This window comes from Streptomyces calvus, assembly GCF_006782915.1.
Taxonomy (GTDB): Bacteria; Actinomycetota; Actinomycetes; order Streptomycetales; family Streptomycetaceae; genus Streptomyces; species Streptomyces calvus.
In genome coordinates, this window is sequence record NZ_VCNP01000022.1 from 1 (window position 1) to 57,671 (window position 57,671).

A 57,671-nucleotide genomic window follows, 5' to 3' on the forward strand; every position below is an offset into this window, starting at 1 on the left:
GCCGCTGGGCGCCGCCCGGTGGCGTCCAGGTCTCGTCGGCGACCGACGGGCCGTGGCGCGGGTCGAAGAAGCACGGCGGGCGCCGCTCCGGCAGCGGGCGGCCCTCGCGGCGCGCGGCGAGGCTCGCCAGCGCGAAGCGCCCGTCCTCGACCGCCTGGGTGACGGCCCGGACGTCCTCCGGCCTGCCGGCCTCGGCCATCAGCCGCTTGGACTGCTCGTAGGCGTCCAGGGCACGCTCGTAGTCCGCGCGCATCGCGTCGTCGGCGCCGGGTTCGGCGGGATGGAAGTCGAGGCGGTCGAGTTCCTCGCCGAACGCGGTGATGTCCTCGTCCACCTCCACCCGCAGCTTCTCCAGCGCGGCCCGCTGCTCCTCCTCGTGGCGCCGCCGGTTGCGGCGGGACAGGGCGTAGACGCCCGCGCCGCCGGCCGCCAGCAGGGCGCCGACGGTGACCAGCCCGCCGACGGGAACGTCCCCGCCGCCTCCGTCGCTCCAGGAACCCGGCGCCGAGCCGCCGGTGTTGCGCAGCGCGTCGTCGACGAAGTCGTTCAGCTGGGCCTTGGCGTCACCGGCGCCCTGCACGGCAGTGACCAGGTTCCGTACGCCGTCGCGGCTCAGCACGCTGCTGTCGGCGCGCGCGTCGAACACGTCGCCGAGCCGGATGCCGTACAGACCGGTGACGCCGGTCTCGGTGCGCAGGTTCCGGAAGAGGTCCTGCGTCGGGTAGTCCGCCGGGAGGACCGCCACGAAGACCGGTTTGTCCGCGTCCTCGATCTTGTCGGCGAGCGCCTCGGCGTCGGACGGGGCGAGGATGTCCTCGGCCTCCGGGTCGACGTAGACGGGACTCTCGCGCAGTTCCTCGGCGACGACGGAGAGGTCGGTGGCCGCCTGCGCACCGGGCGCACCGGCCATCAGGACCGCCAGCACGGCGGTCATCGGCACGATCAGCAGGCGTACGAGGGTACGCGGCAGCGCGTCCTTCATACGTTCGAAGCTACCCGAAATATGACGCAAGCGGACATTCTGGGCGGCAGGGGTTTCCGTGGAGGACCCTGCCGCCCGACCGCCGCAGGTGTCCGGCCGGGTGGCCGGAGCGTGCCGGCCTAGGCCGCCGGTTCGACTCCGGCGCGCAGCAGCCCGTACGTGTAGGCGTCCTCCAGGGCCTGCCAGGACGCGGCGATGACGTTGTCCGCGACGCCGACCGTGGACCACTCCCCCGCTCCGTCGGAGGTGGCGATCAGGACCCGGGTCGTGGACTGGGTGCCGTGCTTGCCCTCCAGGATGCGGACCTTGTAGTCGACCAGCTCCAGCTTGGCGAGCTGCGGGTAGATCTTCTCCAGGGCGACGCGCAGGGCGCGGTCCAGGGCGTTGACCGGTCCGTTGCCCTCGGCGGTGGCGACGATGCGCTCGCTCTTGGCCCAGAGCTTGACCGTGGCCTCGTTGGCGTGGCTGCCGTCGGGGCGGTCCTCGACGATCGCGCGCCAGGACTCGACGTCGAAGTACTTCAGCGGCCTGCCCTCGGCCTCCGTGCGCAGCAGCAGCTCGAAGGAGGCGTCGGCGGCCTCGTAGGTGTAGCCCTTGAGCTCGCGCTCCTTGACCCGCTCGACGACCCGGCCGACCAGCTCGCGGTCGCCGCCGAGGTCGATGCCGAGTTCCTTGCCCTTGAGTTCGATGGAGGCCCGGCCGGCCATGTCGGAGACCAGCATCCGCATGGTGTTGCCGACCCGCTCGGGGTCGATGTGCTGGTAGAGGTCCGGTTCGACCTTGATCGCGGAGGCGTGCAGTCCGGCCTTGTGGGCGAAGGCGGAGACGCCCACGTAGGGCTGGTGCGTGGAGGGGGTGAGGTTGACGACCTCGGCGATGGCGTGCGAGATGCGGGTCATCTCGCGGAGCCGGCCCTCGGGCAGGACCTTCTTGCCGTACTTGAGTTCCAGGGCGGCGACGACCGGGAACAGGTTGGCGTTGCCGACGCGCTCGCCGTAGCCGTTGGCGGTGCACTGCACGTGGGTGGCTCCGGCGTCGACGGCGGCGAGGGTGTTGGCGACCGCGCAGCCGGTGTCGTCCTGGGCGTGGATGCCGAGCCGGGCGCCGGTGTCGGCGAGCACGGTGGCGACCACGGCCTGGATCTGCGCCGGGAGCATGCCGCCGTTGGTGTCGCACAGGACGACGACGTCGGCGCCGGCCTCGGAGGCGGCGCGCACGACGGCCTTGGCGTACTCGGGATTGGCGCGGTAGCCGTCGAAGAAGTGCTCGCAGTCGACGAAGACCCGGCGGCCCTGTCCCTTGAGGTAGGACACGGTGTCGCGGACCATCGCCAGGTTCTCGTCCAGGGTGGTGCGCAGGGCGAGTTCGACGTGGCGGTCGTGGGACTTGGCGACCAGCGTGATCACCTGCGCGCCCGAGTCGAGGAGCGCCCTGACCTGCGGGTCCTGCTCGGCGGTGGCGCCGGCGCGGCGGGTGGAGCCGAAGGCGACCAGCTGGGCGTGCCGGAACTCGATCTCCTGCCGGGCGCGGGCGAAGAACTCGGTGTCCCGCGGGTTGGCGCCGGGCCAGCCGCCCTCGATGAAGCCCACGCCGAACTCGTCCAGGTGCCGTGCGATGGCGAGCTTGTCGGCCACCGTGAGGTTGATCCCCTCACGCTGGGCGCCGTCGCGCAGGGTGGTGTCGAAGACGTGGAACGAGTCGTCGAGCTCGCTGGTTGCGGTCATGGTCTGAAGGCTCCTGTGTTGGATCTCGGTCTACCGGAATGACCGGCTCCACCGTCCCCCCATGGTCCCTCGCGCCCGGTCCCCGGCTGCGGGTGGGCCAGGAAACGAAAAAACCCCTCGCGGGTGCGAGAGGTCTGCGCGCGGGTCGAGGACGACGGTGTCCGCCCGTACGGTGTCGTACGGGCGGTCACTGCGGACCGGCGCGCCTGCTGCCAATAATCATGGCGAACGAGAGCACGGGAGAAGTGTGTCACAAGCGGCCCGGCTGCCGCCCTCCGTCTCAGGATGCGGGCGGCACGCCGGGACGCGGGCGCCGGTTCAGGCGTCCGCGAGGAGGGTTTCGGCGAGGAACTCCCGTACGTGCCCGAGGACCTGCGGCCGGTCGGCGCCGCGCAGGCCGATCGCCACGTGGATGGAGAGGCCGTCGAGCAGGGCGCGCAGCCGGGCGGCGTAGCGGTCGGGGTCGACGCGGCGGAACTCGCCGTGGGAGACGCCTTCGGCGAGCAGCGCCACCAGGTCGCGGTGCCAGGCGCCCTCGATGGCGGCCTGCCGGTCGCGCGCGTCGGCGTCGGCGTTCTGCGAGCGGTTCCAGACCTCCAGCCACAGCGTCCAGTGCGGGTCACGGTGGCCGTCGGGCACGTACAGGCCGACGTAGGCGTCGAGGCGCTCGCGGGCGGTGGCGGGGCGGGCGAGCAGCCGGGAGCGTTCGGCGCCGAGGCGCTCCTCGCTCCATTCCAGGGTCCGCAGCAGCAGTTCGTCCTTGGAGCGGAAGTAGTAGACGAGGTGTCCGCTGCTCATGCCGACCTCGTGGCCGAGCGCGGCCATGGTCAGCCGCTCCAGGCCGCGTTCGGCGATCATCGCCATGGCGGCGGCGAGCACGTCCTCGCGCGGCGGTGCCTGTCTGCGTCCTCCCGCCATCCCGCTGCCCGCTCCCGCTAGATCCTCGGCTGCTGCTGGGTGATGCAGTGGATGCCGCCGCCACCCGCGAAGATCGTACGCGCGTCGACGGTCGTCACCGTGCGCCCGGGGTACAGGCGGCGGAGGATGCCGGCGGCGATCTCGTCGCGCGGGTCGTCGAAGGCGCACAGCACGACGCCGCCGTTGCAGACGTAGTGGTTGATGTAGGAGTAGTCGGCCCAGTGGCCGTCGGCCTCCAGGACGGTCGGCGCGGGCACCTCGACCACCTCCAGGCGGCGGCTGCGCGCGTCCGTCTGCGACCGCAGCAGTCCGATGACCTCCTCGCTCACCTCGTGGTCGGGGTGGGCCGGGTCCGGCTGCCGGTGGGCGACGACCACGCCGGGCCCGGCGAACGCGGCGACGATGTCGACATGCCCGAGGGTGCCGAAGCCGTACGGGGGATGGTCGGCGGTGAGGCCGCGCGGCAGCCAGATCGCCTTGCGGGTGCCGAGCTGGGCGTGGATCTCCGCCTCGACCTGCTCCTTCGTCCAGCCGGGGTTGCGTTCGGGGCCGAGCTGCACGGTCTCGGTGAGCAGCACGGTGCCCTCGCCGTCGACGTGGATCCCGCCGCCCTCGTTGACGAGCCGCGAGCTGTACGTCCGTGCCCCGGCGAGGTCCGCGACCTGCGCGGCGATCTTCGCGTCGTGCTCCCAGCGGGCCCACTCCTGCGCGCCCCAGCCGTTGAACGTCCAGTCGACGGCGGCGAGTCGTCCGCGGCCGTCGGTCAGGAACGTCGGCCCGGTGTCGCGCATCCAGGCGTCGTCGAGGTCCCGCTCGACGGTGTCCACGTCCGCGCCGAGCAGGGCGCGTGCCCCGGCCGACCGGCCGGGCCCGCACACCACGGTGACCGGTTCGAAGCGGCGCACGGCGCGGGCCACGGCCGCCCAGGCGGCGCGGGCGGCGGCGAGTTCGGCGGCGTCGGCGAAGGTGTCGTTGGGTTCGGGCCAGGCCATCCAGGTGCGTTCGTGCGGCGCCCATTCGGCGGGCATGCGGAAGCCGTCGGCGGCTGCGGACATGGTGGTTCCTCAGAGGAAGTAGAGACGGTTCAGGGAGACGGAGTCGGCCGGTTCGGAGCGGAGCGGTTCGCCGTCGAGGGTGACCAGGCCGGTGCGCCGGTCGACGTCGACCTGTCCGGTACGGGAGTTGAGCCGCAGGTCGGCCGGGCCGATGCCGCGCGTGCCGCGCACGGCGACCCGGCGGCGGCGGGTCGGCATCCGGTCGCCGCCCCGGTCGAGGGCGGCCCGCGCGACGAACGCGACGGAGAGGTCGGCGGGCGTGGCGCCGTGCGCGCCGAACTGCGGCCCGAGGACGAGGGGTTCGCAGGTGTCGGTGGCGGCGTTGGGATCACCGGTCACGCCGTAGGCGGGGAAGCCGGACTTGAGGACGAGCTGGGGTTTGGCGCCGAAGTACTCGGGGCGCCACAGCACGATGTCGGCGAGTTTGCCGACCTCGACGGAGCCGACCTCGTGCGCGAGGCCGTGGGCGATGGCGGGGTTGATGGTCAGCTTGGCGATGTAGCGCAGGACCCGCTCGTTGTCGTGGTCCGCGTCCGGCGCGCCGAACTCGGCCTTCATCTTCCCGGCCATGGCGAAGGTGCGGCGGACGGTCTCGCCGGCGCGGCCCATGCCCTGCGCGTCGGAGGAGGTGATGCCGATGGCGCCCAGGTCGTGCAGGACGTCCTCGGCGCCCATGGTCCCGGCGCGGATGCGGTCGCGGGCCATCGCGGCGTCGCCGGGCAGGTCGGTCTTCAGGTCGTGGACGGAGACGATCATGCCGTAGTGCTCGGCGACGGCGTCCCGGCCGAAGGGCAGGGTGGGGTTGGTGGAGGAGCCGATGACGTTCGGGACGCCGGCCATCTTCAGCACGTTGGGGACGTGTCCGCCGCCGCAGCCCTCGATGTGGAAGGCGTGGATGGTGCGGCCCTCCAACACGCGCAGGGTGTCCTCGACGGACAGGCACTCGTTCAGTCCGTCGCTGTGCAGGGCGACCTGCACGTCGTGCTCCTCGGCGACGCGCAGCGCCGTGTCCAGCGCCCGGGTGTGGGCGCCCATGTCCTCGTGCACCTTGAAGCCGGACGCGCCGCCCTCGGCGAGCGCCTCGACCAGCGGCGCCGGGTGGGAGGACGAACCGCGGCCGAGGAAGCCGATGTTGACGGGCCAGGCGTCGAAGGCGTTGAACGCGTGCCGCAGCGCCCAGGGCGAGTTGACGCCGACGCCCCACACCGGCCCGAACTCCTGCCCGATGATCGTGGTCACGCCGGAGGCGAGCGACGCCTCCATGATGCGCGGCGACAGCAGGTGGACGTGGGTGTCGACCGCGCCGGCGGTGGCGATCAGGCCCTCGCCGGACACGATCGAGGTGCCCGTGCCGACGACGACGTCGACCCCGTCGAGGGTGTCCGGGTTGCCCGCGCGTCCGATTCCGCTGATCCGGCCCTCGCGGATGCCGATGGACACCTTGCGGACGCCCTGCACGGCGTCGATGACGACGACGTTGCTGATGACGACGTCGCAGGTCTCGCGGACGGCGGCGGCCTTGAGGTGCAGTCCGTCGCGGGCGGTCTTGCCGAAGCCGGCGAGGAACTCGTCGCCGGGACGCTGGGCGTCGGACTCGACGCGGATCACCAGTCCCGAGTCGCCGAGGCGGACACGGTCGCCGGCCCGGGGGCCGTGGGTGGCGGCGTACTCGTACGGGTTCACCGGGCGGCTCCCAGGTATCCGCAGGCGGCGGCCCGGCGCAGGGCCTCTTCCTTCGCGCCCGGCGCGTCGAGCGGGCCGTCGACGAGTCCGGCGAACCCGATGGCGATCCGCTCGCCGCCGAACGGCAGCAGCCCGACCTCCACGGTCTCGCCCGGTCCGAAGCGCACCGAGGACCCGGCGGGCACGGCGAGGCGCATCCCGTAGGCCGTGGAGCGGTCGAAGTCGAGCCGCGGGTTGGCCTCGAAGAAGTGGAAGTGCGAGGTCACGGACACCGGCACGGTCGCGGTGTTGGTGACGGCCATCCGCACGGCCGCCTCGGGCCCGGTGCGGCCGGGCCCCGGCAGCAGTGCGCCCGGGCCCCGCTCGCCGAGTCCGCCGCCGATGGGGTCGGTGACCACCGCGAGCCGTGAGCCGTCGTCGAAGACGGCCTCGACCTGGACCTCGGTGACCACGTCCGCGACGCCCGGCAGGACGTCGTCCGGACCCAGCACCGAGCGGGCGCGCTCGATCGCCTCGGCCAGCCGGGCGCCGTCGCGCGCGGCCTCGCACACCGTGTCGGCGACGAGCGCGGTCGCCTCCGGCACGTTGAGCCGCAGGCCGCGCGCCCGTCGGGCCCGGGCCAGTTCGGCGGCCGAGAACAGCAGCAGCCGGTCGCGCTCGGTGGGCGTCAGCCGCACGGGAGCACCTCCTCGCCTTCGAATGACGTTTGAGCGTCACTCTAAACCGAGGATGTCGAGGTGCCAATAGACCGGCGGCAGGTTATTGAGCGTCACTCAAAAAGACGAGGTACCCATCGAGGTCCGCTCGAGCATGCCGGGTCGGCGGAACGCGTCAGGGCCGCCCCCGACGCGAGTCGGGAACGGCCCTGACGGACGGCCGGTGGGACGAGGATCAGCCGAGCCGGTGCATCCAGCCGTGCTTGTCCTCGGCGGTGCCGCGCTGGATGTCGAGGAGGGCACGACGCAGCCGGAGGGTGACCTCGCCGGGCTCGCCGCCGCTCTGCCGCCACTCGGCGCCGGCCCGCTTGACCGTGCCGACCGGGGTGATGACGGCCGCCGTGCCGCAGGCGAAGACCTCGGTGAGGGTGCCGTTCTCCGAGTCGCGCTGCCACTGGTCGACGGAGACGCGCTCCTCGACGGCCTCGTAGCCGAGGTCGCGGGCCACGCCCAGCAGGGAGTCGCGGGTGACACCCTCCAGGATGGAGCCGCTGAGGGAAGGCGTGACGATCTTGTCGCCGTACACGAAGTACAGGTTCATGCCGCCGAGTTCCTCGACCCAGGTGTGCTCCACGGCGTCGAGGTAGCAGACCTGGTCGCAGCCCTTGGCGGCGGCCTCGGCCTGGGCGAGCAGGGAGGCGGCGTAGTTGCCGCCGGTCTTGGCGTCGCCCATGCCGCCGGGGACGGCACGGACCCGGTCCTCGGAGACCCAGATGGAGACCGGCTTCACACCGCCCGGGAAGTAGGCGCCGGCCGGGGAGGCGATCACCAGGAACAGGTACTCGTTGGCCGGCTTCACACCCAGGCCGACCTCGGTGGCGATCATGAACGGGCGCAGGTAGAGGGACTCCTCGCCGCCGTGCGCCGGCACCCACGCCTTGTCCTGGGAGACCAGGGCGTCGCACGCCTCGATGAAGGTCTCGACCGGCAGTTCGGGCATCGCGAGGCGGCGGGCGGAACGCTGGAAGCGCTCGGCGTTCTTCTCGGGGCGGAAGGTGGCGACGGAACCGTCGGGCTGGCGGTACGCCTTCAGGCCCTCGAAGATCTCCTGCGCGTAGTGCAGGACGGTGGTGGCGGGGTCGAGGGAGATCGGCGCGTACGGGACGAGCTGGCCGTCGTGCCAGCCGCGGCCCTCGGTCCACTTGATGGTCACCATGTGATCGGTGAAGTGGCGGCCGAATCCGGGGCTGGCCAGGATCGCCTCGCGCTCCGCGTCCGAAAGCGGGTTGGCCGAGGGCTTGAGCTCGATCGTGGGCGTCGTCATGAGTGGTTGTCCTTCACCGGTTGTAGTGACGGGCCGCGCACACGCCCTCACGGCCGGTGGCCAGTACTAGGACGTCCGAGCATTCCCTCATTCCGCGGCTCCGTGTCCGATTATCGCCTGGGGGCGAGGGCGGAAGAAACAGGGTGAATGCGGCCCGTTGGTCGATGGTGGCACCCGGCGGGGACATGCGGAAGCCGCCGGGTGCGGATGCGGCCCGGCGGCTTCGAGAGTGTCGAGGTGCGCGCCGGGTCAGCCGGCTACTCGCGCGGCGAGCGCGTCGCCGATGTCCGAGGTGCTGCGGGCGGGCAGGGCGCCGCGTTCCGCCAGGTCGGCGGAGACGGCGTCCTCGATCCGGGCCGCCTCGGCTTCGTGGCCGAGGTGGCGCAGCAGGAGGGCGACGGACAGGACCGTGGCGGTGGGGTCGGCCTTGCCCTGGCCGGCGATGTCCGGCGCCGAGCCGTGCACGGGCTCGAACATGGACGGGTAGTCGCCGGAGGGGTTGATGTTCCCGCTCGCGGCGACGCCGATGCCGCCGGAGACGGCCGCGGCGAGGTCGGTGATGATGTCGCCGAAGAGGTTGTCGGTGACGATGACGTCGAAGCGGGCCGGGTCGGTGACGAGGTAGATCGTCGCGGCGTCGACGTGGATGTAGTCGGTGGTGACCTCGGGGTACTCCTCGGCCACCTTGTTGAAGGTGTTCGTCCACAGGTGGCCGGCGAAGGTCAGCACGTTGTTCTTGTGGACCAGCGTGAGCTTCTTGCGCGGGCGGGCCTGGGCGCGGGCGAAGGCGTCGCGGACCACGCGCTCGACACCGAAGGCCGTGTTCACGGACACCTCGGTGGCGACCTCGTGCGGCGTGCCCTTGCGGATGGTGCCGCCGTTGCCGGTGTACGGGCCCTCGGTGCCCTCGCGGACCACGACGAAGTCGATCTCGGGCTGGCCGGCGAGCGGGGTGGCGACGCCCGGGAGGAGCTTCGACGGACGCAGGTTGACGTGGTGGTCGAAGGCGAAGCGGAGCTTGAGCAGGAAGCCGCGCTCGAGGACGCCGGAGGGGACCGAGGGGTCCCCGATGGCGCCGAGCAGGATGGCGTCGTGCCGCTTGAGCGCGTCGAGGTCGGCGTCGGTGAGGGTCTCACCGGTGGCGTGGTAGCGCCTGGCCCCGAAGTCGTACTCCTCGGTCTCCAGCTTCACATCCTGCGGAAGGACGGCGGAGAGGACCTTCAGGCCTTCGGCCACGACCTCCTGGCCGATGCCGTCACCGGGGATCACTGCGAGATTGATGCTGCGAGACATGCGGGCACCCTACTCCTCGTCCCACGGGATGACACACACCGTCCGGCATACGGACGCGGGATGGGTCAGTGGCCGGTGGAGCCGCCGTTGTCCCTGCGGTCGAGGGCGCGCTGGAGTGCGGCGGCGGCGTTCTGGCGGTCGGACTCGCTCGTGCGGGCGGTGTGGCGGACGCGGCGGCGGACGGTCGTCTCGGCCATGGGTCATCGACTCCTTCGGCATGCCTGGAGCACGGAAGAGGGGGTGTGTACGAGACGCCGGGTGGGGCGGGGAGCCACGGGCCGCAGGGGTTGCCTGCACGGGCCCGGCTCACGACCGCCATTCGCTTGGTCGAGCGAGACGTTCGGCTCCTACAAAACTAAGGGAGCCCGGAGCATCTGTCTCCACAATTACTCGGACTTCCTACTATCTGAGACGGCGGGCTCTGCCGCACCCCTCCCGCCTGCGGAAACGCCGGACGGGCCAGGTCCGTTGAGACCTGGCCCGTCCGGGACGACAGGGCGTCAGCCCATGTGCGGGTAGGTGTAGTCGGTCGGCGGGACCAGCGTCTCCTTGATGGCGCGGGTCAGGGTCCAGCGCATCAGGTTCTGCGGGGCGCCGGCCTTGTCGTTGGTGCCGGAGGCACGGCCGCCGCCGAAGGGCTGCTGGCCGACGACGGCACCGGTCGACTTGTCGTTGATGTAGAAGTTGCCGGCCGCGTAGCGCAGCTTCTCCATCGTGTACGCCGCCGCCGCGCGGTCGCCCGCGATGACCGAGCCGGTCAGGGCGTAGTCGGACACCGACTCCATCTGCGTCAGCATCTCGTCGTACTTCTCGTCGTCGTAGACGTGCACGGCGAGGATCGGGCCGAAGTACTCGGTGCGGAACACCTCGTTCTCCGGGTCGTCGCACTCGATGACGGTCGGGCGGACGAACCAGCCCTCGGAGTCGTCGTAGCTGCCGCCCGCGACGATGCGGCAGGAGGCGTCCTCCTTGGCGCGGTCGATGGCGGCCTTGTTCTTGGCGAAGGCACGCTCGTCGATGACGGCGCCGATGAAGTTGGACAGGTCGGTGACGTCACCCATCCTGATGCCGTCGACCTCGGCCGCGAACTCCTCCTTGAAACCGGAGTTCCAGATCGACGCCGGGATGTACGCCCGGGAGGTCGCCGAGCACTTCTGGCCCTGGTACTCGAAGGCACCGCGGGTCAGCGCGGTCTTGAGGATCGCCGGGTCGGCCGACGGGTGGGCGACGACGAAGTCCTTGCCGCCGGTCTCGCCGACCAGACGCGGGTAGGTGCGGTACTTCTCGATGTTGGCGCCGACCGTCTTCCACAGGTGCTGGAAGGTCCTGGTCGAGCCGGTGAAGTGGATACCGGCGAGGTCGCGGTGCTCCAGGGCGACCTCGGAGACGGCGATGCCGTCGCCGGTGACGAGGTTGATGACGCCCTTGGGCAGACCGGCCTCCTCCAGCAGCTGCATCAGCAGCACGGCGGCGTGGGTCTGCGTCGGGGACGGCTTCCAGACGACCACGTTGCCCATGAGCGCGGGCGCGGTCGGCAGGTTGCCGGCGATCGCCGTGAAGTTGAACGGCGTGATCGCGTAGACGAAGCCCTCCAGCGGGCGGTGGTCGAGGCGGTTCCACACGCCCGGCGAGTTGGCCGGCGGCTGCTCAGCCAGGATCTGGCGGGCGTAGTGGACGTTGAAGCGCCAGAAGTCGACGAGCTCGCAAGGAGTGTCGATCTCGGCCTGCTGGGCGGTCTTGCCCTGCCCGAGCATGGTGGAGGCGGCCATCGTCTCGCGCCACGGGCCGGCCAGCAGCTCGGCGGCGCGCAGGATGATCGCCGCGCGGTCGTCGAAGGACATCGCACGCCAGGCGGGCGCGGCGGCCAGCGCCGCGTCGATGGCGTCCTGGGCGTCCTGCTGGGTGGCGTTGCGGTAGGTGCCGAGCACCGCGCGGTGGTTGTGCGGCTGGACGACCCGGAAGGCCTCGCCGCCGCCCATCCGGCGCTCACCGCCGATGGTGCACGGCAGGTCGATCGGGTTGTCGGCCAGCTCCTTCAGCTTGGCCTCCAGCCGGGCGCGCTCGGGCGTCCCGGGGGCGTAGCCGTGCACCGGCTCGTTGACGGGGGTGGGGACCTGGGTCACAGCGTCCATGGGTTCCGTAACTCCTTACGTGAGCGGTGTGGTGTCAGCCCTTGGTGACCATCGAGCGGAGGAAGAACCGGAGGTTCGCCGGCTTCTCCGCCAGACGGCGCATGAAGTAGCCGTACCAGTCGGTGCCGTAGGCCGTGTAGACGCGCATGCGGTGGCCCTCGGCGGCCAGCCGCAGGTGCTCGTCGCTGCGGATGCCGTACAGCATCTGGAACTCGTACTCGTCGAGCTTGCGTCCGGCGCGGTGGGCGAGCTCCTGGGCGATGGAGATCAGACGCGGGTCGTGGGACCCGATCATCGGGTAGCCCTCGCCTTCCATCAGCGTCCGCAGGATGCGCACGTACGCCTTGTCGATCTCGTGCTTCTGCTGGTAGGCGACCTCGGCGGGTTCCTTGTAGGCCCCCTTCACCAACCGTACGCGACTGCCGTTCGCGGCGAGGCGGCGCGCGTCCTCCTCGGTGCGGAAGAGGTAGGCCTGGATCACGCAGCCGGTCCGGGGGACGTCCTTGCGCAGTTCCTCGTGGATGGCGAACATCGAGTCGAGCGTGGTGTGGTCCTCGGCGTCCAGGGTGACCGTGGTGCCGATCTCGGCGGCGGCCTCGACGACCGGGCGGACGTTGGCGAGCGCCAGCTCGTGGCCGCCGGGCAGCGCCTGGCCGAACATCGACAGCTTCACCGACATCTCGGCGCGGGCGCCGAGCTCCAGCGGCTTCAGCCGGTCGATCAGCTCCAGGTAGGCGTCGCGGGCGGCGGCCGCCTGCTCCGGGGTCGTGATGTCCTCGCCGACGACGTCCATGGTCAGTTCCAGGCCGTTGCCGGTGAGCTCCTCGATGATCGGCAGGATCTCGTCGACGGTCTCACCGGGGATGAAGCGGTCGACGACCTGCTTGGTCACCGGGGCCGCCGAGACCAGGCGTCGCATCCGGTCGCTGCGCGACGCGGCGAGAATCACGGGACCCAGCACGGGGCACCTCCACAAGCTGCATGAGGCCGCGACCCGACCATTCGGGTACGGCACGGAGAACCACCGTGAAACCTAAGGATCCCCCCGATCGTCGGCCATCGACAGCTGTCACGCATCCGCTCCGAAGATCTCAGACAGATGTATGAAGGGGCCGGGACTTTGCGGCAGAATGCCCGGGTGACGTCGGAATACAGGGATGACTACCAGGAGCTGGTGGACGAGATGTCGGAGCTGCTCGGCGCTCCGGCGACCCTGGAGAACCGCGACTTCGAGCTGATCGCCTTCGGTGCCTACGACAGCGAGGGCGACCTCGATCCGTCCGTGCTGGACCCGGTGCGCACCCGCTCGATCCTGACCCGCCGTTCGACCGCCGCCGTCCGCGCCTGGTTCGAGGGCTTCGGCATCACCCGCGCGACCGGCCCGGTCCGCATCCCGCGCACCCCGGAGGCCGGCGTGCACCGGGGACGGATCTGCCTGCCGGTGCGCCACCGGGGAGTGGTCCTCGGCTACGTCTGGCTGCTGGACTACGAGCCCGGCCCCTCCGAGCAGCAGCTCGCCGCGGCCATGCGGGTGACGGCGCGGATCGGGGCGCTGCTCGCGGACGAGGCGCAGCACGGCGCCGACCTCACCCGGGAACTGCGGGCGGTGCTGACGGCCGAGCGGGACTGGCACCGGGAGATGGCGGTCGCCGAGCTGCGGGCCGCGCTCGGCAGCCGCGCCGAGGGCCCGCACACGGTGGTCTGTGTCGCCCCGTGGCCCTCCGCCGACCCCGACGACGCGCCCTCGGTGCGTACCGTGCCGGGGGCGACGGCGCTGTGCACCCTGCCGTGGGGCGCCACCGCCTCGTCGCTGGCGCTGCTGCTGCGGCTGCGCTCGACGGACGTCCTGGCCCCGGCGACGACGGCGGCCTCGCGGCTGCTGGAGCGGGTGCGCGGGAGCGGTCCGGGCGTCGGGACCGGGCCGGCGGTGGCCGCCGGGGTCGCGGCGGCCCGCACGGGGCTCGCCGACCTGGGCGCGGCCTGGCGGGAGGCGTCCGCCTCGGCGCGGGCGGCGCTGGCCGAGCCCCGGCTCGGGCCGGTCGCCGAGTGGGCGTCGATCGGCCCGTACCGGCTGCTGACCGCGCTGCCTCCGGGGGCCGCCCGCGATCCCGTCGCCGGCCCGCTGTTCTCCCCCGCGTACGCCGAACTCGCCCGCACCGCCGAGGTCTACCTGGACTGCGCGGGCCAGGCCGGCCGCACCGCCGCCGAGCTGGGCGTCCACCGGCAGACGCTGTACTACCGGCTGGCCCGGATCGAGCGGCTCACCGGCCTGGACCTGGACGACGGGGAGGACCGGCTGCTGCTGCACATGGCGCTCAAGGCGCACCGCCTGTAGCGCCGGCGGCCGCGATCAGGCGGCGCAGCCCCTCGGCGAGCTGCCCGGCCTCCGGGGCGGACTTCGGGTCGAACGTCCACTGGGCGATGAGGCCCGTCATCAGGGTCACGTAGAACGCGCCGAGGGTGTCCGCCGTCTCGTCGGACACGTCCTCCTCCCGGCCGCCCATCAGCAGCGGGACCAGGCCGCGTCCGGCCTCGCGCTGCGCCGCCGCCAGACGGTCGCGCACCTCGGGAAGCCGGTCGCCGAGGGCGAGCACCTCCATGCTGAGCCGCCACACCGAGCCGGGCTCCTTCATGGTGCCGATGATGTTGGCCCACACCCGCTCGAAGCGCTCCGTGGAGCCCGGCGCCGTGTCGTCGACCGTCCCGTCGCCATCGAAGGCGTCACCCATGCCCTCGACCAGGGACACGTACGCCTGCGCCAGGAGCGCGTCCTTCGAGCCGTAGTGGTAGCCGATGGACGCCAGGTTGGTGCCCGACTCCTTGACGATGTCGCGGGCCGTCGTGCGGACGAACCCCTTGGCGAGCAGGCAGCGCTTGGCGCCTTCGAGCAGATCCTCGCGGTGTCCCATGGCGCCACACCCTACCCCGGTCCATACAAGCGTCCTAGACGACTGAATTACACACCCGTCCTAGACAAGCGTTTAAGACGTGCGTACATTCACCGCCATGACGAACCCGACCGCCTCACGGCCGGCTCCCACGCGGGCCGGCCGCCGTGAATGGACCGCCCTCGGGGTGCTGATGCTCCCGCTGCTGCTGGTCTCCATGGACGTCTCCGTCCTCTACTTCGCCATCCCCGAGATCAGCGCGGACCTGGCACCCAGCGGCACCCAGCAGCTGTGGATCTTCGACATCTACGGCTTCGTCCTGGCCGGCCTGCTGATGACGATGGGCTCGCTGGGCGACCGCGTCGGCCGCCGCCGGCTGCTCCTCGCCGGCGCGGTGGCCTTCGGCGCCGCCTCCCTGCTCGCCGCCTACGCGGACAGCGCCGAGACCCTCATCGCCGCCCGGGCGGTGCTCGGCATCGGCGGCGCCACCCTGATGCCGTCGACCATGGCGCTGGTCCGCACGATGTTCACCGACCCCGCCCAGCGGGCGAAGGCGATCGGACTGTGGTCCGGAGTGATGGCCGCCGGCGTCGCGCTCGGCTCGGTGATGAGCGGCGTGCTCGTCGAGCACTTCTGGTGGGGCTCGGTCTTCCTGGTCAACCTGCCCGCGATGGTCCTGCTGCTGCTCCTCGGCCCGGTCCTGCTCCCCGAGGCGAAGAACCCCTCCCCCGGCCGGTTCGACCTGCTGAGCGTGCCGCTGTCGATGGCGGCGGTCCTGCCCGTCGTCTACGGGCTGAAGGAACTGCCCTCCGAGGGCTGGAACGTCCGGTACGTCGTGTCCGTCACCGTCGGGCTGCTGTTCGCGGCGCTGTTCGTGCACCGGCAGCGCACGGCCGCGTCGCCGATGATCTCACCGGCCCTCTTCCGCGGGCGCGGCTTCACCCCGGCGGTCGTCCTCAACACCATGGCGGCCTTCGGCATGATGGGCTCGGCCTACTTCACCACCCAGTACCTGCAGTCGGTGCTCGACCGGAGCGCCCTGGAGGCCGCGCTGTGGAGCCTGCTGCCCTCGCTGCCCATCGGTGCCGCCGCGCCGGCCGCCGCGCTGCTGGTGCGGCGGGGCGTCGGCCGGGCGCACATGGTGACGGGCGGCTTCCTCGTCGCGGCGGGCGGCTACGGACTGCTGGCACTCGCCGGCACGGACTCGCTGTGGCTGGTGCTAACCGCGTGCGGAGTGATGGCGTCCGGCATCGTCGCCGTGATGTCCCTGCTCACCGACCTGGCGCTCGGTACGGCTCCGGTCGAGAAGGCGGGAGCGGCGTCCTCGCTGCTGGAGACCGGCACCGAGTTCGGCGGCGCCCTCAGCATGGCCGTCCTCGGCTCCATCGGCACGGCCGTCTACCGTCACGGCGTCCCCGCGGACGCCGCCGCGCCCGCCCGGGAGACGCTGGGCGGCGCACTCGCCGTCGCCGCCGAACTGCCGGGGCGCGCGGGGGACGCCCTGGCGGCGGCGGCACGGGAGGCGTTCACCGACGGAATGCGGTCCGCCGCGATCGCGGCGGCGGTGCTGCTGGCCGGGGCGGCGGCCCTGGCGTCGGCCGGGCTGCGGCGGATCGGGGCACGGGAGGACGCGCCCATGGAAAACGCCGGGCGGGCTGATCGAGTCAGCCCGTCCGGCGTGTGAGGAACGAGCCCGTTCAGGGCGAACGGGGGGATCCGGGGGCGGGGCCCCCGGTCACCTCAGACGAGGTTGACGGAGCGGGCCGACGTCGCGCCGATCTCGTCGGCCAGCTCGGTCAGCACTCCAGCGGTGACCGTGTCGTCGACGGTCAGCACGGCGAGCGCCTCGCCGCCGACCGTGGCACGGGCGACCTGCATGCCGGCGATGTTGACGCCCGACTCGCCGAGGATGCGGCCCACGGTGCCGACGACACCCGGGCGGTCCTCGTAGCGCAGGACGACCATGTGGTCGGCGAGCGCGAGGTCCACGTCGTAGTCGCCGACGGCGACGATCTTCTGGACGTGCTTGGGGCCGGCCAGCGTGCCGGAGACGGAGATCTCCTCGCCGTCGGCGAGGGTGCCGCGCACGGTGACCACGTTGCGGTGGTCGGCCGACTCCGAGCTGGTGGTCAGCCGCACCTCGACGCCGCGCTCCTGGGCGAACAGCGGGGCGTTGACGTAGGACACGGTCTCGTCGACGACGTCCTCGAAGACACCCTTGAGCGCGGACAGCTCCAGCACCTTCACGTCGTGCTGGGTGATCTCGCCGTACACCTCGACGTCCAGGCGGACGGCGACCTCGCCGGCGAGCGCGGTGAAGATGCGGCCGAGGCGCTCGGCGAGCGGCAGGCCCGGCTTGACGTCCTCGGCGATGACACCGCCCTGCACGTTCACCGCGTCCGGGACCAGCTCACCGGCGAGCGCCAGGCGCACCGAGCGGGCGACGGCGATACCGGCCTTCTCCTGCGCCTCGTCGGTGGAGGCGCCGAGGTGCGGGGTGCAGACGACCTGGTCGAACTCGAACAGCGGCGAGTCGGTGCAGGGCTCCTTGGCGTACACGTCCAGGCCCGCGCCGGCGACGCGGCCCTCCTTGAGCGCCGAGTACAGCGCCTCCTCGTCGACGATGCCGCCGCGCGCGGCGTTGATGATGCGCACGCTCGGCTTGACCTTGCGCAGCGCCTCGTCGCCGATCAGGCCGAGGGTCTCGGGGGTCTTGGGCAGGTGGACGGTGATGAAGTCGGAGACCTCGAGCAGCTCGTCCAGCGACAGCACCTTCACGCCCATCTGCGCGGCGCGCGCGGGCTGCACGTACGGGTCGTAGGCGACGACCTTCATGCCGAAGGCGGACATGCGCTGCGCGACGAGGGCGCCGATCCGCCCCAGACCCACGACACCGAGGGTCTTCTCGGCGAGCTCGACGCCCGTGTACTTGCTCCGCTTCCACTCGCCGTTCTTCAGCGCGGCGTTGGCCTGCGGGATGTTGCGCGCGGTGGCGACGATCAGACCACAGGCGAGCTCGGCGGCGGTGACGATGTTCGAGGTGGGGGCGTTGACGACCATCACGCCGGCCTTGGTGGCGGCGGAGACGTCGACGTTGTCGAGGCCGACGCCGGCCCGGGCGACGACCTTGAGCCTGTTCGCGGCGGCGATCGCCTCGGCGTCGACCTTGGTGGCCGAACGGATCAGGATCGCGTCCACATCGGCGATGGCCGGGAGCAGCTCCGCCCGGTCCGCGCCGTTGCAGTGACGGATCTCGAAGTCCGGACCGAGGGCGTCGACGGTGGCGGGCGACAGCTCTTCAGCGATGAGTACCGTAGCTTTTCGGCTGGGGTTCGAGCTCACGTGAGTCCTCACAAGTCCAATGCGGACGGCCGTCCCGACGGCCGCAGGCGGTGAAGAAGTGCTAGCCGCGTGGAAGACGCACGACGCTGTGGGCCTGACGCGTATGTAGTGCAGCAGTGTAGTGGCGCCGAGGGCGTCGTCTTACGCCGCTTTGGAAGGATCACCCGTCCGTGGCAGGACGGGATGGACAACGCCGTACCACCGACGTTACCCCGGGTTCGGCCGAGGGGCCGGAGCAGTCCGCTCCGGCCCCTCGGCCCGAGGCTCACGCCTCTTCGTCGACCCAGCTCATGAGCTTGCGCAGCTCCTTGCCGGTGGTCTCCAGCAGGTGCTCGGAGTCCTGCTTCTTGTACTCGTCGTACTTCTTCAGACCGCCGTGGTACTCGTCCATCCAGTTCCTGGCGAAGGAGCCGTCCTGGATCTCGGCGAGGACCTTCTTCATCTCGGCCTTGGTGGAGTCGTTGATGATCCGCGGGCCGGTGACGTAGTCGCCCCACTCGGCGGTCTCGGAGATCGACCAGCGCATCTTCTCCAGGCCGCCCTCGTACATGAGGTCCACGATCAGCTTCAGCTCGTGCAGGCACTCGAAGTAGGCGATCTCCGGCTGGTAACCGGCCTCGGTCAGCGTCTCGAAGCCCGCCTTGACCAGCGCCGCGGTGCCACCGCACAGCACGGCCTGCTCGCCGAACAGGTCGGTCTCGGTCTCCTCGGTGAAGGTCGTCTTGATGACGCCCGCGCGGGTGCCGCCGATGCCCTTGGCGTACGACAGGGCCAGCGCGAAGCCGTTGCCCGTGGCGTCCTGCTCGACGGCCGCGATGCAGGGAACGCCGCGGCCCTCCTCGTACTGGCGGCGCACCAGGTGGCCCGGGCCCTTCGGCGCGACCATGCAGACGTCCACGCCGGCCGGGGGCTTGATGAAGCCGAAGCGGATGTTGAAGCCGTGGCCGAAGAACAGGGCGTCGCCGTCGTTGAGGTTGTCCTTGATGTGCTCCTCGTAGACCTGCGCCTGGATCGGGTCCGGCACCAGGATCATGATGACGTCGGCCTCGGCGGCGGCCTCGGACGGCGTCACCACGCGCAGGCCCTGCTCCTCGGCCTTGGTCTTGGACTTGGAGCCCTCGTGCAGACCGACGCGCACGTCGACGCCGGAGTCGCGCAGCGACAGGGCGTGGGCGTGGCCCTGGCTGCCGTACCCGATGACCGCGACCTTGCGGCCCTGGATGATGGACAGGTCGGCGTCGGCGTCGTAGAACAGCTCGGCCACTTTGGGTTCTCTCCTTGGGTGCAGGTGTTGCGTCCCACCGTATGACGGTGGGGGGAGGGGAAGGTTTCGGGTCTCGGCATACGGGCGGCCGGTCGGGTCCGGCCGCCCGTTTCAGGTCGTGTGCCGACCGGATCCGGTCGCGCACCGACCGGATCGGCGTCTTACGCCGACCGGTCCAGGGCGCGCAGCGAGCGATCCGTGATCGAGCGGGCACCGCGTCCGATCGCGATCGTGCCGGACTGGACGAGTTCCTTGATGCCGAACGGCTCCAGCATCTTGAGCATCGCGGACAGCTTGTCGCTGCTGCCGGTGGCCTCGATGGTCACGGCCTCCGGCGAGACGTCCACGGTCTTGGCGCGGAACAGCTGGACGATCTCGACGATCTGGGAGCGCGTCTCGTTGTCGGCGCGCACTTTCACCAGAACGAGTTCGCGCTGGACCGCCTGCCCGGGTTCGAGTTCGACGATCTTCAGCACGTTGACGAGCTTGTTGAGCTGCTTGGTGACCTGCTCCAGCGGGAACTCCTCGACGCTCACCACGATGGTGATGCGGGAGATGTCGGGGTGCTCGGTGACGCCGACGGCGAGCGAGTCGATGTTGAAGCCGCGACGGGAGAACAGGGCGGCGATCCTGGCGAGGATGCCGGGGGTGTTCTCCACCAGGACGGAGAGCGTGTGCTTGGACATGATCTCTTCGGTCTCTCTCGCTCAGTCGTCTTCGTTGTCGCCGAAGTCGGGGCGGACGTCCCGGGCGGCCATGATCTCGTCGTTGGACGTGCCGGCGGCGACCATCGGCCACACCATCGCGTCCTCGTGGACGACGAAGTCCACGACGACCGGACGGTCGTTGATCGAGTTCGCCTCCTCGATGACCTTGTCGAGGTCGGCGGGGTCCTCGCAGCGGATCGCGTAACAGCCCATCGCCTCGGACAGCTTCACGAAGTCGGGGACGCGGGTGCCCCGGGCGTCCGGGTTGACGTCGTCGGGCCCGGAGTGCAGCACCGTGTTGGAGTACCGCTGGTTGTAGAAGAGGGTCTGCCACTGGCGGACCATCCCGAGGGCACCGTTGTTGATGACCGCGACCTTGATCGGGATGTTGTTCAGGGCGCAGGTGGTGAGTTCCTGGTTGGTCATCTGGAAGCAGCCGTCGCCGTCGATCGCCCAGACGGTGCGGTCGGGCGCGCCGGCCTTGGCGCCCATGGCGGCCGGGACGGCGTAGCCCATGGTTCCGGCGCCGCCGGAGTTCAGCCAGGTGGCGGGCTTGTCGTACTCGATGAAGTGCGCGGCCCACATCTGGTGCTGGCCGACGCCGGCCGTGAAGACCGTTCCCTCGGGCGCCAGTTGTCCGATGCGCTGGATGACCTGCTGCGGGGAGAGCGAGCCGTCCTCGGGCAGGTCGTAGCCGAGGGGGTAGGTCTCGCGCCAGCGGTTGAGGTCGTTCCACCAGGCGGTGTAGTCGCCGCGGTGGCCGTCGGCGTGCTCCTTTTGGACGGCCTGGATCAGGTCGGCGATGACCTCGCGGGCGTCACCGACGATCGGCACGTCGGCGGCGCGGTTCTTGCCGATCTCGGCCGGGTCGATGTCGGCGTGGACGATCTTGGCGTACGGGGCGAAGCTGTCCAGCTTGCCGGTGACGCGGTCGTCGAAGCGGGCGCCGAGGGCGACGATCAGGTCGGCCTTCTGCAGCGCGGTGACGGCGGTGACCGCACCGTGCATGCCCGGCATTCCCACGTGCAGCGGGTGGCTGTCGGGGAACGCGCCGAGCGCCATCAGGGTGGTGGTGACGGGCGCTCCGGTGAGTTCGGCGAGGACCTTCAGCTCGGCGGTGGCGCCGGCCTTGAGGACGCCGCCGCCGACGTAGAGCACCGGCCGCTTGGCGGAGGTGATCAGCTTGGCCGCCTCGCGGATCTGCTTGGCGTGCGGCTTGGTGACCGGACGGTAGCCGGGCAGGTCCATGACCGGCGGCCAGGAGAAGGTGGTCTTCTTCTGCAGGATGTCCTTGGGGATGTCGACCAGGACCGGGCCCGGGCGGCCGGTGGAGGCGATGTGGAACGCCTGCGCGATCATCCGCGGGATGTCCTCGGCCTTGGTGACGAGGAAGCTGTGCTTGGTGATCGGCATGGTGATGCCGACGATGTCCGCCTCCTGGAAGGCGTCCGTGCCGATCGAGGAGGACACCACCTGGCCGGTGATCGCGACCAGCGGCACCGAGTCCATGTGCGCGTCGGCGATCGGCGTGACCAGGTTGGTCGCGCCGGGTCCCGAGGTCGCCATGCAGACACCCACCTTGCCGGTGGCCTGCGCGTAGCCGGTCGCCGCGTGGCCGGCGCCCTGTTCGTGCCGGACCAGGACGTGGCGCACCTTGCTGGAGTCCATCAGCGGGTCGTACGCCGGAAGGATCGTGCCGCCGGGAATGCCGAATACCGTGTCGGCGCCGACCTCCTCGAGAGAGCGAATGAGGGACTGCGCACCCGTGACGTGCTCGATGGGGGTGGACTGCTGTCCTCCGGATCGGGGCCGCGGCTGCGGGTGATGGGCCCCGGTGGCCTGCTCGGTCATCGGCTTCTCTTCTCGATGCTGAGGGTTTTTGCGAGGTTTGTGCGGGTTACGCGTGCTGCTCGGCAGGTGCCTGTGCAACAAAAAACCCCTCGTGCCGTAAGGCAAGCGAGGGGAGCGCGCCGGGGGGTGGGTCGCTGAGCGATCGGGGCTCAGCGTCAGCCGACGCGCTGTCCAAGTACGAGAATTCGGGTGCGCATGGCACTGACCCTCCCCCCGGCGCGCACCCAGTGTCAAGTGGGTGGGACGGGAGTCTCATTATGTGAGCGCAGTGCCGTGCCGCTCTTGAGCACGGCCGTCACCCCGCCGGAGTACACCCCCGGGCCTCCGCCCACGAACACCGGTTCGGCCGGGCCGTGCGGCAGCGGGACACTCCCCGCGGCCAGGGCTCTGCGCAGCCGGTACTCGTCGAGCGGTCCGGAGAAGGCCGGGCCCTGCCCGTGCGTACAGCCCATCGCGCGCAGGGCGACGACCTGCTCGGGCAGGTCCACGCCGTCGGCCACGGACTGCATGCCGAGGTCGGCGGCGATGCGCAGCAGCCCGCTGGTGATCTTGTGCAGCCGCGCGGACTCCACGACGCCGTCGACCAGGCTGCGGTCGAGCTTCAGTATGTCCACGGGGAGCCGTCGAAGGGCCGTGATGGTGGCGAGTCCGGCGCCGAAGCCGTCGAGGGCGATGCGGACGCCGACCCGCTTGAGCGCGTTCAGCCGGCGCTCCAGCTCGTCGAGGGGGATCCGGGGGTCGGTGTCGGCCAGCTCGACGACCAGCGAGCCGGACGGCAGCCCGTGCCGGGTCAGCAGGGCCTCGATCGAGCCGGGCGGCAGCGACCGGTCCAGCAGCCGACGTGCGCTGAGCCGGACGGCGACGGGTACGGGCAGGCCGGTCGCGTGCCGTTCGGCGGCCTGTTCCACGGCCTCCTCCAGCACCCAGCGGGCCAGCTCGCCGGTCTTCTCGCCGCCCTCGGCGACCCGCAGGAACTCCTCGGGCGTGAAGAACACCCCCTGGGAGGAGCGCCAGCGCGCCATGGCGCAGACCGACGTGATCCGGCCGTCCGCCAGCGCCACCACCGGCTGGTGCAGCAGCGCGAACTCGCCGTGGTGCAGTGCGGCGCGCAGCCGGGTGGCCAGCTCCGCCCTGCGGACGACGTCCTGCTGCATCTGTGGCTTGTACAGCTCCACGCGGCCCTTGCCGCCCGCCTTGGCCCGGTACATGGCGAGGTCGGCGTTGCGCAGCAACTCGCCCGCTCCGAGGCCGGGTTCGGCGAAGGCGACGCCGATGGAGGCGTTGACGCGGACATCGTTGCCGTCGATGGAGTACGGCTGGGACAGCGTGACTCTGAGGCGGTCGGCCAGCTCCAGGATGTGCCGCTCCCGGGCGTCCCGGTCGCGTACGCCGTCACCGACGATCAGGGCCGCGAACTCGTCGCCGCCCAGCCGCGAGGCGGTGTCGCCCTTGCGGACGGCGTCCTGGAGTCTGCGGGCGGCCTGGACGAGCAGTTCGTCGCCTGCCTGGTGTCCGATGGTGTCGTTGACGCCCTTGAAGCCGTCGAGGTCGATGAAGAGCACGGCCGTGCCCCGCAGGGCGGCTGTCCGGTCCGAGGCGCGGCGCCCGGACAGGGCCTGCTGGACGCGCCGGGTGAACAGGGCGCGGTTGGGCAGGTCGGTGAGCGGGTCGTGCTCGGCGTTGTGCTGGAGCTGTGCCTGGAGGCGCACCCGCTCGGTCACGTCACGGCTGTTGAAGATGAGGCCGCCGTGGTGCCGGTTGACGGTCGACTCGACGTTCAGCCAGCCGCCGTCGCCGGAGCGGAAACGGCACTCGATGCGGGTGGTGGGCTCCTCGACGGGGTTGGCGGCGAGGAAGCGGCGCACCTCGTGCACGACGCAGCCCAGGTCCTCCGGGTGGATCAGGCCGGCCAGTTCGGTGCCCACGAGTTCCTCCGCGGGACGGCCGTACACGCCGGCGGCGGCCGGTGAGACGTAGCGGAGGATGCCGCTGGGCGCGGCGATCATGATGACGTCGCTGGAGCCCTGCACCAGGGAGCGGAAGTGGTTCTCCTTCTGCGCCAGTTCCTGGGTGAGGGTGATGTTGTCGAGCAGCATGATGCCCTGGCGCACGACGAGGGCGAGCACCACGGTCCCGCCGGTGAGCAGCACCACGCGGTCGACGCTGCGCCCGTTGAGCACGTTGTACAGGATGCCCAGGGTGCAGACGGCCGCGGCGAGGTACGGCGTGAGCGCGGCCAGGGAGCCGGCGATGGGCCGGGAGGCCGGATACCGGCTGTGCTCCTCGCCGGCTGCGGGCGGGTGGGGGTGGCTCGGGCCGCCGCGGCGTCCGGGCAGGTGCTCGCGCACCACGCGGGTCTGCCCCTCCCGCTCGGGCCGGCCGCCGCGCGGCGCGGTCCAGGGGGCGTAGGCCAGGAGCAGCGAGCCGGCGAACCAGCCCGCGTCCAGCAGTTGCCCGGAGCGGTAGCCGTCGCGCAGCAGCGGGGAGGTGAACAGGGCGTCGCACATGACGGTCAGCGCGAGCGCGCCGATCGCGGTGTTGACCGCGGACCGGTTCACCGCCGAACGCCGGAAGTGCAGCGCGAGCACCATGCTCACCAGCGCGATGTCGAGCAGCGGGTACGCCAGTGACAGCGCGGTGTGCGCGACGCCCGGGCCCTCGGCGTGCGCGGCCTGGGCGAGCGCCAGACTCCAGGCGAGGGTGAGCAGGGAGCCGCCGATCAGCCAGGCGTCCAGGGCGAGACAGACCCAGCCGGCCTTGGTCACGGGCCGTTTGGCGAGCACCAGCAGTCCCACGATGGCGGGCGGCGCGAAGCACAGGAAGAACAGGTCGGCGTAGCTGGGAGTGGGCACCGGGAGTCCGAGGACGACCTCGTACCACCCCCAGACCAGGTTGCCCAGGGACGCCATGGCCGAGGAGAGGCCGAACATCAGCCAGGCGGGCCGGAACCGGGTGTACGGGCTGCGGGCGTAGATCCAGCAGGAGACGGCGGCGGCCGCGGCGGCCGCGCTCAGGCCGAAGTCGCCCATGATCAGCGCGACTTGCCTCGATCCCCAGCCGAACGCTGCGCCGACGGCGTAGGCCGCGCAGACGAGGGCCAGGACGAGTTGCGCGACGGGGCCGGGCCGGCGCTCGGTGGCCGGCTCAGTGGGAGGGAGCGTGCGTGGAGCGGACTGTGCCCGCACCGCTCCCTCCAGCGTGGGCGTGCGGGTGGGCGCGCTCACCGGTCGCTCCCGGGCCGTACCGCTCCGGGATCCCTCAGCCCCCGGTGCACCGGGTGGGCGTGCCGCCTGCGCCCGGCGGCCTGCCGGTGCCGGTGGCCGGACATGCCCGACCGGCCGTGGTGCCGCATGTGGTGGCCCCCGTGGTGGCCGCGGCTGCGCGCGGCCGAGCGCCAGGGTCGTCGCCGACGGTTCCGCCGCATCGGATCGCTCGTCCAGTGGCCGTGCATCACCCGTCGCCCCCCTCACAGTCTCTGTGTCCATCCCTTGCGCCGGTGGTCAACGGCGCAGCCCCTGTCGGGACGATACACCAGTTCCGTCACTCAGGGACATAGGTTCTCTACGCTCCGTGACGATCAACTGATATATGAGTACCCACCGCGCCCGGGGAGTAGCGGACGGTACTCGAAGCGGACTAGTTGCTTTCCGCTCCCGTCACCAGGATCACGTTGCGAAGCTCCTCCTGGTTCACGAAACGGCGCAACTGGTCCACCAGCAAACGCTTCGCGCGCGGCAGGAAGGCGGACGTGGGGCCGCCGACGTGCGGGCTGATGAGCACGCCGGGCGCCCGCCACAAGGGGTGTTCCGCGGGCAGCGGCTCGGGATCGGTGACGTCGAGGGCCGCGCCGATGCGGCCGCTCTCCACCTCGGTGAGCAGGGCCTTGGTGTCGACGACGCCTCCGCGGGCCACGTTGACGAGCAGGGCGCCGTCCTTCATCCGGGCCAGGAACGCGGCGTCGACGAGGTGCCGGGTGGTCTCGGTGAGCGGGGTGGACAGGACGACGACGTCCGCCTCCGGCAGCAGGGCGGGCAGGTCGGTGAGCGGGTGCACGGGACCGCGCTCCGTGGTGCGCGCGGAGCGCGCGACGCGCGCCACCCGCGCGAGCTCGAACGGTACGAGCCGGTCCTCGATGGCCGCGCCGATCGATCCGTAGCCCACGATGAGGACGTTCTTGTCGGCGAGCGCCGGACGGAATCCGCCCTGCCACTCCCCCTTGTCCTGGGCCCGCACGAAGTCCGGGATGCCGCGCAGGGAGGACAGGATCAGGGTGAGGGTGAGTTCGGCGGTGCTGGCCTCGTGCACTCCGCGCGCGTTGCACAGCCGTACGCCGGGCGGCAGGTGGCGCAGGCCGGGCTCGACGTGGTCGGTGCCGGCCGACAGGGTCTGCACGACCCGGACCGAACGCATCAGCGGCAGCGGCCGCACGCCGATCCCCGGCGGCTTCATGTACGGCACGACGTAGAAGGCGCAGTCGGCCGGGTCGGCGGGGAAGTCCTCCTCGCCGTCCCAGTGGCGGTAGCGCGGCCCCTCGGGGAGCCCTTCGATCTCGTCCGGCGGGATGGGCAGCCATACGTCAGCAGTCATGGTCGGGAGGCTAGTTCAGGCGCCCGGGACGGCAGAGGTTAGGTTGGGGGCCGGATAGGGAGGGTCACGAGCAGGTGGAGCGCAGGACGATCGGCGCGGGGGCGCTCGCGGTGGGGGCCGTCGGACTCGGGTGCATGCCGATGAGCTGGGGTTACAGCACGTCCCGGCAGCATGGCGAGAAGTCGCTCAGGGCGGTGCACCGGGCGCTGGATCTGGGCTCGACGCTGCTGGACACCGCCGACATGTACGGCCCGTTCACCAACGAGCTGCTGCTCGGGCGGGTGCTGAAGGAGCGGCGCCGTGACGCGTTCGTGTCCACGAAGGTCGGTCTGCTGGTGGGCGACCAGCACATCGTGGCCAACGGCCGTCCCGGCTATGTGCGCAGGGCCTGTGACGCGTCGCTGCGCCGGCTGGGGACCGATGTCATCGACCTCTACCAGTTGCACCGCGCCGACCCGGAGGTCCCGGTCGAGGAGACGTGGGGCGCGATGGCGGAGCTCGTACGGGCGGGAAAGGTACGGGCGTTGGGGCTGTGCGCGGTGGGGGCGCGCTCGGCGCGGCGGCCGGGGGCGCGGCTGCACGACGCGACGGTGCGGCAGCTGGAGCGGGTGCAGCAGGTCTTCCCGGTGAGCGCGGTGGAGGCGGAGCTGTCGGTGTGGTCGCCGGAGGCGCTGGAGACACTGCTGCCGTGGTGCGAGCAGCGGGGGGTCGGTTTCCTGGCGGCGATGCCGCTGGGCAACGGTTTCCTGACCGGGACGCTGACGCCGGGCGTGGGCTTCGAGGCGGACGACCTGCGGGCCCGGCACCCGCGTTTCACGGCCGAGATGATGGCCGCGAACCAGCCGATCGTGGTCGGCCTGCGCCGTGTCGCCCGCCGGCACGGCGCGCACGTCACGCCGGCCCAGGTGGCCCTGGCCTGGGTGCTGTCCCGGGGCCGCCAGGTGATCCCGGTGCCCGGGGCCAAGCGGGAGCGGTGGGTGGTGGAGAACGCGGCGGCGGCGGACCTGCGCCTGACGGACCGCGACCTCGCGGAGATCGGCGGACTGCCGGCCGCGCAGGGGTCGTGGGACTGAGCGGGAGCCACGGGACACGTGGTGTGCGGGCCGGGAGCGCGCCCGGGGGTACGGGGCCCGGCGTGCGGGGCGCGTGGGCGCGGGTCCGCACCGCCCGGGCCCGCACCGCCCGGGTGGGGACCTCACGGGTGGGGACCTCACGGCGGTGGACGGGAAGACGCCCGGATCGCCGGACCGGCCGGCGGCAGCCCGGGACACGGAGCGGGACGGCGGCAGCCGGGGACGGGGCCGGACGACGACAGCCCGGCACGCCGAGCCGGACGACGACAGCCCGCGGCGCGGAGCCGGACGACGGCAGCCCGCGACGCCGAGCCGGACGACGACAGCCCGCGGCGCCGAGCTGGAAGACGACGGCTGCGGGGCGCGGAGCGGGACGGCGACAACCCAGAACGCCGAGCCGGACGACGACAGCCCGCGACGCCGAGCCGGACGACGACGGCTGCGGGGCGCGGAGCGGGACGGCGGCAGCCCGGAACGCGCAGCCGAACGACGACAGCTGCGGAGCGCGGAGCGGAACGGCGACAACCCAGAACGCCGATCCGGACGGCGGCAGCCCGCGACGCCGAGCCGGACGGCGACGGCTGCGGGGCGCCGAGCCGGACGACGACAACCCAGAACGCCGAGCCGGACGGCGACAGCCCGGGGTGCGGGGCCGGACGGTGACGGCTGCGGGGCGCTCGTGGGAGCCCCGTGGAGGCCCGGAGCGGGGTTCGGGGTCGGGGGATCGGGAACCTGTCGACGCGCGGGCGGTGTATGACAGGGAGGACCCGCCGCGTCGAAGGGACGAGATCGTGCGACTACGCGCCGTGCCGGCCGTGCTGGCCACCGCCGTGCTCCTGCTGACGGCCGGCTGCTCCTCCGGCGACGGAGGACCACCGGGCACCGACGGCAGCGCCTCACCGGGGGACACGGCCACACGGTCGCCGTCCCCGGGGCGCAGCGCCGAGCCGACTCCGCCCGCGAAGGGCTCGGTGAAGGTGGTGCGCACGGTCGCCGAGGGCCTGAACAGCCCCTGGGGCCTGGCGCCCGTGCCGGGCGGGGACCTCCTGGTGTCCTCCCGGGACGAGGCGACCATCACCCGCGTCGACCCGGCCACCGGCGAGAAGACCGAGCTGGGCGAGGTGCCGGGGGTGTCGCCGTCCGGCGAGGGCGGCCTGCTCGGCATCGCCCTCTCCCCCGCGTACGCCTCGGACCGCATGATCTACGCCTACTTCACCTCGGCCTCCGACAACCGCGTCGTCCGCATGATCCACGACGAGGACAAACCGGCCGGTGAACAGCTCGGCGCGCCCGACACCGTCTTCCGCGGCATTCCCAAGGGCGTGATCCACAACGGTGGCCGGATCGCCTTCGGCCCGGACAGGATGCTGTACGTGGGCACGGGCGAGAGCGGCGACACGGGTCTGTCCCAGGACAAGGAGTCCCTGGGCGGCAAGATCCTCAGGCTGACCCCGGAGGGCGAGCCCGCCCCGGGCAACCCCTTCCCGGACTCGCCGGTGTACTCCTACGGCCACCGCAATGTGCAGGGCCTGGCCTGGGACCGCGAACAGCGGCTGTTCGCCTCGGAGTTCGGCCAGAACACCTGGGACGAGCTGAACGCGATACGGCCCGGCGGCAACTACGGCTGGCCACAGGCGGAGGGCCGCTCCGACGAGGGCGGGTTCCGCAACCCGGTCGAGCAGTGGCGCACCGACGAGGCCTCCCCCAGCGGCATCGCCCACGCCGAGGGCTCGGTGTGGATGGCGGGCCTGCGCGGCGAGCGGCTGTGGCGCATCCCGCTGAAGGGCACCGCGGCGTCGGCGGAACCGCAGGCGTTCCTGGAGGGCGAGTACGGCCGGCTGCGCACGGTGGTCGCCGCGGGCGACGACCGGCTGTGGCTGGTCACCAGCAACACCGACGGCCGGGGCGACCCGGAGGACGGCGACGACCGCATCCTGGAACTCCGCGTGAGGTGACCGGAGTTCACTCCTCGTCGGGCCCTTCGGGTTTCTTTGGTTCCTCGGCTTCCTCTGGTTCCTCGGACTGTTCGGCCGGTGGGCGTACGGTGACCTTCCCGGACGTGAGGTCTATCGGCCCGCGTCCGGGGTCGGCGTCGCCGACGTCCTCCCGGGTCAGCTCCAGCCGGTTCCGCTCGTCACGGGTGTGCGCGCGACCGGGGGCGAACAGCTCCTCGAAGGCGTTGAACATCGCTCCCCTTTCCCGGGGCGAATGGATTCTGCACCGATTGTCCCACCCCGGCCGTCACCCGGCCGGTGCCGGGAACAGGCCGAGCCGATGCGCCACCGCCGCCGCCTCGCCACGACCGGAGACGTTCAGCTTGGCCAGGATGTTGGAGACGTGGACGCTGGCCGTCTTCGGCGAGATGAACAGCTCCTCGGCGATACGGCGATTGGTGTGGCCCGCGGCCACCAGGCGCAGGACGTCACGCTCCCGGCCGGTGAGGCCGAGCGCGTCGGCCGGATCGGCGGGTGCGGTGGCCGCGTCCCGGGCGGCGGGAGCGAGCGCGATGCGGGCGCGCCGGGCCAGCAGGGCGACGGAGCGGGCCAGCGGTGCGGCGCCGAGGTGGGCGGCGACGGCGTCGGCCAGGCGCAGCAGATCCGTGGCGCGGGCGCGCGCGTCGTCGCCTTCGCCGGCGGCGAGCAGCGCCTCGGCGAGCCGGAAGCGGACGCGGGCGAGGTCGTAGGGCCGGCCCAGTGGTTCCACCGCCGCGACGGCCGCGGACCATTCGTCCGGTTCGAGCCGGCCCTCGGCGCGCAGCAACTCGGCACGCAGCCACTGGTCGTAGGCCTGCCACACGGGCACTCCGGTCGCCAGGGTCTTGGCCGCCCGGCGGATCCGCTCCAGGATCTCCGGGCGGCCCGGCTCGGTCGCCGGGTTGCCGTGGGCGTCCGCCTCGGCGGTCGTGGCGGCGAGCAGCAGGGGCCAGCCGTAGCGCTGGGTGCCGGGCGGGAGTCCGGTGTCGAGCACGGCGAGCAGTTCGGCACGGGCGTCGGCAAGGCGGCCCTCGGCGGCGGCGATGCCGATGGCGACCCACTTCATGGGGAGCGCGTACTGCGGCATCGGGTCGTGGGTGCCGAAGACGGTACGGGCGTCGGCGAGCCGGCGGGCCGCCGTGGCCGTGTCGCCACGGTCGTACGCGAGGAACGCCTGGCGCATCGAGCCGCCGGCGCGCTGCTTGGCGCTCTGTGCGAGACGCCGGGCGTTGGCCGCGGCGCCGGCCGCCTCGTCCCAGCGGCCGAGGGAGTGGAGGGACTCGGCGAGGTTGCCCCACACCCAGCCCTCGGAATCCAGCAGTCCCAGCCTGCGGGTGGCGTGGACGCCCTCCTGGAGGAGCCGCGCGGCCTCCTCGGAGCGGCCGACGCCTTCGAGGACGGACGGGAGGTTCACCTGGGCGCGGGCCACCACCATGTCCACGCCCAGTTCGGTCGCCCGGTCCTTGACCTCGTACATCTCGGCGAGCCCGGACTCGATGTCACCGGCGTCGACCATGAGGCCGCCGAGCGTGAGCCGGGCGTTGAGCTCGATGTCGTGGGCGCCGACCATGCGCGCGTACTCGACGGCGCGTTCGGCGGCGGCCATGGCCTCCGGGCCGGGCCGGTGCAGCATCGACCAGGCGGCCGCGGAGGCGAGGACCTCGGCGTGCACCTCGGACGGGGGCAGTCCGCGCACCAGGTCCTGTGCGGTGCCGAGTTCGGCCCAGCCGTCGCCGCGGGCGAGGGCCTGGGTGAGCCGGGAGCGCTGCACCCAGAACCAGGCGGCGCGCAGCGGGTCCGGGTCCACGTCGAGGAGGCGCAGCGCCCGCTTGGTGATCTTCATCGAGCGTTCGCGTTCCCCGCAGAGGCGGCCGGCCACGGCGGCTTCGGCCATCAGGTCGAGGTAACGCAGCGGCGTGGTCGCGGGGTCGCCGCCGCACGGGGGACAGACCTCCGCGTGGTCGAGGGGGCGCAGGCCGTCCCGTACGGCGTCGGGGACGGCGTTCCACAGTTCCATGGCCCGCTCCAGCAGCCGCAGTTGCTCGGAGTAGGCGTGCCGTCGGCGGGCCTCGACGGAGGCGTCGAGGACGGCGGGCAGGGCCTTGGCGGCGTCGTGGGCGTGGTACCAGTAACTGGCCAGGCGGGTCACCCGCTCGTCGGCGGGGACGAGGGTGGGGTCGGCCTCCAGGGCCTCGGCGTAGCGGCGGTTGAGGCGGGCGCGTTCGCCGGGCAGCAGGTCGTCGCTGACGGCCTCGCGGACCAGGGAGTGGCGGAAGCGGTAGCCGTCGCGCTCGGGGGCGGTGGCGAGGATGCCGGCGTTGACGGCGGCGCGCAGGGCCTCGATGAGGTCGTCCTCGGTGAGCCGGACGACCGCGGCGAGCAGTCGGTGCTCGACGGTGGAGCCGCCCTCGGCGACGATCCGGGCGACGTGCTGGGCGCTGACCGGCAGCGCCTCGACGCGGACCAGGAGGAGGTCGCGCAGCGAGTCGGTGAGTCCGGTGCAGCAGCCCTCGTCGGCGGCGACGGCGAGTTCCTCGACGAAGAAGGCGTTCCCGTCGGAGCGTTCGAAGATGTCGTCGACGCGGTCGGGGTCGGGGTCGCGGGCGAGGATGCCGGCGATCTGCCGGTGGACCTCCTCGCGGTTGAAGCGGCCGAGTTCGATCCGCTGGACCGTGCGGAGCCGGTCGAGTTCGGCGAGGAGGGGGCGCAGCGGGTGGCGTCGGTGGATGTCGTCGGAGCGGTAGGTGGCGAGGACGACGAGGCGGCCGGTGCGCAGGGTGCGGAACAGGTAGGCGAGCAGGTGACGGGTGGAGGCGTCGGCCCAGTGCAGGTCCTCCAGGGCGAGGACGACGGTGTGGTCGGCGGCGACGCGTTCCAGCAGGCGGGCGGTGAGTTCGAAGAGGCGGGCCATGCCCTGTTCGTCGCGGCGGGCCTCGCGGGCGGCGGCGGTGCCGAGTTCGGGCAGCAGACGGGCGAGTTCCTCCTCCTGTCCGGCGGCCGCGGCGGCGAGCTGGTCCGGCAGTTCGCGGCGCAGGTGGCGCAGGGCGGTGGAGAAGGGCGCGAAGGGCAGTCCGTCGGCGCCGATCTCCACGCAGCCGCCGAGCGCGACGACCGCGCCGCGACGGCGGGCCGAGGCGGCGAACTCCTCGACGAGGCGCGTCTTGCCCACACCGGCCTCGCCTCCGACGAGCAGCGCCTGGGGCTCGGCGGTGGCGCGGGCGAGCGCGGTGTTCAGCGTGTCGAGTTCGGTGCTGCGGCCCACGAACACGGGACTGACGGACTTGGTCTCCACGCTGCTGAGCATGGCACGCTCCTCCGACGAGGGGTCACCGGTTTTCGCAGCGGCAGCCCGCGGGAGCCGGGGCGGGGGCCGGCCGCGGTGGTGCGGGCGGTCTCATGCGGTGCGGGTGAACCAGTGGCGGCGGGTATGGCTCTCCGCCTCGGGGCTTCGTGCGGCGGCTTCCCGGCCGGTGGCGCGGCGGAGGCGCAGCGCCTCCCGGGCCAGGCGCTCGTGCTCCGCGCGGTGGAGGAGTTCGTCGTGGCGGAGCCGGCGCAGTGCGTACTCGAACATGGTGTGTCCCCTTGGAGGATTCGGTGTCGGCCATCGCTGTCCGCGATGGCTCCACCTTCGTCTCCGAGGCGGGTCCGCCACATCGGGAGAGTTTCGTATCTTGCGGCCGGGCCGGGGCCTTAGAAGGTGTGCGGGACTCCTAAGGCCCCACGTGCCGCGCCACCAGTCCCGCCGCGCCGGCGACCGCGAGGGCCATGGCCGCCGTACGGGTGTGCCGGGCGTTCAGCCGTCGGGTCAGCGGACCGGCGAGCAGCACACCGGCGGCCGCCGCGGGCGCGAGCAGCGCGGTGCGTTGCATGGTGTGCGCCCCGATCGCGCCGGCCGCCGCCAGCGCGGCCAGGCTCATCAGCGAGCCGACGAGGAAGAACGCGCTCATGGTGGCCCGCAGCCGGGGCCCGCTCAGCCGCTGCCACACCATCGCCATCGGCGGGCCTCCGATGGACGTGGCCGTGCCCATCAGCCCGGACACCGTCCCGGCCAGGAAGACCGAGGAGCGGCGCGGCCGCGGCGCGTACCCGGCCGCGCTCGCGGCGACGCCGGCGAGGACGACCCCGGCGATGAGCAGCGCGAGGTGCCGGGCGGGCAGCAGCACCACGAGCAGTGCGCCGGCGGCCGTCCCGGGCACCCGCCCGGCCAGCGCCCAGCCGCAGCCGCGCAGATCCGTCCCGCCGCCCTCGCGGGCCAGGACCGCGGCCGTGACACCGGCGGCGAGCAGCAGCACGACCGGCGGTGCCAGGGTGGGGTCGACCAGGGAGAACACCGGCGCGGCGAGCATGCCCAGGCCGAAGCCGACGGAGACCTGGAGCACCGCGCCGATGCCGACCGTGAGGGAGAGCAGGACGAACTCCCCTCCGGTCAGGCCCACGCGGTCCCGGCCTCCAGCGGGAAGTGGCACAGGGCGGTGTGGGCGTCGCCGCCGCCCGCGCCGTCCCGTACGACGGCCGGGGGCGCCTCGGCGGCGCACCGGTCCTCGGCGCGCGGGCAGCGGGTGCGGAAGCGGCAGCCGGACGGGATGTCGAAGGGCGAGGGGATCTCGCCCTGGAGCCGGATCTCCCGGTCCTCGCCGGAGCGGGAGGTGTCCAGGACCGGAGCCGCCGACATCAGCGCGGCGGTGTAGGGGTGGCGGGGCTGTTCGAAGACGTCCTCGGTGGCGCCGTGTTCGATGACCTTGCCGAGGTACATCACGGTCACCCGGTCGGAGATGTACCGCACCACGGACAGGTCGTGGGAGATGAAGACGTAGGCGACGCCGAGCCGGGACCGGAGTTCCGAGAGCACGTTGAGGACCTGGGCCTGCACGGACAGGTCCAGGGCGGACACCGGTTCGTCGCAGACGATGACGTCGGGGTCCAGGGCCAGGGCGCGGGCGATGCCGATGCGCTGGCGCTGCCCGCCGGAGAACTCGTTGGGATGGCGGTGGGCGTCGCTGTCGCGCAGTCCGACGAGGGACAGCAGTTCCCGGATCCGCTTCTCGCGGGCCCTGGCGTCCGGTACGACGTCCCGGTGGGTGCGCCAGGGCTCGCCGATCAGTTCGGCGGCCGACATGCGGGCGTTGAGCGAGGCGAAGGGATCTTGGAAGACCATCTGGACGCGGCGGCGCCAGGCCAGCAGTTCCTTGCCGCGCAGGGCGAAGGGGTCGACGCCGTCGTAGCGGACGGTGCCGGCGTCGGGCCGTTCCAGGCCGAGCAGCACCCGGGCCAGGGTGGACTTGCCGCAGCCGGACTCGCCGACCAGGCCGAGGGTCTCGCCCCGGCCGAGTCGCAGGTCGACGCCGTCCAGGGCGGTCAGTCGGCGCCGGCCGCTGCCGAAGGTCTTGGTGACGCCGCGGACCTCCAGCAGCGGCGGGTGCCCGTCGGGGCCCTGCGTGCGCGGTCCGGGGGCGGCGGCGGTGGTGCGGGACGGGTCAGGCACGGTCGAGCTCCTCGGAGAAGTGGCAGGCGGCCGAACGTCCGTCGCCCGTGCCGCGCAGCGACGGCCGCTCGCGGACGCATCGTTCGCGCACCATCGGGCAGCGGGCCTGGAAGACGCAGCCGGGCGGGACCGCGCTGAGCTCGGGCGGGCTGCCGGGCACGGCGGGCAGCGGGCGGCCGCGCTCGGCGTCCTCGGGGACCGAGTCGAGCAGTCCGCGGGTGTAGGGGTGGCGGGGCGAGGTGAACACGTCGTGCACCGGGCCCTGTTCCACGACCGTGCCGGCGTACATCACCACCACGTCGTCGGCGCGCTGGGCGACCACGGCCAGGTCGTGGGTGATCAGGACGACGGCCATGTCCCGCTCGTGCTGGAGGTCCCGCAGCAGCCGCATGATCTGGGCCTGCACGGTGACGTCGAGCGCGGTGGTCGGCTCGTCGGCGATGAGGACGTCGGGGTCGAGGGCGACGGCCATGGCGATCAGCAGCCGCTGGCGCATGCCGCCGGAGAACTGGTGCGGATAGGACTTGGCCCGCTGCCTGGGCTCGGGGATGCCCACGCGGGTCATCAGCTCGATCGCCTTCTCCTCGGCCTGACGGCGGCTCAGTCCGCGGTGGATGCGGAACGGCTCGCCGATCTGCCGGCCCACCGGCTGCACCGGGTTGAGAGCGGTCAGGGCGTCCTGGAAGACGATGGACAGCACGGGTCCGGCCAGCTTGCGGCGCTCGGCCGCGCTCATCCGCAGGGTGTCCTGGCCCCTGACCCGTACGGCGCCCGCGGTCACCTCGGCGGCGGGGTCCAGCAGTCCCACCACCGACAGTGCGGTCATCGACTTGCCGCAGCCGGACTCGCCGAGCAGGGCCAGGGTGCGGCCGCGGCGGACGCTGAAGCTGACGCCGTCCACGGCGCGGACCGTGCCGGAGACGGTGCTGAGGTCCACGCACAGGCCCTCGACGGCGAGGGCGGGTTCGGTGGCGGGCGGGGCGGGCGTGGTCGTCACGGGGTCATCTCCGGGGGGACGGCGGCGGAGGCACCGCGGCGCTTGCGGGGCAGCGTCAGCCGCCAGCGCTGGGCGGGGTCGGTGGCGATGCGGGCCCAGGCGGCGAGCACCGTCGCGGACACGGTGGTGAGCACGATGGCGAGGCCCGGCAGCACCGTGATCCACCAGGCGGTCTGCAGGTACTGCCGGCCCTGGGCGACCATCAGGCCCCAGCTGACGTCCGGCGGCTGGATCCCGATGCCGAGGAAGCTCAGCGAGGACTCGGTGAGCATCACGAAGCAGAAGTCGAGGGTGGCGACGGTCAGCAGCGTCGGCAGGGCGATCGGCAGGATGTGCCGGTGGATGATGTGCCGGCCGGGAGTGCCGAAGGTGCGGGCCGCGTCGACGAACAGCCGGCTGCGCAGCTCGGCCGCCTCCGCCCGGGAGGTGCGCAGGTAGACCGGAATGCGGGCCACGGCGAGGATCAGCACGATGTTCAGCGCGGAGGGCGAGAGGACGTAGAGCACGACCACGGCGATGAGCAGGGAGGGGAAGCTGAGGATGACGTCGGCGACGCGCATCGCCACGCTCTCCCGGCGTCCTCCGTGGTAGCCGGCCCACAGGCCGACGGCGGAGCCGATCAGCAGCGAGCACAGCACCGCGGGCACCGCCACGGACAGGGTGGTCGCGGCCGCGTCGATCAGACGGGCCAGCACGCTGCGGCCGAGGACGTCGGTGCCGAGCAGCCCGTACACGCCGTCGCCCAGGGACGGCGGGCGCAGCGAGGCGTCCAGGTCCTGGCGCTGGGCGCGGTCGCCGATGAACAGCCGGCCGAAGAGGGCGACGAGGACGACCGAGGTGAGGACGACGGCCGCGACGGCCGCGGCGCGGTCCCGGCCGAGCAGCAGCCACCAGCGCGGCGGACGGTTGCGGGCGGGGGCGGTGTCCTCGGCGGGAGCGGCGGAGGTCTCTGCTGTCGTCATGCTGTTTCCTTCGCTCACGCCGGCACCGCCTGACGTACTCGGGGGTCGGTCAGCGCGTGGCAGACGTCGACGAGGATGTTCAGCGCGAAGATCGTCACCGCGGTGAGCAGCACGGCTGCCTGGAGGACCGCGAAGTCGCGCTGCAGGATGGAGTCGATCATGAGCTTGCCGATGCCGGGCCAGCCGAAGATCGTCTCCACGATGACGGCGCCGTTGACCAGGCCGACGGTGAGGTCGCCGGCCACGGTGAGCACCGGCGTCACCGCGTTGCGCAGGGCGTGGCCGAAGATCACCCGGCGGGGCGTGGCGCCCTTGCTGCGGGCGATCTTGACGTAGGGCGCGGAGAGGGCGGAGACCATGCTGCCGCGCACCACCTGGACCAGCACGCCGAACGGGCGGATCAGCAGGGTCGCGACGGGCAGCACCCACACCTCGGGGCCGCCGAGGGTGCCGGAGGTGGGCAGCCAGGCGAGGCTCACGCCGAAGACCAGGACGCCCATGACGGCGAACCAGAAGTCGGGGATGCTGGCGGCCGTCATCGACAGCAGGCTGGCGATGCGGTCGACGGCGGAGTTGGGCCGGTAGGCGGCCAGGCTGCCGATCAGCACCGCTCCGGTGATCGCCAGCAGCATGGTGACGCCGGCGAGCTGGAGGGTGACGGGGAAGGCGTCGAAGACCATCTCGGTCGCGGACTGTCCGGTCCGCAGCGAGGTGCCGAAGTCGAGTTGCGCGGCGTCGACGAGGTAGTTCCACAGCTGGGCCGGGACGGACAGGTCGAAGCCCTGCGCGGCGGAGAACTCGGCGCGCTGCTCGGCGGTGGCGCTCAGCGGGAGGTAGAGGTCGACCGGGTTGCCGGTCATCCGGGCCAGGAAGAACACGCCCAGCACCACGCACACCAGGGGGACGGCGCTGGAGAGGATGCGTTTGCGCAGAAAAGGAACCATGTCAGTGCTTCGCCTTCGCCGGGCTGACCTCTGCCAGCCGCATCTCGTCGCCGGTGGCGGAGTTGGGTTCGTACCGGATCGACCGTGACAGGCCGAGCAGTCCGCTCATGTGGGCCAGGTGGGTGTACTGGACGACCGTCTCGTTCTGGTCGGCGAGCAGCTCGGCGAAGGCCTTCTGGCGTTCCGCGCCGGAGAGCGCGCCCGCCCCGGCGATCCGCCGGTCGAGCTCCTCGGTGCCGAACGCGGACTGCGGTCCGTCGCTCAGCAGGTACTGGCTGGTGGTGAAGGCCGCGTCACCGGCCTGGTTGCCGTGCATGATCAGCAGGGCGATGGGGCCGACGCCCTTGGGCAGCGGCCTCAGCTGGTACTGGAGCTGGGTGGCGGTGTCGGCCATGCGGACCTTGACGTTCAGGCCGATCCGCTGCATCTGGTACTGGAGGGCTTCGGCGGTCTCCGACACGCCGGCGAACATGCCGTTGCGGGCGACCAGGGTGATCTGCCGGCCGACGGGCACGCCGTCGGCCTTCGCCTCCTCGACCAGGGCCCTGGCGCGGGCCACGTCCTGCCGCACGGGTTCGATGCCGTCGTTGTGGCCGACCACTCCGGGCGGGACCAGCTGGCCGGCGGGTTCGGCGAGGCCGCCGAGCAGGGCGTCGATGATGCCCTCGCGGTCCACGGCCAGGTCGACGGCGCGGCGCACCCGGATGTCGTCGAGCGGTGCCTCGCGGCCGTCCAGCCGCAGCGCGGTCGTCTCGTTGTTGGGATAGGAGGCGGTGGTGTCCTTCTCCGCCTCGACGGGGTCGAGGGCGACGGCGATCTCCGCCTCGCCCTTGTCGATCATGGCGGCCCGGACGCTGGCGTCGCTCCGCCAGACGTAGCGGGCGCGGGGGAAGTCGGGGGCCTCGCCCCAGTAGTCGTCGTGGCGGTGCAGGGAGATGGCCGCTCCGGGCTGCCAGGAGCCGACGGCGTAGGGGCCGGTGCCGACGGGGATGCGGACCTTGGCGTCGGGGTCGGTGGTGCGCGGCACGATCTCCACGAAGCTCAGGCGCAGCGGCAGGATCGGGTCGGGCTGTTCGGTGGTGACGGTCAGGCGGGTGTCGCTCACCGCCTTCACCTCGAGGTCGTCGTCACCGAAGACGTAGCCCTCGACGTTGCAGGCGAGGTCGGAGTTGACCGCCCGGTCGATGGAGAAGGCGGCGTCCCGCGCGGTGAAGGGCGCGCCGTTGTGGAAGGTCACGCCGGTGCGCGTGTCGAAGGTCCAGGTGCGCTCGCCGGTCTGCTTCCAGCCGGTGGCGAGCAGGGGGTGGAGTTCGCCGGAGTCCGGGTCGCGCTCGACGAGCGGCTCGGTGATGTTGGACCGGACGACGACGCCGGTGCCGGTCAGTGAGGCTTCGCAGGGTTCCAGCGTGGGTGGTTCCTGGGTGAGCACCACGCGCAGGGTGCGGCCGTCGGCGCGGCCCGCGTCGCCGGCGGCGCTGCCCACCACGGCGCAGCCGCTGGACAGCAGCACCGTGCCCGCCAGGAGCGCCGCGGTCGTCGCGCGGAGCCGCCTGCGCCGGGCGGGCGGGGCGGGGGAAACGGAGAACTTCATCGTCGGCTCGTCTCCGGTGAGTGCGGATGTGTCGCGTTCCACGTACGGGCGACGGCGAGGAGCTGTCTACACTGACGTACCCGGTCCGCATCTGTGAACGCCGAAGCTAAACCGGCACCGTGGCAGCGTCAAGAGATGCGCAGGACCGGATCCGCCCCGCACCCTCCCCCGCCCCGGCCCGCCCGGCCCTCCGTCCGCACCTCTCACGCCACGCCCCGGCGCATCCGAGCACCTCGGCCGCGGGCCCGCGACGACCCCAGGAGAGCACATGCCCCAGTCCGGCACCACGACCGACATCACGCCCGGCGCCCCGGTCCCGCCGGCCACCCTGCTCCAGGTGTCGCCCCTGCTCCCGGGCCTGGAGCGGGCCCTGGCCGACCGCTACCCGACGGTCCGCCTGCACGAACTGCCCGACCCGGCGGCGTACCTGCGCGACCACGGCGACACCGTGACGGCCGCGGTGACCAGCGCCCGGACCGGTGTCGGTGACGCCCTGATGGACGCGCTGCCGCGGCTCGGCGCGATCGTGCACTTCGGCGTGGGTCACGAGACCACCGACGTGGTGCGCGCCCGGGCGCGCGGCATCGACGTGGCCACCACCCCGGACGTGCTCACCGACTGCGTGGCCGACCTGGCCGTCGGCGGGCTGATCGACTCCATGCGCCGGCTGTCGGCGGCCGACCGCTACGTGCGCGCCGGAGGGTGGACGGCGGCGCCGTTCCCGCTGGCCACGCGGGTGAGCGGGAAGCGCGTCGGCATCCTCGGGCTGGGCCGTATCGGCCGGGCCGTGGCGCGGCGGCTGGAGGGGTTCGGCACGCAGGTGTCGTACTGCTCGCGCACCCCCGTGCCCGGTGTCGCCTACCGGTACCTGCCCACCGCCGAGGCGCTGGCCGCGGCGTGCGACGCGCTGGTCGTCACCGTCGCGGGCGGCGCCGCGACCGGGCGTCTCGTCTCGGCGACGGTGCTGGACGCGCTCGGCCCGGCGGGCCATCTGGTGAACGTGGCACGGGGCAGCGTGGTCGACGAGCCGGCGCTGGTCACGGCCCTGCGAACGGGACGGATCGCGGGTGCGGCGCTGGACGTCTTCGCCGACGAGCCGCACGTGCCCCGGGAGCTGCTGGAGTCCGACCGGGTGGTCCTGCTCCCGCACATCGCCAGCGCCACCCACGAGACCCGCGAGGCCATGGCCGACCTGGTGCTGCGCAATGTGGAGCGGTTCATGACCGAGGGGGTGCTGCTCACTCCCGTACCGGCGTCCGCCCATTGACACCGCCACCCTCAGCTGTCTACAAATGAGAACGCCGACTACATATGAGGATGGCATTCATGGTTCGGACCTCAGAGCGGATCGCCGGCGTCACCGTCACCCCCGTGGCCTTCCGGGACTACCCCCTGCTGAACACCGTCGGGGTGCACGAGCCCTACGCCCTGCGCACCGTCGTGGAGATCACCACGGTGGGCGGCGTCCACGGGATCGGCGAGACCTACGGCGGCACGGTGCACCTGGAACGGCTGCGCCGCGCCGGCGACGCCCTGGTCGGCATGGACGTCTGGAGCCTCAACGACCTGATCGCCCGCACCACCCGCGCCCTCGGCGCGGACACCACCGGCGGCGACGGCATGTCCGGCATGGTCACGGGCAGCTCCGCCGTGGACCGGGTCATGTCGCCGTTCGACGTGGCCTGCCTCGACATCCAGGGCAAGCTGCTGGGCCGCCCGGTCAGCGATCTGCTGGGCGGCGCGGTGCGCGACTCCGTCCCCTACAGCGCGTACCTCTTCTACAAGTGGGCCGGACACCCGGGCCAGGAGGACGACGACTGGGGCCCGGCACTCGACCCGGCCGGGCTGGTCGAGCAGGCCCGCCGCATGATCGACACCTACGGCTTCACCTCGATCAAGCTCAAGGGCGGCGTCTTCCCGCCCGACGAGGAGATCGCGGCGATCAGGGCGCTGCGCGAGGCGTTCCCGGACCTGCCGCTGCGCCTCGACCCCAACGCCGCCTGGAGCACGGACACCTCGCTGCGCGTCGCCCGGGAGCTGGACGGTGTGCTGCAGTACCTGGAGGACCCGACCGAGGGCATCGACGGCATGGCCGCCGTGGCGGCCGGGACCTCCACACCGCTGGCGACCAACATGTGCGTGGTCTCCTTCGACGATCTCGCGCCGGCCGTGTCCAAGGCGGCGGTGGGCATCGTCCTGTCCGACCACCACTTCTGGGGCGGTCTGCGGCGCTGCGGCCAACTCGCCGCGATCTGCGAGACGTTCGGGCTCGGCATGTCGATGCACTCCAACTCGCACCTGGGCATCAGCCTCGCGGCGATGACCCACCTCGCCGCCTCGACCCCGCGGCTGACCTACGCCTGCGACACGCACTGGCCGTGGAAGCGGCCGGACGAGGACGTGGTCGACCCCACCCCGCTGACGTTCCGCGAGGGCCGCCTCGCCGTGCCGACGGCTCCGGGCCTCGGCGTCGAACTGGACCGGGACGCGCTCGCCCGGCTGCACCGCCAGTACCTCGACTGCGGGCTGCGCGACCGCGACGACACCGGCTACATGCGGCGCTTCGAGCCCGCGTTCACCGCCACGACCCCCCGGTGGTGAGCGGCCGATGCGCATCCTGCTGAACCACCGCATCCTCAGCCGCTTCCACGACCGGCTGAAGGCCGCCACCCGCGGCCCGCACGAGTGGCTGGAGACCCACGACCAGGACCCGGCCGCGGTGTCCGAGGCCATCGCCGACGCCGACGTGTTCGTCGGCTCCAGGCTGAGCCCCGAGGACGCCCGCCGCGCCGGACGGCTGCGCCTGGTCCACGTCGTCGGCGCCGGATACGACGGCATCCCGCTGGACGCCCTCCACCCGGGCGTCACCGTCGCCACCACCCACCACCACGGCCGGTCCATCGCCGAGCACGTGCTGATGTCGGTCCTGATGCTCTCCCGGGACGTGCTGGGAGCCGACCGCGCGCTGCGCGCCGGACACTGGCGCAACGTGGCGGTCGATCCCGCGCTGCCGTTCGGGACGACGCTGGCGGGCCGCCGGGTCGGCGTCATCGGCTTCGGCGAGACCGGCACCGAGGTCGCCCGGCTGTGCCAGGCGGTCGGCCTGCGCGTCCGCGCCGTACGGCGTGACCCCTCCGCCCCGTACCCGTCCGACCTGCGGCCCGACTGGATCGGCGGCGACGACCGGCTGCCCGACCTCCTCGCCGACTCCGACGTCGTGGTGGTCACCGTCCCGCTGAACGCCGCCACCACGGGACTGATCGGCCCCGCCGAACTGGCGGCCATGGCTCCCGGTGCCCTGCTGGTCAACGTGGCCCGGGGACCGGTCGTGCAGGAGGAGGCGCTCTACGAGGCGCTGCGCTCGGGCACCCTCGCCGGCGCCGCGCTGGACGTGTGGTGGTCGGGCCCGCCCGGGGCGCCGAGCCGGCTGCCCTTCCACGAGCTGCCGAACGTGCTGATGACCCCGCACCACTCCGGCCACACGGCCGAGACCTTCGCCGCACGCGCCACCGAGATCGCCGCCAACATCGACCGGCTGGAGCGAGGCGACGCGCTCAGCAACGTGGTCCGCGCGCCGGCACCGGCCGGCGGCGTCGCCGCCCCACCCCCGTCCCCCGCTGTCCCTCACGACGAGTAGGAAACCACCCATGCTCGAAGGCGTTCTCTTCTTCCCCGTCACCCCGTTCACCGCGGCCGGTGACGTCGACCTCGACGCGCTGCGCCGCCACATCTCGGCCGGGGTCGACGCCGGCCCGGGCGGCGTGTTCGTCGCCTGCGGCACCGGCGAGTTCCACGCCCTGGACCTGGAGGAGTTCGGCGCGGTCGTCCGGACCGCCGTCGAGGCGGCGGGCGGCCGGGTCCCGGTGTACGCCGGGGCCGGCGGCTCCCTCGGCCTGGCCCGGCGGTTCGCGCGGGCCGCGGCCGAGGCCGGCGCGGACGGCCTGCTACTCATGCCGCCCTACCTGGTCGAGGCGCCCGCCGCCGGGCTGGTCGCCTACACCCGGGAGGTCGCCGGGGAGACCGCTCTGCCGGTGATCGTCTACAACCGTGCCAACGCGCGCTTCGACGAGCACTCGGCGGCCAAGGTCGCCCAGGTGCCCACCGTCGTCGGCTTCAAGGACGGCACCGGCGACCTCGACCTGCTGGCGCGGATCATCCCGGCCGTGCGCGAGGCGCTCGACGGGACCGGCAAGGAGTTCCAGTTCTTCAACGGCATGCCCACCGCCGAGGCGAGCCAGCCGGCGTACCGGGCGCTGGGCGTGACGCTGTACTCGTCGGCGGCGTTCGCGTTCGCGCCGGACGTCTCCCTCGCCTTCCACCGCGCGGTGGAGACCGGCGACCAGAAGCGGATCGACGCGCTGCAGCGGGTCTTCTTCCACCCGCTGGTGCGGCTGCGCAAGCGGGTCCCGGGCTACGCGGTGGCGCTGGTGAAGGCCGGTGTCACCCTGGAGGGCCTGGACGCCGGGCCGGTCCGGCCGCCGCTGACGCCGCTGGCCCCGGGTGAGGTCGAGGAGCTGGCGGCGATCATCGCCGAGGGCCGCGCCGTGCTCGCCTCCTGATCCGCGCCGTCCTCCGGAACGCGCGAGGGGTCCCGGACGTCCGGGACCCCTCGCGCGTGCGTCGGTGCCGGGTCAGCCGGTGGAGGGCAGGCCCAGGAGCACATCGGTGTACTTGAGCACGGCCAGCAGCAGCCCGACGACGCCGAGCGAGACGCCCGCCCAGGCGACCGACTTGATCCAGGGCGCCTGGACGGACCGTCCGGGCGTGCCGAAGGCGGGCCGCACCAGCACCACCGCGCCGACGATCAGCGCGGTCAGCGCGAACAGGCCGCCCCACAGCGCACTGGTCTGCCAGGCGTCGCCGTACACCTCCTTGACCTGGGTGGCGACGCCGGCGTTCGCGGCCGTCTCCAGCTGGCCCACGAGGGTCTCGCGCGCGGCGGCGACGGTGCCCAGCCAGCTCCCGGTGAGCGAGACGACGCCGAGCGCCGCGGAGACCACCGCGGCGGCGCCCTGCCCGACACCGGACGGGCTCTCCTGCTCGGTCTCCTGCTCGGCCCCGGGCGCGTCGTCCTGCGCTTCCGGTTCCGTTCCGGTCCCTTCATCGGACGCGGTGGTGTCCACGGCCGTCTCGTCGCGCTCGGTCCCGGCTCCGGTTTCGGCTCCGGTTTCGTCCACTGTCTTGGTTCCCATGTCCCGCACCGTACGGACGCCGTCTGAGAGTCCGCTTAATGATCGTTGTGGACGCCGTGACCGCTTGTGCGCGTCAGTGGTCGCCGCGCGCCCGCCACTCCGGGGCCAGCACGGACCACACCTCCAGGTCGTGGCGCACCCCGTGGTGGAGGTGGGCCCCGCGGCGCACGCCGTCCCGGGTCATGCCGAGCCGGCGGGCCACGTTCAGGCTGGGCGCGTTGCCGGACGCGGCGACCCATTCGACCCGGTGGATGCCGCGCTGTTCGACCGCCCAGTCGATCAGCGCCCGCATCGCGCGGGTGACCAGCCCGCGCCCCGTGGCGGCGGGCTCCAGCCAGCAGCCGACCTCGCAAGTGCCGTTCGCGGCGTCGAAGTTGAGCGTGAGTACTCCGCCGACCAGCGTGCCCTCCAGCCACAGCCCGTGCAGCGAGCCCGTGTCGGCCGCGCGCCGGTCGGCGTACCGCTGGAGCACCTCCCGGGCGCCGGCCACGTCCGTGGCCCCGGAGCCGAAGGGCACGTACCGGTTGATGAAGTCGCGGCCCCGGTCCAGGTGGGCCAGGAACTCCTCCGCGTGCCACGGCTCCAGGGGCCGCAGTTCGGCGCCGTCGTCACCCAGTCGTATCGCGTACATCCCGCTGCCGCTCCTCGCTCGCCAGCACGTCCGCCACTTCGGCGTCCGTGGCAGCGGCCAGCCTCTCATGGGCGGTGCGGCACTCGGGCGGCTCGATGCTGATCCGCGGCAGGACGCGGTCCAGGGAGCGCGGCAGCCACCAGTTGGCGCCGCCGAGCAGGTGCATCAGGGCGGGGACGAGCAGGGTGCGCAGGACGAAGGCGTCCAGGGCGACGGCCGCGGCGAGCGCGATGCCGAACATGGCGATCACGCGGTCGCCGCTGAGGACGAAGGCGAGGAAGACCGAAATCATGATCACGGCCGCCGAGTTGATCACGCGGCTGGTCTCGGCTAGGCCGACGCGGACGGCCCGCCGGTTGTCGCCGGTCTCCAGCCACTCCTCGTACATGCGGCTCACCAGGAAGACCTGGTAGTCCATGGAGAGCCCGAACAGGACCGACACCATGATCACGGGCAGGAAGGGTTCGATGGGGCCGGCCCGGCCGAGGCCGAGCAGTTCGCTGCCCCAGCCCCACTGGAAGATCGCCACGACGACACCGAAGGCGGCGGCGACGGCGGCCACGTTCATCACGGCGGCCTTCAGCGGGATGCCCACGGACCGGAAGGCCAGCAGGAGCAGCAGACAGCCCAGGCCGATCACCACGCCGACGAACAGCGGCAGCTTGTCCACGATGACGTCGGCGAAGTCGTCGTAGCCGGCCGTCACACCGCCGACCAGCACGTCGAGTGAGGTGCCCGACTCGGCCCGGGGCAGCACGTCGGACCGCAGCCGGTCGACCAGGTCGCTGGTCTGCTCGGACTGCGGCGACGACTCCGGTACGACGGTCAGGTACGCGGTGTCGCCGCCCGCACCGTAGGTCACCGGGGAGACCGAGGCGACGCCCTCGGTGTCGCGCAGGGTGGTGTCGAGGTTGTCCAGGGCGAGCCGGTCCTCGGCGCCGTCGACCTCCGTGACGAGGGTGAGCGGGCCGTTCACTCCGGGACCGAAGCCCTCGGCGATCAGGTCGTAGGCCTGGCGCGTGGTGGAGGTCTTCGGGTCGTTGCCCTGGTCGGAGGTGCCCAGGTGGAGGGAGAGGGTGGGCAGCGCGAGGACGGCCATGACGACGACCGCGACCGCGCCGAGCAGCTTGGGGTGGCGTTCCACGAACGCCGACCAGCGGGCGGCGAACCCGGTCGGCAGCTCCGGCTCGGGCCCGTGTTCGTCCAGCCGGCGCCGCTCCCGGCGGCTGAGCGCGCGCATGCCGATGAACGACAGCAGGGCCGGCAGCAGGGTCACGGAGGCGGCGACGGTCAGGACGACGGTGAGCGAGGCGGCGACGGCGACGCCGTTGAGGAAGTTCAGCCGGAGGATCAGCATGCCCAGCAGGGCGATGCACACGGTGGCGCCCGCGAAGACGACCGCGCGCCCGGTGGTGGCGACGGCGTTGACGGCGGCCTCGGTGACGGAGAGCCCGCGTTTCAGCCCGCGCCGGTGCCGGGTGACGATGAACAGCGCGTAGTCGATGCCGACGCCGAGTCCGATCAGCATGCCCAGCATGGGCGCGAAGTCGGCGACGGTCATCATGTGCCCGAGCAGCACGATCCCGGCGTAGGCGGTGCCGACGCCGACCAGGGCGGTGGCGATGGGCAGCAGCGAGGCGGCGAGCGAGCCGAAGGCGAGGAAGAGGACGACGGCGGCGACCAGCACGCCGACGATCTCGGCGATGTGCCCGCCGGAGGACTCGCTGAGCTCGACGGCGCTGCCGCCCAGCTCGACCCGGAGTCCGTCGGTCTCGGCCGCCTTGGCCGTCTTCACCACGGCGGCGGCCTCGCCCGCGTCGATGTCCTTGGCCCGGTCCTCGAAGGTGACCGTGGCGTAGGCGGTGCTGCCGTCCTGGCTGATCCTGCCCGCGCCCTGCTCGTCGTACGGGCCGGTCACGGCGGCCACGCCGGGCAGGTCCTCGATCCGCTCCAGGGTGCGCGTCATGGTCTGCTCGACGCCGGAGTCCCGGACGCTGCCGGACGAGGTGTGCCAGACGACGGTGTCGCTGTCGCCGCCGAGGTCCGGGAAGCCCTGCTTCAGCAGTTCGGTGGAGCGTCCCGACTCGGTGCCGGGCACCTTGTAGTCGTTGGAGTAGGCGGAACCGGCGGCGAAGGCACCGGCCGCGACCCCGCCGAGGGCGAGGAGCCAGAGCAGGACGGCGACGAGACGGCGTTGGACACACCAGCGTGCGAGGGCTGCCACGAACGTGCTCCCAGTGACTGAGTGTGATTCTTTGACCGGGAGCAGCCGAACATGGACCGAACAGCCCGCAAAGAACGCATGAGCAATGCACTGCCACTGTTGCAGGCAAGAGTGATCGTTTGTCGCTTTCGTGGGCTTATTCACACCGATGCGATGCGGCGCACAGGACCGTCGCACCGGCCCCGTCCACGGCCGCCGTCCGCCTCGTCCCGAGGGACCCGGCCCCGGCCGGTCAGTCGAACCGGTCCCCCACCGCCATCACCATCAGCGCCCCGACCAGCAGCCACAGCGCCCTGCGGGTGCGCCCGCGCGAGCCCAGCACCGCGGCGAGCGCGCAGCCGGCGGCTCCGGCGGCGTAGGCGACCGGGACGAGGACCGGCGCCGGCCCGCCGGCACGGAGCAGCGCCGCGGCCGTCCCGGCCGACGCCAGCACCGCGCCGGTGCCGGTCGCGGCCCATCGCGCCCGCCGCGCCGAGCCCGCGTCGTCGTCCTCCGCCGGCCCGAGGACCCCGGTTCCTTCGGTGTCCTCGGGCCGGGTGTCCGGGGACGGGTCGGAATCAGCGCGTCCACTCATGGCGCGGGAGCGTAGCGCGCCCCGGACGGAAATCCGGATGCGGGGGCGGCCGGGTGGCTGCTAGCGTCCGTCGGTCCGACGTTCCGCGGCAGCCCGCCGCCGGCCGAAGCAGGTGCTTTGATGACTGTCCGTCCGGTCTCCGACGCGTCCCTCTCCCTCTTCACGGCCCCAAGGAGCCCGTTCACCGATGTCGGACATCACTCCGCACACCCCGCACACCCCGCACGACGGCCTCGCTAGCCGTCTGTCCCTGCCCCGCTACCCGCGCAGCAGCACCTACGACGCCCGCTGGACCATCGACAACGCGATGGGTCCGCACGCGCTGTGGCTGCTGGAGTGGCTCGCCCCGGCCCTCGGCCCGGACAGCCTGCGCCCCGGCGCCCGCGTGCTCGACCTGGGCTGCGGACGCGCCATGACGTCCGTGTTCCTGGCCCGCGAGTACGACGTCGAGGTCACCGCGGCCGACCTGTGGATCGCTCCGGACGACAACGCGCGCCGGATCGCCGAGGCGGGCGTCGCCGACCGGGTGCTGCCGGTCCGCGCCGAGGCGCACGACCTGCCCTTCGGCGAGGAGACCTTCGACGCGATCGTCTCCGTCGACGCCTACCAGTACTTCGGCACCGACGATCTCTACCTGCCGACGCTGACCCGGCTACTCAAGCCCGGCGGGCGGATCGGCGTCGTCGTCCCGGCGACCCGCGAGGAGCTCGACGGCACCGAGCCGCCGGAGCACCTGGAGCCCTTCTGGGAGCCCGCGTTCTGGTGCTTCCACTCACCCGCCTGGTGGCGCCGCCACTGGACCCGCAGCGGGGCCGTGGAGGTCGAGACCGCCGACTGGCTCACCGACGGCTGGCGGGAATGGCTGCTGTGGTGCGACGTCGTCGCCGAGGAGAGCACCGAGGAGTTCCACGTGCGGTCGAGCCGCGACAGCGCCCGGATGCTGCGCACCGACCGGGGCCGCACCCTCGGCTTCGCCCGTGTGGTGGGCCGCAGGCCCTGACTCCCGCCGGGTGTGACGGCCCGGCGTGAAAAAGGGGAGGGGACGCATCGAACGGTCGATGCGTCCCCTCGTCCGCCGTCCGGCGGATCAGCCCTCCTCGACGCCCAGCTTCTGAAGGATCAGCTCCTTCACCCGGGCCGCGTCCGCCTGGCCGCGCGTGGCCTTCATGACCGCGCCGACCAGCGCACCGGCCGCGGCGACCTTGCCACCGCGGATCTTGTCCGCGATGGCCGGGTTGCCGGCGATGGCCTCGTCGACGGCCGCGGTGAGCGCGCCCTCGTCGGAGACGACCTTCAGGCCGCGCTTGTCGACGACCTCGTCCGGAGTGCCCTCGCCGGCCAGCACGCCCTCGATGACCTGGCGGGCCAGCTTGTCGTTCAGGTCGCCCTTGGCGACCAGCTCGGTGACCCGGGCCACCTGCTCCGGCGTGATCGCCAGCTCGTCCAGGGCCTTGCCGGACTCGTTGGCGCTGCGCGCCAGCTCGCCCATCCACCACTTGCGGGCGGAGGCCGCGTCGGCACCGGCGTCGATCGTCGCGACGATCGGGTCCAGCGCGCCGGCGTTGAGGATCGCCTGCATGTCGGTGCCGGAGATGCCCCACTCCTCGCGGAGCCGGTTGCGGCGCACCAGCGGCAGCTCGGGCAGGGACGCGCGGATCTCCTCGACCCACTCGCGGGACGGGGCGACCGGCACCAGGTCGGGCTCCGGGAAGTACCGGTAGTCCTCGGCCTCCTCCTTCACGCGGCCCGAGGTCGTGGACCCGGTGTCCTCGTGGAAGTGGCGGGTCTCCTGCACGATCGTGCCGCCGGACGACAGCACGGCCGCGTGCCGCTGGATCTCGAAGCGCGCGGCGCGCTCGACGGAACGCAGCGAGTTCACGTTCTTCGTCTCGGAGCGCGTGCCGAACTTCTCGGTGCCGTTCGGGCGCAGCGACAGGTTCACGTCGCAGCGCATCTGGCCCATCTCCATGCGGGCCTCGGAGACGCCGAGCGCGCGGATGACCTCGCGCAGCTCGCGCACGTACGCCCGCGCCACCTCGGGAGCGCGCTCACCGGCGCCCTCGATCGGCTTGGTGACGATCTCGATGAGCGGGATGCCGGCGCGGTTGTAGTCCAGCAGGGAGTGGGACGCGCCGTGGATCCGGCCGGTGGCGCCGCCCACGTGCGTGGACTTGCCGGTGTCCTCCTCCATGTGGGCGCGCTCGATCTCCACGCGGAAGGTCTCGCCGTCCTCCAGCTGCACGTCGAGGTAGCCGTTGAAGGCGATCGGCTCGTCGTACTGGGAGGTCTGGAAGTTCTTCGGCATGTCCGGATAGAAGTAGTTCTTCCGGGCGAAGCGGCACCACTCGGCGATCTCGCAGTTCAGCGCGAGACCGATCCTGATCGCCGACTCGACGCCGGTCGCGTTGACGACCGGGAGCGCGCCGGGCAGGCCGAGGCAGACCGGGCAGGTCTGGGTGTTCGGGTCGGCGCCGAGCGAGGTCGAACAGCCGCAGAACATCTTGGTCTTGGTGCCGAGTTCGACATGGACCTCGAGGCCCATGACGGGGTCGTACGACGCGAGCGCGTCCTCGTACGACACCAGGTCGGTCGTGGTGGTCACGGTGAAAACTTCCCTCTCAGCCCAGCAGGACGTCGTCGTCGCCCAGCCGCTTCAGCTCGCGGTAGAGGATGGCGAGGCCGGTGACGATCGCGGCGGCGGACACGGTCGCGTCGATGAGGACGAGCGTGTCCTTCTCGGCGCGGGCCGACTTCAGCCGCTTGGCGACGCCGATCGCGCCGAACGCGGTGGCGGCCATGGACAGGTACGTACCGGACTTGGACTTCTTGAAGCCCTTGGCCTTGGTCAGTGCACTCACAGCGACGGAGCCTCCTCGAGCAGCGGGTGGCCCCACTTTTCCACGAAGGCGGCCTCGACGGCGGCGCCCACCTTGTAGAGCCTGTCGTCCTTCATGACGGGAGCGATGATCTGCAGGCCGACCGGAAGGTTGTCCTCCGGGGCGAGACCGCAGGGCAGCGACATGGCCGCGTTGCCCGCCAGGTTGGTCGGGATGGTGCACAGGTCGGCGAGGTACATCGCCATCGGGTCGTCGGCGCGCTCGCCGATCGGGAAGGCCGTGGTCGGCGTCGTCGGGGAGACGATCACGTCGACCTGCTCGAACGCCTTGTCGAAGTCCTGCTTGATCAGCGTACGGACCTTCTGGGCGCTGCCGTAGTACGCGTCGTAGTAGCCGGAGCTGAGCGCGTAGGTGCCGAGCATCACGCGGCGCTTCACCTCGGGGCCGAAGCCGGCCTCGCGGGTCAGCGAGGTGACCTCCTCGGCGGAGTGCGTGCCGTCGTCGCCGGTCCTGAGGCCGTAGCGCAGGCCGTCGAAGCGGGCGAGGTTGGAGGAGCACTCGGACGGCGCGATCAGGTAGTACGCCGACAGCGCCAGGTCGAAGGACGGGCAGTCCAGTTCGACGATCTCGGCGCCGAGGTCCTTCAGCAGCGCGACGGACTCGTCGAACCGCTGGACGACACCGGCCTGGTAGCCCTCGCCGCGGAACTGCTTGACGACGCCGACGCGCATGCCCTCGACCGAGCCGTTGCGCGCGGCCTCGACGACCGGCGGGACCGGCGCGTCGATGGAGGTCGAGTCCATCGGGTCGTGCCCGGCGATGACCTCGTGCAGCAGCGCCGCGTCCAGGACCGTGCGGGCGCAGGGCCCGCCCTGGTCCAGGGAGGAGGAGAAGGCGACCATGCCGTACCGCGACACCGCGCCGTACGTCGGCTTCACGCCGACGGTGCCGGTGACGGCGGCGGGCTGGCGGATGGAGCCGCCGGTGTCGGTGCCGATGGCGAGCGGCGCCATGTGCGCGGCCAGCGCGGCGGAGGAACCGCCGCCGGAGCCGCCCGGGATCCGGGTGAGGTCCCAGGGGTTGCCGGTCGGCCCGTAGGCGCTGTTCTCGGTCGAGGACCCCATGGCGAACTCGTCCATGTTGGTCTTGCCGAGGATGACGACGTCGGCGGCCTTCAGCCGCTTGGTGAGCGTCGCGTCGTACGGCGGGATCCAGCCCTCGAGGATCTTCGAACCGACGGTCGTGGGCACGCCCTCGGTGGTGAAGATGTCCTTCAGCGCGAGCGGCACGCCGGCCAGCGGGCCGAGCTTCTCGCCCCGCTCCCGCTTGGCGTCCACAGCGCGGGCCTGCGCCAGGGCGCCCTCGCGGTCGACGTGCAGGAAGGCGTGCACCTTCTCGTCGACGGCCTCGATGCGGGCGAGGTGGGCCTCGGTGACCTCGACGGCCGTGAGCTCGCCGGAGGCGATCCTCGCGGCGGTCTCGGCGGCCGTGAGCTTGATGATGTCCGTCATGGTTGCTTACTCCTCCCCCAGGATCTGCGGCACCTTGAAACGCTGCTGCTCCTGGGCCGGGGCGCCGGAGAGCGCCTGCTCGGGGGTGAGCGAGGGACGGACCTCGTCCGGCCGCATGACGTTCGTCAGCGGGAGCGGGTGCGAGGTCGGCGGTACGTCTTGGTCGGCGACCTCGCTGACGCGGGCCACCGCGCCGATGATGTCGTCCAGCTGGCCTGCGAAGTGGTCGAGCTCTTCGGGCTTCAGCTCCAGACGCGCCAGCCGGGCGAGGTGGGCGACCTCCTCGCGCGTGATGCCAGGCATGCAGCGATCCTCTGGGGTGAGTGTGTGTGGTTTGGCCCAATCCTATGGGGCGCGGGCCCGTGCCCGTGAAACCCTTTCCCGGAGGCGGACCACCGGCCCCGCGTCCGGCCGGTCCGGGGCCCGGCGGCCGGGTGCCGCGCGCCGGGTGCTACTCGTCGGCGGTCGTCGCCGCCGGCAGTGCCGCCGCGGGCCGCTGCCACCCGCGCGATCCCCGCGCCAGCAGCCAGGCCGTCGTCTCGTCGGGCGGCATCGCGGCGGCGACCAGCCAGCCCTGCACCGCGTCGCAGCCGAGGTCGCGCAGCCGCTCCCACGTCTCGTCGTCCTCCACGCCCTCGGCCACGACGAGCAGCCCCAGCGAGTGGGCGAGGTCGACGGTGCAGCGCACGATCTCCGCGTCCTCGGTGTCCACGGCCAGCCGGGCGACGAAGGAGCGGTCGATCTTCAGCTCGCTCACCGGCAGCCGCCGCAGGTGCACCAGCGACGAGTAGCCGGTGCCGAAGTCGTCCAGGGACATCTTCACGCCGTGCCCGGTCAGCGCGTTCAGTGTGTCGGCGGCCCGCTGCGGATCCTCCAGGAGCACGTGCTCGGTGATCTCCAGTTGCAGCGCCCCGGCCGGTACGCCGTGGCGCGCGAGGCGCGCCGCGACGGACCCGGCGAACCCGGGGATGTGGACGTCGCGCGGCGAGACGTTGACCGCCACCGGCACGAACAGCCCCTGTGCACGCCACTCGGCGACCTGGCCGAGCGCGGTCTCCAGCACGTACTCGGTGAGGTGGGGCATCAGCCCGGACGACTCGGCGATGGCGATGAACTCGTCCGGCGGCACCTTGCCCCGCTCCGGGTGCACCCACCGCACCAGCGCCTCCAGCCCGGCCACCTGCCCGTCGAAGCGGACCTTCGGCTGGTAGTGCAGCTCCACCTCGTGGGCGTCCAGCGCCCGGCGCAGATCGCCCAGCAGGCCCAGCCGGTCGGGGGTGTTGGAGTCGCGCTTGGACTCGTACGCCTCGACGCCCGTACGGTCCCGCTTGGCCTGGTACATCGCCACGTCCGCCCGCCGCAGCAGCCCTTCGGCGTCGACCGCGTGGTCCGGGAAGACGGCGACTCCCGCGCTCGCCTCCAGGACCAGGGTGAGTCCGTCGAGGTCGAGCGGGGAGCTGAGGGCGGCCACCAGGCCGCGGGCGACGCGGGTCGCGGAGGTCGTGGAGTCGGCGACGGGCAGCAGGACGGCGAACTCGTCGCCGCCGAGCCGCGCGGCCTCCGCCCCGCGCGGCAGGGCCAGTCTCAGCCGGTCGGCGATCTGCAGCAGCAGCCGGTCACCGGCGAGATGGCCCAGGGTGTCGTTGACCGACCGGAACCGGTCGAGGTCGATCAGCATGAGTGCGGCACGGGCGCCGATGCGCTCGGCATCGTCCAGCGCGGTCCAGGTGCGCTCCAGCAGCCACTGCCGGTTCGGCAGCCCGGTCAGCGGGTCGCGCAACTGTTCCTCCGCCCGCGCCCGGGCTATCCACAGCGTGGAGTCCAGGGCGATCAGCGGGATCGAGAACAGCGGCAGCAGCACCGGCCTGGCGTCCGCGACCACGCACACCAGCGGCGCTATGCCGAGCAGGGCCACCGCGACGAGGCCCTGGCGGACGAGGGCGGTGCGGGCCACGGTGGGCAGTCCGGCGCGCGGGGTGTGCAGGTACCAGAGCAGGGTGCGGGTGACGACCAGGTAGACGGCCGCGACCAGCACCACGCCGGGCGCGGTGTACAGCGTCCAGTTGTCCGGCGTGGAGGGCGACTCGACGGTCGGTACGGAACCGAAGGCGGCCAGCACCAGGGCGCCGGCGCCGATGCCGAGGAGGTCGACCGCGCCGTGCAGCACGCCCTGCCGCCAGCGGCCGCGCCGGGCCACTCCGACCAGCACGACGACGGTGAGGCTGACCATGCCGGCCGGCAGCCAGCCGTAGAGCAGCAGCACGGCGAGGGTGAGGGCGGCGCCCGAGCCGGTGCCGCCCCACCAGCGGGAGCGGCCCAGCATCACCAGATGGCCGACGATGATGCCGGTCAGGACGGCCAGGGACCAGCCGACGGTGCCGGACGGGAAGAGCGCGTGTCCGCCGGTGAACGCCCGCAGGAATCCGGCGCCCAGCACGAACGCGGCCGCCGCGACGACGGCCGTGGGCAGTGCGGGCCACGACGGGTGGCGTTCCGCCTCCGTCCCGGGCATCGCGGGGTTCGATCCGAGGGCCGGTGGTGCGGTGCCGCGCACGTCCGAGGTGACCGCCGGCCCGGTGCGTCCGTGCGCGCCCGGCCGCCCCGGGGGCCGCCGCCCGTCCTCCTCCCGGCCGCGCCGCCAGGCGACCGCCATGCGGCGCAGGCGCAGCCGTGAGCCCGGCGCGGCGCTCTCGGTCGGTTCCATTCCCGTCCCTCTCACAGCCGGCGGTGCCCACGCCACGCGGCCCGATGCCCGACAACCCTCAGCGGCTCCGCGGTGGAAAGCCTTCCCCGGTCCCTTCACGGGACCGGCGTTGCCCCGACCGCAACTGGGCACGGCAGGCGCACATCTCAACAGTAGGCCGCAGAAGGCTTGTACGGGCACCGGTCGCCGACGGTTGCCCGAATGCGCCCCAGCCACCCGTATGCATCTGGTATGCGCCGATCGGGTGGCCTTCAACCGCTACTCCTCGGCCGAAAGGGCGGCGTCGGCCGCGGCCTCCGGGCCGTGCTCCAGAAGGACGTTGAAGCCGTCCTCGTTCAGAACCGGAACCTTCAACTGCATCGCCTTGTCATATTTTGACCCGGGATTGTCGCCCACTACGACGAACGACGTCTTCTTGGAGACCGACCCGGTCACTTTCGCGCCCTGGCTCTGCAGCGCCTCTTTCGCGCCATCCCTCGTGAAATGCTCCAGAGTTCCGGTCACCACGACGGTGAGCCCCTGGAGCGGACGCGGGCCCTCGTCGGCGCCGGATCCCTCGTCCTCCATGCGGACGCCGGCCGCCTTCCACTTCCGGATGATCTCGCGGTGCCAGTCCTCGGCGAACCACTCCTTTAGGGAAGCGGCGATGGTCGGGCCGACGCCCTCGGTGCCCGCCAGCTCCTCCTCGGTGGCCTGCTCGATGCGGTCCACGGAGCGGAACTCCCGGGCCAGCGCCTCCGCGGCGACCGGTCCGACATGGCGGATCGACAGGCTGGTGAGGATCCGGGCCAGCGGACGCTCCTTGGCGGCCGCGATGTTGGCCAGCATGGCGACCGCGTTCTTCTTCGGCTCGCCCTCCTGGTTGGCGAAGACGGTGGCGATCTTCTCCTCGCCGGTCTTCGGGTCCCGCTTGGGCAGCCCGCTGTCCTGGTCCAGGACGTACGCCTTGATGGGCAGCAACTGCTCGACGGTGAGGTCGAAGAGGTCGCCCTCGTCCTTCAGCGGCGGTTCGGCGGGTTCCAGCGGCCTGGTCAGCGCCGCCGCGGCGACATAGCCGAAGTGCTCGATGTCCAGCGCCTTGCGCCCGGCCAGGTAGAACAGGCGCTCCCGCAACTGGGCGGGGCAGGTGCGGGCGTTGGGGCAGCGCAGGTCGACGTCGCCCTCCTTCATCGGCCTGAGCGGCGTACCGCACTCGGGGCACTCGCCCGGCATCACGAACTCCCGCTCGCTGCCGTCCCGCAGGTCGGCGACCGGCCCGAGGATCTCCGGGATCACGTCACCGGCCTTGCGCAGCACGACGGTGTCCCCGATGAGGACGCCCTTGGCCTTGACCACGTCCTGGTTGTGCAGCGTGGCGAACTCCACCTCGGACCCGGCCACGGTGACCGGCTCCACCTGGGCGTACGGCGTGACCCTGCCCGTACGGCCCACGCCCACGCGGATGTCGACCAGCCTGGTGTTGACCTCCTCGGGCGCGTACTTGTACGCGATGGCCCAGCGCGGGGCGCGCGAGGTGGTGCCGAGCCGGCCCTGCAGCGGGATCTCGTCGAGCTTGACGACGACCCCGTCGATCTCGTGCTCCACGGAGTGGCGGTTCTCGCCGTAGTGGGCGATGAACTCCCGTACGCCGTCGAGGCCGTCGACCACCTTGTTGTGCGGGGAGGTCGGCAGGCCCCAGGTCTCCAGGAGGCCGTAGCCCTGGGACAGGCGGGTCATGCCCGTGTAGCCCTCCAGGGCGCCGATGCCGTGCACCACCATGTGCAGCGGGCGGGAGGCGGTGACCCGGGGGTCCTTCTGGCGCAGTGAACCGGCCGCCGCGTTGCGCGGGTTGGCGAAGGGCTTGTCGCCGGCCGCGACCAGGCGGGCGTTGAGCTCCTGGAACTTCTCCATCGGGAAGTAGACCTCACCGCGGATCTCCACCAGGTCCGGGACCTCGTCGCCCTTCAGCCGGTCCGGGATCTCGGCGATGGTGCGCACGTTGGGCGTGATGTCCTCACCGGTGCGGCCGTCGCCGCGGGTGGCCGCGCGGACGAGCCGGCCCCGCTCGTAGGTGAGGTTCACTGCGAGGCCGTCGACCTTCAGTTCGCACAGGAAGTGGAACTCCTGCGCGCCCAGCTCCCGGTGGATGCGCTCCACCCAGGCGGCGAGGTCGTCGTCGTTGAAGGTGTTGTCGAGGGAGAGCATGCGCGAGCGGTGCTCGACGGAGGTGAACTCCGTCTCGTAGGACCCGGCGACCTTCTGGGTCGGCGAGTCCGGGGTGCGCAGCTCCGGGTGCTCCTCCTCCAGCGCCTCCAGTTCGCGCAGCAGCCGGTCGAAGTCCGCGTCGCTGACGACGGGGGCGTCCTTCACGTAGTACCGGAAGCGGTGCTCCTCGATCTGCTCAGCGAGCCTGGCGTGCTTCTCCCGTGCCTCGGCGGGCACGCTCGTCGTCTCCGCTTGCTTGTCGCCGGCCACCGTGTGGTCCTCCCGTTACTCTGGGTTGTCCGCGAGGGATCTCGCCGCCCGGACGCAGTGGGCGTAGGCCCTGCGCGCGTACTCCGGGGAGGTCCCCGCGAGTCCGCACGCCGGGG

47 protein-coding genes (1 of these 47 running past the window's edge) are annotated in these 57,671 nt (G+C 72.4%); 9 read left to right on the forward strand and 38 right to left on the reverse strand.

The window, feature by feature from the left end; all coding sequences use genetic code 11:
- The 11 genes from FGW31_RS09620 to FGW31_RS09670 all read right to left on the reverse strand — a co-directional run.
- Positions 1–982 (reverse strand): hypothetical protein (locus FGW31_RS09620; protein ID WP_142192961.1); only part of this gene is annotated, 982 nt, incomplete at its 3' end.
- 119 nt (positions 983–1,101) lie between these two features.
- Positions 1,102–2,706: a citramalate synthase gene (gene cimA / locus FGW31_RS09625; protein ID WP_142192962.1), complete on the reverse strand. Its 1,605-nt coding sequence runs from the start codon at positions 2,704–2,706 to the stop codon at positions 1,102–1,104.
- A gap of 318 nt (positions 2,707–3,024) precedes the next feature.
- On the reverse strand, positions 3,025–3,624 hold the full coding sequence (locus FGW31_RS09630) for a TetR/AcrR family transcriptional regulator (RefSeq protein ID WP_142192963.1): 600 nt from the start codon (positions 3,622–3,624) through the stop codon (positions 3,025–3,027).
- 17 nt (positions 3,625–3,641) lie between these two features.
- Positions 3,642–4,679: an agmatine deiminase family protein gene (locus FGW31_RS09635; protein ID WP_142192964.1), complete on the reverse strand. Its 1,038-nt coding sequence runs from the start codon at positions 4,677–4,679 to the stop codon at positions 3,642–3,644.
- A gap of 9 nt (positions 4,680–4,688) precedes the next feature.
- Positions 4,689–6,362 (reverse strand): urease subunit alpha, encoded by a 1,674-nt coding sequence (locus FGW31_RS09640; RefSeq protein WP_142192965.1) that lies wholly within the window; start codon positions 6,360–6,362, stop codon positions 4,689–4,691.
- Positions 6,359–7,039, reverse strand: a complete 681-nt coding sequence (ureA, locus tag FGW31_RS09645; RefSeq protein ID WP_142192966.1) for an urease subunit gamma — start codon at positions 7,037–7,039, stop codon at positions 6,359–6,361. Before ureA ends, FGW31_RS09640 begins: the two co-directional genes overlap by 4 nt.
- A 214-nt stretch (positions 7,040–7,253) precedes the next feature.
- Complete coding sequence (locus FGW31_RS09650) at positions 7,254–8,342, reverse strand: branched-chain amino acid aminotransferase (protein WP_142192967.1); 1,089 nt, start codon at positions 8,340–8,342, stop codon at positions 7,254–7,256.
- Between the two features lie 249 nt (positions 8,343–8,591).
- Positions 8,592–9,635, reverse strand: a complete 1,044-nt coding sequence (locus FGW31_RS09655; RefSeq protein WP_142192968.1) for a 3-isopropylmalate dehydrogenase — start codon at positions 9,633–9,635, stop codon at positions 8,592–8,594.
- A gap of 65 nt (positions 9,636–9,700) precedes the next feature.
- Positions 9,701–9,832 carry a hypothetical protein gene (locus FGW31_RS35935; RefSeq protein WP_142192969.1) on the reverse strand — a complete coding sequence of 44 codons (132 nt, stop codon included), beginning with the start codon at positions 9,830–9,832 and terminating at the stop codon, positions 9,701–9,703.
- A gap of 303 nt (positions 9,833–10,135) precedes the next feature.
- Positions 10,136–11,767 carry an L-glutamate gamma-semialdehyde dehydrogenase gene (pruA, locus tag FGW31_RS09665; RefSeq protein WP_142192970.1) on the reverse strand — a complete coding sequence of 544 codons (1,632 nt, stop codon included), beginning with the start codon at positions 11,765–11,767 and terminating at the stop codon, positions 10,136–10,138.
- Positions 11,768–11,801: 34 nt separating this feature from the next.
- On the reverse strand, positions 11,802–12,728 hold the full coding sequence (locus FGW31_RS09670; protein WP_142192971.1) for a proline dehydrogenase family protein: 927 nt from the start codon (positions 12,726–12,728) through the stop codon (positions 11,802–11,804).
- A gap of 138 nt (positions 12,729–12,866) precedes the next feature.
- Between FGW31_RS09670 and FGW31_RS09675 the strand changes: the two genes are divergently transcribed.
- Positions 12,867–14,102 carry a PucR family transcriptional regulator gene (locus tag FGW31_RS09675; RefSeq protein WP_182674845.1) on the forward strand — a complete coding sequence of 412 codons (1,236 nt, stop codon included), beginning with the start codon at positions 12,867–12,869 and terminating at the stop codon, positions 14,100–14,102.
- On the opposite strand, the gene FGW31_RS09680 is transcribed toward FGW31_RS09675, so the two are convergent.
- Positions 14,083–14,676, reverse strand: coding sequence for a TetR/AcrR family transcriptional regulator (locus FGW31_RS09680; protein ID WP_142192973.1), 594 nt, complete (start codon positions 14,674–14,676; stop codon positions 14,083–14,085). The two genes, FGW31_RS09675 and FGW31_RS09680, sit on opposite strands and share 20 nt — an antisense overlap.
- A 97-nt stretch (positions 14,677–14,773) precedes the next feature.
- On the opposite strand from FGW31_RS09680, the gene FGW31_RS09685 reads away from it, so the two are divergent.
- Positions 14,774–16,339: an MFS transporter gene (locus FGW31_RS09685; protein WP_142192974.1), complete on the forward strand. Its 1,566-nt coding sequence runs from the start codon at positions 14,774–14,776 to the stop codon at positions 16,337–16,339.
- Between the two features lie 56 nt (positions 16,340–16,395).
- Here the strand turns inward: FGW31_RS09685 and serA are convergent, their stop codons facing one another.
- From serA to FGW31_RS09715, 6 genes are all read right to left on the reverse strand, one after another.
- Positions 16,396–17,997, reverse strand: coding sequence for a phosphoglycerate dehydrogenase (serA, locus tag FGW31_RS09690; protein WP_142192975.1), 1,602 nt, complete (start codon positions 17,995–17,997; stop codon positions 16,396–16,398).
- A gap of 265 nt (positions 17,998–18,262) precedes the next feature.
- On the reverse strand, positions 18,263–19,261 hold the full coding sequence (gene ilvC / locus FGW31_RS09695; protein WP_142192976.1) for a ketol-acid reductoisomerase: 999 nt from the start codon (positions 19,259–19,261) through the stop codon (positions 18,263–18,265).
- A 161-nt stretch (positions 19,262–19,422) separates the two neighbouring features.
- Positions 19,423–19,947 (reverse strand): acetolactate synthase small subunit, encoded by a 525-nt coding sequence (ilvN, locus tag FGW31_RS09700; RefSeq protein ID WP_030216544.1) that lies wholly within the window; start codon positions 19,945–19,947, stop codon positions 19,423–19,425.
- 21 nt (positions 19,948–19,968) lie between these two features.
- Positions 19,969–21,819, reverse strand: coding sequence for an acetolactate synthase large subunit (locus FGW31_RS09705; RefSeq protein WP_142192977.1), 1,851 nt, complete (start codon positions 21,817–21,819; stop codon positions 19,969–19,971).
- Between the two features lie 230 nt (positions 21,820–22,049).
- A complete protein-coding gene (locus FGW31_RS09710; RefSeq protein WP_182674842.1) occupies positions 22,050–25,043 on the reverse strand; it encodes an EAL domain-containing protein in 2,994 nt (997 codons plus the stop codon).
- 412 nt (positions 25,044–25,455) lie between these two features.
- Complete coding sequence (locus FGW31_RS09715; RefSeq protein WP_142192978.1) at positions 25,456–26,406, reverse strand: 2-hydroxyacid dehydrogenase; 951 nt, start codon at positions 26,404–26,406, stop codon at positions 25,456–25,458.
- 74 nt (positions 26,407–26,480) lie between these two features.
- On the opposite strand from FGW31_RS09715, the gene FGW31_RS09720 reads away from it, so the two are divergent.
- Both FGW31_RS09720 and FGW31_RS09725 read left to right on the forward strand, forming a co-directional pair.
- Entirely contained in the window at positions 26,481–27,479 is a 999-nt protein-coding gene (locus FGW31_RS09720; protein WP_142192979.1) for an aldo/keto reductase, read from the forward strand.
- 791 nt (positions 27,480–28,270) lie between these two features.
- Entirely contained in the window at positions 28,271–29,434 is a 1,164-nt protein-coding gene (locus tag FGW31_RS09725; protein WP_233288568.1) for a PQQ-dependent sugar dehydrogenase, read from the forward strand.
- A gap of 7 nt (positions 29,435–29,441) precedes the next feature.
- Here the strand turns inward: FGW31_RS09725 and FGW31_RS09730 are convergent, their stop codons facing one another.
- The 9 genes from FGW31_RS09730 to FGW31_RS09765 all read right to left on the reverse strand — a co-directional run bounded on the left by FGW31_RS09730 (position 29,442) and on the right by FGW31_RS09765 (position 39,428).
- A complete protein-coding gene (locus FGW31_RS09730; RefSeq protein WP_142192980.1) occupies positions 29,442–29,666 on the reverse strand; it encodes a DUF6191 domain-containing protein in 225 nt (74 codons plus the stop codon).
- 54 nt (positions 29,667–29,720) lie between these two features.
- Positions 29,721–32,756: a helix-turn-helix transcriptional regulator gene (locus FGW31_RS09735; RefSeq protein WP_142192981.1), complete on the reverse strand. Its 3,036-nt coding sequence runs from the start codon at positions 32,754–32,756 to the stop codon at positions 29,721–29,723.
- 90 nt (positions 32,757–32,846) lie between these two features.
- Positions 32,847–33,023: a hypothetical protein gene (locus FGW31_RS34970; protein ID WP_167530024.1), complete on the reverse strand. Its 177-nt coding sequence runs from the start codon at positions 33,021–33,023 to the stop codon at positions 32,847–32,849.
- A 139-nt stretch (positions 33,024–33,162) separates the two neighbouring features.
- Entirely contained in the window at positions 33,163–33,888 is a 726-nt protein-coding gene (locus tag FGW31_RS09740; RefSeq protein ID WP_142192982.1) for a sulfite exporter TauE/SafE family protein, read from the reverse strand.
- Positions 33,879–34,934, reverse strand: a complete 1,056-nt coding sequence (locus tag FGW31_RS09745) for an ABC transporter ATP-binding protein (RefSeq protein ID WP_142192983.1) — start codon at positions 34,932–34,934, stop codon at positions 33,879–33,881. The genes FGW31_RS09740 and FGW31_RS09745 overlap by 10 nt, the downstream gene beginning before the upstream one ends.
- On the reverse strand, positions 34,927–35,931 hold the full coding sequence (locus FGW31_RS09750; RefSeq protein WP_142192984.1) for an ABC transporter ATP-binding protein: 1,005 nt from the start codon (positions 35,929–35,931) through the stop codon (positions 34,927–34,929). Before FGW31_RS09750 ends, FGW31_RS09745 begins: the two co-directional genes overlap by 8 nt.
- The gene (locus FGW31_RS09755; protein WP_142192985.1) at positions 35,928–36,893 is read right to left on the reverse strand and encodes an ABC transporter permease; all 966 of its coding nucleotides are present in this window, start codon (positions 36,891–36,893) and stop codon (positions 35,928–35,930) included. Before FGW31_RS09755 ends, FGW31_RS09750 begins: the two co-directional genes overlap by 4 nt.
- Before the next feature lie 14 nt (positions 36,894–36,907).
- Positions 36,908–37,837: an ABC transporter permease gene (locus tag FGW31_RS09760; protein WP_142192986.1), complete on the reverse strand. Its 930-nt coding sequence runs from the start codon at positions 37,835–37,837 to the stop codon at positions 36,908–36,910.
- A gap of 1 nt (position 37,838) precedes the next feature.
- Positions 37,839–39,428, reverse strand: a complete 1,590-nt coding sequence (locus tag FGW31_RS09765; RefSeq protein WP_233452456.1) for an ABC transporter substrate-binding protein — start codon at positions 39,426–39,428, stop codon at positions 37,839–37,841.
- A 268-nt stretch (positions 39,429–39,696) separates the two neighbouring features.
- Between FGW31_RS09765 and FGW31_RS09770 the strand changes: the two genes are divergently transcribed.
- Genes FGW31_RS09770 through FGW31_RS09785 form a run of 4 tightly spaced genes read left to right on the forward strand, consistent with a single transcriptional unit; the run spans position 39,697 to position 43,987 of the window.
- Positions 39,697–40,695, forward strand: a complete 999-nt coding sequence (locus FGW31_RS09770) for a 2-hydroxyacid dehydrogenase (RefSeq protein ID WP_142192987.1) — start codon at positions 39,697–39,699, stop codon at positions 40,693–40,695.
- 59 nt (positions 40,696–40,754) lie between these two features.
- Positions 40,755–42,029, forward strand: coding sequence for a glucarate dehydratase family protein (locus FGW31_RS09775; RefSeq protein WP_142192988.1), 1,275 nt, complete (start codon positions 40,755–40,757; stop codon positions 42,027–42,029).
- A 7-nt stretch (positions 42,030–42,036) separates the two neighbouring features.
- Positions 42,037–43,065, forward strand: coding sequence for a 2-hydroxyacid dehydrogenase (locus FGW31_RS09780; protein WP_142192989.1), 1,029 nt, complete (start codon positions 42,037–42,039; stop codon positions 43,063–43,065).
- Positions 43,066–43,075: 10 nt separating this feature from the next.
- Complete coding sequence (locus FGW31_RS09785; RefSeq protein WP_142192990.1) at positions 43,076–43,987, forward strand: 5-dehydro-4-deoxyglucarate dehydratase; 912 nt, start codon at positions 43,076–43,078, stop codon at positions 43,985–43,987.
- 72 nt (positions 43,988–44,059) lie between these two features.
- Here FGW31_RS09785 and FGW31_RS09790 read toward each other — a convergent pair whose 3' ends face one another.
- From FGW31_RS09790 to FGW31_RS09805, 4 genes are all read right to left on the reverse strand, one after another.
- Complete coding sequence (locus FGW31_RS09790) at positions 44,060–44,620, reverse strand: hypothetical protein (protein ID WP_142192991.1); 561 nt, start codon at positions 44,618–44,620, stop codon at positions 44,060–44,062.
- A gap of 73 nt (positions 44,621–44,693) precedes the next feature.
- Entirely contained in the window at positions 44,694–45,251 is a 558-nt protein-coding gene (locus FGW31_RS09795) for a GNAT family N-acetyltransferase (RefSeq protein ID WP_142192992.1), read from the reverse strand.
- Positions 45,229–47,475 (reverse strand): MMPL family transporter, encoded by a 2,247-nt coding sequence (locus FGW31_RS09800; RefSeq protein WP_142192993.1) that lies wholly within the window; start codon positions 47,473–47,475, stop codon positions 45,229–45,231. The genes FGW31_RS09795 and FGW31_RS09800 overlap by 23 nt, the downstream gene beginning before the upstream one ends.
- A 232-nt stretch (positions 47,476–47,707) precedes the next feature.
- The gene (locus FGW31_RS09805) at positions 47,708–48,049 is read right to left on the reverse strand and encodes a hypothetical protein (RefSeq protein ID WP_142192994.1); all 342 of its coding nucleotides are present in this window, start codon (positions 48,047–48,049) and stop codon (positions 47,708–47,710) included.
- Positions 48,050–48,236: 187 nt separating this feature from the next.
- Between FGW31_RS09805 and FGW31_RS09810 the strand changes: the two genes are divergently transcribed.
- Positions 48,237–49,049, forward strand: coding sequence for an SAM-dependent methyltransferase (locus FGW31_RS09810; RefSeq protein ID WP_142192995.1), 813 nt, complete (start codon positions 48,237–48,239; stop codon positions 49,047–49,049).
- Between the two features lie 87 nt (positions 49,050–49,136).
- Here FGW31_RS09810 and gatB read toward each other — a convergent pair whose 3' ends face one another.
- From gatB to FGW31_RS09845, 7 genes are all read right to left on the reverse strand, one after another.
- Positions 49,137–50,651, reverse strand: coding sequence for an Asp-tRNA(Asn)/Glu-tRNA(Gln) amidotransferase subunit GatB (gene gatB, locus FGW31_RS09815; protein WP_142192996.1), 1,515 nt, complete (start codon positions 50,649–50,651; stop codon positions 49,137–49,139).
- A 16-nt stretch (positions 50,652–50,667) separates the two neighbouring features.
- Complete coding sequence (locus FGW31_RS09820) at positions 50,668–50,907, reverse strand: hypothetical protein (RefSeq protein ID WP_142192997.1); 240 nt, start codon at positions 50,905–50,907, stop codon at positions 50,668–50,670.
- Complete coding sequence (gene gatA, locus FGW31_RS09825; protein WP_142192998.1) at positions 50,904–52,397, reverse strand: Asp-tRNA(Asn)/Glu-tRNA(Gln) amidotransferase subunit GatA; 1,494 nt, start codon at positions 52,395–52,397, stop codon at positions 50,904–50,906. Before gatA ends, FGW31_RS09820 begins: the two co-directional genes overlap by 4 nt.
- 6 nt (positions 52,398–52,403) lie before the next feature.
- A complete protein-coding gene (gene gatC / locus FGW31_RS09830; RefSeq protein ID WP_004925108.1) occupies positions 52,404–52,700 on the reverse strand; it encodes an Asp-tRNA(Asn)/Glu-tRNA(Gln) amidotransferase subunit GatC in 297 nt (98 codons plus the stop codon).
- Between the two features lie 148 nt (positions 52,701–52,848).
- Entirely contained in the window at positions 52,849–55,101 is a 2,253-nt protein-coding gene (locus FGW31_RS09835; RefSeq protein WP_142192999.1) for a putative bifunctional diguanylate cyclase/phosphodiesterase, read from the reverse strand.
- A 258-nt stretch (positions 55,102–55,359) separates the two neighbouring features.
- Entirely contained in the window at positions 55,360–57,555 is a 2,196-nt protein-coding gene (gene ligA / locus FGW31_RS09840; RefSeq protein WP_142193000.1) for an NAD-dependent DNA ligase LigA, read from the reverse strand.
- Positions 57,556–57,570: 15 nt separating this feature from the next.
- On the reverse strand, positions 57,571–57,671 hold the 3' end of the coding sequence (locus FGW31_RS09845) for a methionine synthase (RefSeq protein WP_142193001.1). 898 nt of this gene lie beyond the right edge of the window; the window shows 101 of its 999 coding nt (coding positions 899–999); its start codon lies beyond the right edge, outside the window — the gene reads right to left on this strand; its stop codon occupies positions 57,571–57,573.

What these genes read in the sequence shown, in the direction of transcription:
- FGW31_RS09775 (WP_142192988.1), top strand. Translation starts at nt 40,755, where the DNA reads ATGGTTCGGACCTCAGAGCGGATCGCCGGCGTCACCGTCACCCCCGTG.
- FGW31_RS09780 (WP_142192989.1), top strand. Translation starts at nt 42,037, where the DNA reads ATGCGCATCCTGCTGAACCACCGCATCCTCAGCCGCTTCCACGACCGG.
- FGW31_RS09790 (WP_142192991.1), bottom strand. Translation starts at nt 44,620, where the DNA reads ATGGGAACCAAGACAGTGGACGAAACCGGAGCCGAAACCGGAGCCGGG.
- FGW31_RS09680 (WP_142192973.1), bottom strand. Translation starts at nt 14,676, where the DNA reads ATGGGACACCGCGAGGATCTGCTCGAAGGCGCCAAGCGCTGCCTGCTC.
- FGW31_RS09705 (WP_142192977.1), bottom strand. Translation starts at nt 21,819, where the DNA reads ATGACCGAGCAGGCCACCGGGGCCCATCACCCGCAGCCGCGGCCCCGA.
- FGW31_RS09635 (WP_142192964.1), bottom strand. Translation starts at nt 4,679, where the DNA reads ATGTCCGCAGCCGCCGACGGCTTCCGCATGCCCGCCGAATGGGCGCCG.
- FGW31_RS09760 (WP_142192986.1), bottom strand. Translation starts at nt 37,837, where the DNA reads ATGGTTCCTTTTCTGCGCAAACGCATCCTCTCCAGCGCCGTCCCCCTG.
- FGW31_RS09630 (WP_142192963.1), bottom strand. Translation starts at nt 3,624, where the DNA reads ATGGCGGGAGGACGCAGACAGGCACCGCCGCGCGAGGACGTGCTCGCC.
- FGW31_RS09755 (WP_142192985.1), bottom strand. Translation starts at nt 36,893, where the DNA reads ATGACGACAGCAGAGACCTCCGCCGCTCCCGCCGAGGACACCGCCCCC.
- FGW31_RS35935 (WP_142192969.1), bottom strand. Translation starts at nt 9,832, where the DNA reads ATGGCCGAGACGACCGTCCGCCGCCGCGTCCGCCACACCGCCCGCACG.
- FGW31_RS09685 (WP_142192974.1), top strand. Translation starts at nt 14,774, where the DNA reads ATGACGAACCCGACCGCCTCACGGCCGGCTCCCACGCGGGCCGGCCGC.
- FGW31_RS34970 (WP_167530024.1), bottom strand. Translation starts at nt 33,023, where the DNA reads ATGTTCGAGTACGCACTGCGCCGGCTCCGCCACGACGAACTCCTCCAC.
- gatA (WP_142192998.1), bottom strand. Translation starts at nt 52,397, where the DNA reads ATGACGGACATCATCAAGCTCACGGCCGCCGAGACCGCCGCGAGGATC.
- FGW31_RS09835 (WP_142192999.1), bottom strand. Translation starts at nt 55,101, where the DNA reads ATGGAACCGACCGAGAGCGCCGCGCCGGGCTCACGGCTGCGCCTGCGC.
- FGW31_RS09805 (WP_142192994.1), bottom strand. Translation starts at nt 48,049, where the DNA reads ATGAGTGGACGCGCTGATTCCGACCCGTCCCCGGACACCCGGCCCGAG.
- FGW31_RS09675 (WP_182674845.1), top strand. Translation starts at nt 12,867, where the DNA reads ATGTATGAAGGGGCCGGGACTTTGCGGCAGAATGCCCGGGTGACGTCG.
- FGW31_RS09655 (WP_142192968.1), bottom strand. Translation starts at nt 9,635, where the DNA reads ATGTCTCGCAGCATCAATCTCGCAGTGATCCCCGGTGACGGCATCGGC.
- cimA (WP_142192962.1), bottom strand. Translation starts at nt 2,706, where the DNA reads ATGACCGCAACCAGCGAGCTCGACGACTCGTTCCACGTCTTCGACACC.
- FGW31_RS09810 (WP_142192995.1), top strand. Translation starts at nt 48,237, where the DNA reads ATGTCGGACATCACTCCGCACACCCCGCACACCCCGCACGACGGCCTC.
- pruA (WP_142192970.1), bottom strand. Translation starts at nt 11,767, where the DNA reads ATGGACGCTGTGACCCAGGTCCCCACCCCCGTCAACGAGCCGGTGCAC.
- FGW31_RS09715 (WP_142192978.1), bottom strand. Translation starts at nt 26,406, where the DNA reads ATGACTGCTGACGTATGGCTGCCCATCCCGCCGGACGAGATCGAAGGG.
- FGW31_RS09795 (WP_142192992.1), bottom strand. Translation starts at nt 45,251, where the DNA reads ATGTACGCGATACGACTGGGTGACGACGGCGCCGAACTGCGGCCCCTG.
- FGW31_RS09765 (WP_233452456.1), bottom strand. Translation starts at nt 39,428, where the DNA reads ATGAAGTTCTCCGTTTCCCCCGCCCCGCCCGCCCGGCGCAGGCGGCTC.
- FGW31_RS09785 (WP_142192990.1), top strand. Translation starts at nt 43,076, where the DNA reads ATGCTCGAAGGCGTTCTCTTCTTCCCCGTCACCCCGTTCACCGCGGCC.
- FGW31_RS09735 (WP_142192981.1), bottom strand. Translation starts at nt 32,756, where the DNA reads ATGCTCAGCAGCGTGGAGACCAAGTCCGTCAGTCCCGTGTTCGTGGGC.
- ilvN (WP_030216544.1), bottom strand. Translation starts at nt 19,947, where the DNA reads ATGTCCAAGCACACGCTCTCCGTCCTGGTGGAGAACACCCCCGGCATC.
- FGW31_RS09650 (WP_142192967.1), bottom strand. Translation starts at nt 8,342, where the DNA reads ATGACGACGCCCACGATCGAGCTCAAGCCCTCGGCCAACCCGCTTTCG.
- FGW31_RS09730 (WP_142192980.1), bottom strand. Translation starts at nt 29,666, where the DNA reads ATGTTCAACGCCTTCGAGGAGCTGTTCGCCCCCGGTCGCGCGCACACC.
- gatC (WP_004925108.1), bottom strand. Translation starts at nt 52,700, where the DNA reads ATGCCTGGCATCACGCGCGAGGAGGTCGCCCACCTCGCCCGGCTGGCG.
- FGW31_RS09770 (WP_142192987.1), top strand. Translation starts at nt 39,697, where the DNA reads ATGCCCCAGTCCGGCACCACGACCGACATCACGCCCGGCGCCCCGGTC.